Annotated in this window: 58 protein-coding genes, 2 tRNA genes and 1 pseudogene (2 of these 61 running past the window's edge); 30 read left to right on the plus strand and 31 right to left on the minus strand. The window is 65.1% G+C overall.

The genetic code is table 11. From position 1 onward, the window contains the following. From hfq to H4W01_RS08730, 3 genes and pseudogenes are all read left to right on the plus strand, one after another. Positions 1 to 237 (plus strand): annotated as a pseudogene (hfq, locus tag H4W01_RS08720) (RNA chaperone Hfq); its annotated part reaches 279 nt to the left of the window's first position; the annotation flags it as partial. Further along, positions 234 to 1,520 carry a GTPase HflX gene (hflX, locus tag H4W01_RS08725; protein WP_209610705.1) on the plus strand — a complete coding sequence of 429 codons (1,287 nt, stop codon included), beginning with the start codon at positions 234 to 236 and terminating at the stop codon, positions 1,518 to 1,520. The pseudogene hfq and the gene hflX, both read left to right, overlap by 4 nt. After that, positions 1,498 to 2,157, plus strand: a complete 660-nt coding sequence (locus tag H4W01_RS08730) for a GNAT family N-acetyltransferase (RefSeq protein WP_209610706.1) — start codon at positions 1,498 to 1,500, stop codon at positions 2,155 to 2,157. The genes hflX and H4W01_RS08730 overlap by 23 nt, the downstream gene beginning before the upstream one ends. Here H4W01_RS08730 and mazG read toward each other — a convergent pair. The 10 genes from mazG to H4W01_RS08780 form a co-directional block, all read right to left on the minus strand. Continuing rightward, complete coding sequence (gene mazG, locus H4W01_RS08735) at positions 2,135 to 2,893, minus strand: nucleoside triphosphate pyrophosphohydrolase (RefSeq protein WP_209610707.1); 759 nt, start codon at positions 2,891 to 2,893, stop codon at positions 2,135 to 2,137. The genes H4W01_RS08730 and mazG overlap by 23 nt on opposite strands. Positions 2,894 to 2,984: 91 nt before the next feature. Further along, entirely contained in the window at positions 2,985 to 3,188 is a 204-nt protein-coding gene (locus H4W01_RS08740; RefSeq protein WP_209610708.1) for a hypothetical protein, read from the minus strand. Further along, on the minus strand, positions 3,185 to 3,949 hold the full coding sequence (locus H4W01_RS08745) for an MBL fold metallo-hydrolase (protein ID WP_209610709.1): 765 nt from the start codon (positions 3,947 to 3,949) through the stop codon (positions 3,185 to 3,187). Before H4W01_RS08745 ends, H4W01_RS08740 begins: the two co-directional genes overlap by 4 nt. Then, complete coding sequence (locus H4W01_RS08750) at positions 3,946 to 4,722, minus strand: TatD family hydrolase (RefSeq protein ID WP_209610710.1); 777 nt, start codon at positions 4,720 to 4,722, stop codon at positions 3,946 to 3,948. Before H4W01_RS08750 ends, H4W01_RS08745 begins: the two co-directional genes overlap by 4 nt. Next, the gene (gene metG, locus H4W01_RS08755; RefSeq protein ID WP_209610711.1) at positions 4,722 to 6,260 is read right to left on the minus strand and encodes a methionine--tRNA ligase; all 1,539 of its coding nucleotides are present in this window, start codon (positions 6,258 to 6,260) and stop codon (positions 4,722 to 4,724) included. Before metG ends, H4W01_RS08750 begins: the two co-directional genes overlap by 1 nt. 50 nt (positions 6,261 to 6,310) lie before the next feature. After that, positions 6,311 to 7,288, minus strand: coding sequence for a DNA polymerase III subunit delta' (locus H4W01_RS08760; RefSeq protein ID WP_209610712.1), 978 nt, complete (start codon positions 7,286 to 7,288; stop codon positions 6,311 to 6,313). Next, positions 7,285 to 7,917, minus strand: coding sequence for a dTMP kinase (gene tmk, locus H4W01_RS08765; protein ID WP_209610713.1), 633 nt, complete (start codon positions 7,915 to 7,917; stop codon positions 7,285 to 7,287). Before tmk ends, H4W01_RS08760 begins: the two co-directional genes overlap by 4 nt. 4 nt (positions 7,918 to 7,921) lie before the next feature. Then, positions 7,922 to 9,094, minus strand: a complete 1,173-nt coding sequence (locus H4W01_RS08770; RefSeq protein WP_209610714.1) for a D-alanyl-D-alanine carboxypeptidase family protein — start codon at positions 9,092 to 9,094, stop codon at positions 7,922 to 7,924. An 18-nt stretch (positions 9,095 to 9,112) separates the two neighbouring features. Beyond that, entirely contained in the window at positions 9,113 to 9,994 is an 882-nt protein-coding gene (locus H4W01_RS08775) for an SPOR domain-containing protein (protein ID WP_209610715.1), read from the minus strand. 1 nt (position 9,995) lies between these two features. Then, positions 9,996 to 11,006: a lytic murein transglycosylase gene (locus H4W01_RS08780; RefSeq protein WP_209610716.1), complete on the minus strand. Its 1,011-nt coding sequence runs from the start codon at positions 11,004 to 11,006 to the stop codon at positions 9,996 to 9,998. Between the two features lie 191 nt (positions 11,007 to 11,197). Here H4W01_RS08780 and H4W01_RS08785 point away from each other — a divergent pair. Then, positions 11,198 to 11,287: transfer RNA gene (locus tag H4W01_RS08785), tRNA-Ser, on the plus strand. 165 nt (positions 11,288 to 11,452) lie between these two features. On the opposite strand, the gene H4W01_RS08790 is transcribed toward H4W01_RS08785, so the two are convergent. Then, positions 11,453 to 12,334, minus strand: a complete 882-nt coding sequence (locus H4W01_RS08790) for a protein-L-isoaspartate(D-aspartate) O-methyltransferase (protein ID WP_209610717.1) — start codon at positions 12,332 to 12,334, stop codon at positions 11,453 to 11,455. A 257-nt stretch (positions 12,335 to 12,591) separates the two neighbouring features. On the opposite strand from H4W01_RS08790, the gene H4W01_RS08795 reads away from it, so the two are divergent. The 5 genes from H4W01_RS08795 (at position 12,592) to H4W01_RS08815 (ending at position 17,434) form a co-directional block, all read left to right on the plus strand. Then, complete coding sequence (locus H4W01_RS08795) at positions 12,592 to 12,768, plus strand: hypothetical protein (protein ID WP_209610718.1); 177 nt, start codon at positions 12,592 to 12,594, stop codon at positions 12,766 to 12,768. Then, positions 12,743 to 13,024, plus strand: coding sequence for a hypothetical protein (locus H4W01_RS08800; protein ID WP_209610719.1), 282 nt, complete (start codon positions 12,743 to 12,745; stop codon positions 13,022 to 13,024). Before H4W01_RS08795 ends, H4W01_RS08800 begins: the two co-directional genes overlap by 26 nt. A gap of 167 nt (positions 13,025 to 13,191) precedes the next feature. After that, the gene (locus H4W01_RS08805) at positions 13,192 to 14,715 is read left to right on the plus strand and encodes a pyridoxal phosphate-dependent decarboxylase family protein (RefSeq protein ID WP_334685424.1); all 1,524 of its coding nucleotides are present in this window, start codon (positions 13,192 to 13,194) and stop codon (positions 14,713 to 14,715) included. Positions 14,716 to 14,725: 10 nt separating this feature from the next. Continuing rightward, a complete protein-coding gene (locus H4W01_RS08810) occupies positions 14,726 to 15,979 on the plus strand; it encodes an ATP-grasp domain-containing protein (RefSeq protein ID WP_334685211.1) in 1,254 nt (417 codons plus the stop codon). 264 nt (positions 15,980 to 16,243) lie between these two features. After that, complete coding sequence (locus H4W01_RS08815) at positions 16,244 to 17,434, plus strand: acetyl-CoA C-acyltransferase (RefSeq protein ID WP_209610721.1); 1,191 nt, start codon at positions 16,244 to 16,246, stop codon at positions 17,432 to 17,434. Positions 17,435 to 17,503: 69 nt separating this feature from the next. On the opposite strand, the gene H4W01_RS08820 is transcribed toward H4W01_RS08815, so the two are convergent. Continuing rightward, positions 17,504 to 18,400, minus strand: coding sequence for an HpcH/HpaI aldolase/citrate lyase family protein (locus H4W01_RS08820; RefSeq protein ID WP_435804037.1), 897 nt, complete (start codon positions 18,398 to 18,400; stop codon positions 17,504 to 17,506). 154 nt (positions 18,401 to 18,554) lie between these two features. On the opposite strand from H4W01_RS08820, the gene H4W01_RS08825 reads away from it, so the two are divergent. Then, on the plus strand, positions 18,555 to 19,529 hold the full coding sequence (locus H4W01_RS08825) for an SPFH domain-containing protein (protein ID WP_209610722.1): 975 nt from the start codon (positions 18,555 to 18,557) through the stop codon (positions 19,527 to 19,529). Further along, positions 19,526 to 19,975 carry an NfeD family protein gene (locus H4W01_RS08830; RefSeq protein ID WP_209610723.1) on the plus strand — a complete coding sequence of 150 codons (450 nt, stop codon included), beginning with the start codon at positions 19,526 to 19,528 and terminating at the stop codon, positions 19,973 to 19,975. Before H4W01_RS08825 ends, H4W01_RS08830 begins: the two co-directional genes overlap by 4 nt. A 14-nt stretch (positions 19,976 to 19,989) precedes the next feature. Here the strand turns inward: H4W01_RS08830 and H4W01_RS08835 are convergent, their stop codons facing one another. From H4W01_RS08835 to H4W01_RS08845, 3 genes are read right to left on the minus strand one after another with little or no spacing between them, the layout of a single operon-like run. Beyond that, positions 19,990 to 20,319 (minus strand): hypothetical protein, encoded by a 330-nt coding sequence (locus H4W01_RS08835; protein WP_010402791.1) that lies wholly within the window; start codon positions 20,317 to 20,319, stop codon positions 19,990 to 19,992. A gap of 38 nt (positions 20,320 to 20,357) precedes the next feature. Continuing rightward, entirely contained in the window at positions 20,358 to 20,813 is a 456-nt protein-coding gene (locus tag H4W01_RS08840) for a hypothetical protein (RefSeq protein ID WP_209610724.1), read from the minus strand. Positions 20,814 to 20,861: 48 nt separating this feature from the next. Further along, positions 20,862 to 22,469 carry a phosphoenolpyruvate carboxykinase gene (locus tag H4W01_RS08845; protein ID WP_209610725.1) on the minus strand — a complete coding sequence of 536 codons (1,608 nt, stop codon included), beginning with the start codon at positions 22,467 to 22,469 and terminating at the stop codon, positions 20,862 to 20,864. 179 nt (positions 22,470 to 22,648) lie between these two features. Between H4W01_RS08845 and H4W01_RS08850 the strand changes: the two genes are divergently transcribed. From H4W01_RS08850 to H4W01_RS08880, 7 genes are all read left to right on the plus strand, one after another. Beyond that, a complete protein-coding gene (locus tag H4W01_RS08850) occupies positions 22,649 to 23,356 on the plus strand; it encodes a response regulator (protein WP_209610726.1) in 708 nt (235 codons plus the stop codon). Then, entirely contained in the window at positions 23,325 to 24,929 is a 1,605-nt protein-coding gene (locus tag H4W01_RS08855) for a sensor histidine kinase (protein ID WP_209610727.1), read from the plus strand. Before H4W01_RS08850 ends, H4W01_RS08855 begins: the two co-directional genes overlap by 32 nt. Beyond that, positions 24,926 to 25,351, plus strand: coding sequence for an HPr kinase/phosphorylase (locus H4W01_RS08860; RefSeq protein ID WP_209610728.1), 426 nt, complete (start codon positions 24,926 to 24,928; stop codon positions 25,349 to 25,351). Before H4W01_RS08855 ends, H4W01_RS08860 begins: the two co-directional genes overlap by 4 nt. Then, entirely contained in the window at positions 25,351 to 26,289 is a 939-nt protein-coding gene (rapZ, locus tag H4W01_RS08865) for an RNase adapter RapZ (RefSeq protein ID WP_209610729.1), read from the plus strand. The genes H4W01_RS08860 and rapZ overlap by 1 nt, the downstream gene beginning before the upstream one ends. 13 nt (positions 26,290 to 26,302) lie before the next feature. Continuing rightward, positions 26,303 to 26,710: a PTS sugar transporter subunit IIA gene (locus H4W01_RS08870; protein ID WP_010402800.1), complete on the plus strand. Its 408-nt coding sequence runs from the start codon at positions 26,303 to 26,305 to the stop codon at positions 26,708 to 26,710. Beyond that, positions 26,710 to 26,982, plus strand: a complete 273-nt coding sequence (locus H4W01_RS08875; RefSeq protein ID WP_010402802.1) for an HPr family phosphocarrier protein — start codon at positions 26,710 to 26,712, stop codon at positions 26,980 to 26,982. The genes H4W01_RS08870 and H4W01_RS08875 overlap by 1 nt, the downstream gene beginning before the upstream one ends. 108 nt (positions 26,983 to 27,090) lie before the next feature. Next, on the plus strand, positions 27,091 to 27,894 hold the full coding sequence (locus H4W01_RS08880; RefSeq protein WP_209610730.1) for a TrmH family RNA methyltransferase: 804 nt from the start codon (positions 27,091 to 27,093) through the stop codon (positions 27,892 to 27,894). Positions 27,895 to 27,905: 11 nt separating this feature from the next. Here H4W01_RS08880 and H4W01_RS08885 read toward each other — a convergent pair. The 5 genes from H4W01_RS08885 to H4W01_RS08905 form a co-directional block, all read right to left on the minus strand. After that, positions 27,906 to 27,982: transfer RNA gene (locus H4W01_RS08885), tRNA-Arg, on the minus strand. Between the two features lie 35 nt (positions 27,983 to 28,017). After that, the gene (locus tag H4W01_RS08890; protein WP_209610731.1) at positions 28,018 to 28,482 is read right to left on the minus strand and encodes a DUF1178 family protein; all 465 of its coding nucleotides are present in this window, start codon (positions 28,480 to 28,482) and stop codon (positions 28,018 to 28,020) included. Next, a complete protein-coding gene (locus tag H4W01_RS08895) occupies positions 28,479 to 29,300 on the minus strand; it encodes a carbon-nitrogen hydrolase family protein (RefSeq protein ID WP_209610732.1) in 822 nt (273 codons plus the stop codon). The genes H4W01_RS08890 and H4W01_RS08895 overlap by 4 nt, the downstream gene beginning before the upstream one ends. Then, entirely contained in the window at positions 29,297 to 29,554 is a 258-nt protein-coding gene (gene grxC / locus H4W01_RS08900) for a glutaredoxin 3 (protein ID WP_209610733.1), read from the minus strand. Before grxC ends, H4W01_RS08895 begins: the two co-directional genes overlap by 4 nt. 46 nt (positions 29,555 to 29,600) lie before the next feature. Continuing rightward, a complete protein-coding gene (locus tag H4W01_RS08905) occupies positions 29,601 to 30,326 on the minus strand; it encodes a double zinc ribbon domain-containing protein (protein ID WP_209610734.1) in 726 nt (241 codons plus the stop codon). Positions 30,327 to 30,368: 42 nt separating this feature from the next. On the opposite strand from H4W01_RS08905, the gene H4W01_RS08910 reads away from it, so the two are divergent. Further along, the gene (locus H4W01_RS08910; protein ID WP_209610735.1) at positions 30,369 to 31,220 is read left to right on the plus strand and encodes a class I SAM-dependent methyltransferase; all 852 of its coding nucleotides are present in this window, start codon (positions 30,369 to 30,371) and stop codon (positions 31,218 to 31,220) included. Here the strand turns inward: H4W01_RS08910 and H4W01_RS08915 are convergent. Next, a complete protein-coding gene (locus tag H4W01_RS08915; RefSeq protein ID WP_209610736.1) occupies positions 31,217 to 31,666 on the minus strand; it encodes a YaiI/YqxD family protein in 450 nt (149 codons plus the stop codon). The two genes, H4W01_RS08910 and H4W01_RS08915, sit on opposite strands and share 4 nt — an antisense overlap. A 90-nt stretch (positions 31,667 to 31,756) precedes the next feature. On the opposite strand from H4W01_RS08915, the gene H4W01_RS08920 reads away from it, so the two are divergent. Beyond that, on the plus strand, positions 31,757 to 32,281 hold the full coding sequence (locus H4W01_RS08920; protein ID WP_010402812.1) for a gamma carbonic anhydrase family protein: 525 nt from the start codon (positions 31,757 to 31,759) through the stop codon (positions 32,279 to 32,281). Here the strand turns inward: H4W01_RS08920 and H4W01_RS08925 are convergent. Next, positions 32,278 to 34,884, minus strand: a complete 2,607-nt coding sequence (locus H4W01_RS08925; RefSeq protein ID WP_209610737.1) for a M1 family metallopeptidase — start codon at positions 34,882 to 34,884, stop codon at positions 32,278 to 32,280. The two genes, H4W01_RS08920 and H4W01_RS08925, sit on opposite strands and share 4 nt — an antisense overlap. 106 nt (positions 34,885 to 34,990) lie before the next feature. On the opposite strand from H4W01_RS08925, the gene H4W01_RS08930 reads away from it, so the two are divergent. Further along, positions 34,991 to 35,950, plus strand: coding sequence for an NAD(P)H-dependent flavin oxidoreductase (locus H4W01_RS08930; protein ID WP_209610738.1), 960 nt, complete (start codon positions 34,991 to 34,993; stop codon positions 35,948 to 35,950). Positions 35,951 to 35,984: 34 nt separating this feature from the next. Here H4W01_RS08930 and H4W01_RS08935 read toward each other — a convergent pair whose 3' ends face one another. Together H4W01_RS08935 and H4W01_RS08940 are read right to left on the minus strand one after the other, a co-directional pair. Then, a complete protein-coding gene (locus tag H4W01_RS08935; protein WP_209610739.1) occupies positions 35,985 to 36,422 on the minus strand; it encodes a DUF1465 family protein in 438 nt (145 codons plus the stop codon). 118 nt (positions 36,423 to 36,540) lie between these two features. Further along, on the minus strand, positions 36,541 to 36,738 hold the full coding sequence (locus H4W01_RS08940) for a YdcH family protein (protein ID WP_010402816.1): 198 nt from the start codon (positions 36,736 to 36,738) through the stop codon (positions 36,541 to 36,543). Positions 36,739 to 36,913: 175 nt separating this feature from the next. Between H4W01_RS08940 and H4W01_RS08945 the strand changes: the two genes are divergently transcribed. Continuing rightward, the gene (locus H4W01_RS08945) at positions 36,914 to 37,069 is read left to right on the plus strand and encodes a YdcH family protein (protein ID WP_010402817.1); all 156 of its coding nucleotides are present in this window, start codon (positions 36,914 to 36,916) and stop codon (positions 37,067 to 37,069) included. A gap of 56 nt (positions 37,070 to 37,125) precedes the next feature. On the opposite strand, the gene H4W01_RS08950 is transcribed toward H4W01_RS08945, so the two are convergent. The 4 genes from H4W01_RS08950 to H4W01_RS08965 form a co-directional block, all read right to left on the minus strand. Next, a complete protein-coding gene (locus tag H4W01_RS08950) occupies positions 37,126 to 37,506 on the minus strand; it encodes a PilZ domain-containing protein (RefSeq protein WP_010402818.1) in 381 nt (126 codons plus the stop codon). An 81-nt stretch (positions 37,507 to 37,587) separates the two neighbouring features. Then, positions 37,588 to 38,052 carry an RNA polymerase-binding protein DksA gene (gene dksA, locus H4W01_RS08955; protein WP_010402820.1) on the minus strand — a complete coding sequence of 155 codons (465 nt, stop codon included), beginning with the start codon at positions 38,050 to 38,052 and terminating at the stop codon, positions 37,588 to 37,590. A gap of 740 nt (positions 38,053 to 38,792) precedes the next feature. Further along, positions 38,793 to 39,458 (minus strand): hypothetical protein, encoded by a 666-nt coding sequence (locus H4W01_RS08960; protein ID WP_209610740.1) that lies wholly within the window; start codon positions 39,456 to 39,458, stop codon positions 38,793 to 38,795. A 39-nt stretch (positions 39,459 to 39,497) separates the two neighbouring features. Then, a complete protein-coding gene (locus tag H4W01_RS08965) occupies positions 39,498 to 39,770 on the minus strand; it encodes a hypothetical protein (RefSeq protein ID WP_209610741.1) in 273 nt (90 codons plus the stop codon). Positions 39,771 to 39,814: 44 nt separating this feature from the next. Between H4W01_RS08965 and serS the strand changes: the two genes are divergently transcribed. The 5 genes from serS to H4W01_RS08990 all read left to right on the plus strand — a co-directional run bounded on the left by serS (position 39,815) and on the right by H4W01_RS08990 (position 44,865). Then, positions 39,815 to 41,146 carry a serine--tRNA ligase gene (serS, locus tag H4W01_RS08970; RefSeq protein WP_209610742.1) on the plus strand — a complete coding sequence of 444 codons (1,332 nt, stop codon included), beginning with the start codon at positions 39,815 to 39,817 and terminating at the stop codon, positions 41,144 to 41,146. Between the two features lie 127 nt (positions 41,147 to 41,273). Further along, positions 41,274 to 42,038, plus strand: a complete 765-nt coding sequence (surE, locus tag H4W01_RS08975) for a 5'/3'-nucleotidase SurE (protein WP_209610743.1) — start codon at positions 41,274 to 41,276, stop codon at positions 42,036 to 42,038. A gap of 11 nt (positions 42,039 to 42,049) precedes the next feature. Continuing rightward, positions 42,050 to 43,174, plus strand: coding sequence for a M23 family metallopeptidase (locus H4W01_RS08980; protein WP_010402826.1), 1,125 nt, complete (start codon positions 42,050 to 42,052; stop codon positions 43,172 to 43,174). Between the two features lie 29 nt (positions 43,175 to 43,203). Next, positions 43,204 to 44,430, plus strand: a complete 1,227-nt coding sequence (gene tyrS / locus H4W01_RS08985) for a tyrosine--tRNA ligase (RefSeq protein WP_209610744.1) — start codon at positions 43,204 to 43,206, stop codon at positions 44,428 to 44,430. 114 nt (positions 44,431 to 44,544) lie between these two features. Beyond that, positions 44,545 to 44,865, plus strand: a complete 321-nt coding sequence (locus H4W01_RS08990) for a PilZ domain-containing protein (RefSeq protein WP_209610745.1) — start codon at positions 44,545 to 44,547, stop codon at positions 44,863 to 44,865. A gap of 122 nt (positions 44,866 to 44,987) precedes the next feature. On the opposite strand, the gene recG is transcribed toward H4W01_RS08990, so the two are convergent. After that, a complete protein-coding gene (gene recG, locus H4W01_RS08995; RefSeq protein ID WP_209610746.1) occupies positions 44,988 to 47,048 on the minus strand; it encodes an ATP-dependent DNA helicase RecG in 2,061 nt (686 codons plus the stop codon). An 87-nt stretch (positions 47,049 to 47,135) separates the two neighbouring features. On the opposite strand from recG, the gene H4W01_RS09000 reads away from it, so the two are divergent. Beyond that, complete coding sequence (locus H4W01_RS09000; RefSeq protein ID WP_209610747.1) at positions 47,136 to 47,402, plus strand: FAD assembly factor SdhE; 267 nt, start codon at positions 47,136 to 47,138, stop codon at positions 47,400 to 47,402. A gap of 146 nt (positions 47,403 to 47,548) precedes the next feature. Next, a complete protein-coding gene (mfd, locus tag H4W01_RS09005) occupies positions 47,549 to 51,106 on the plus strand; it encodes a transcription-repair coupling factor (protein ID WP_209610748.1) in 3,558 nt (1,185 codons plus the stop codon). A gap of 15 nt (positions 51,107 to 51,121) precedes the next feature. Here mfd and H4W01_RS09010 read toward each other — a convergent pair whose 3' ends face one another. After that, positions 51,122 to 51,526 (minus strand): hypothetical protein, encoded by a 405-nt coding sequence (locus H4W01_RS09010; protein ID WP_209610749.1) that lies wholly within the window; start codon positions 51,524 to 51,526, stop codon positions 51,122 to 51,124. Continuing rightward, the gene (locus tag H4W01_RS09015) at positions 51,523 to 53,508 is read right to left on the minus strand and encodes a putative bifunctional diguanylate cyclase/phosphodiesterase (RefSeq protein ID WP_209610750.1); all 1,986 of its coding nucleotides are present in this window, start codon (positions 53,506 to 53,508) and stop codon (positions 51,523 to 51,525) included. The genes H4W01_RS09010 and H4W01_RS09015 overlap by 4 nt, the downstream gene beginning before the upstream one ends. Before the next feature lie 99 nt (positions 53,509 to 53,607). Between H4W01_RS09015 and moaA the strand changes: the two genes are divergently transcribed. Further along, on the plus strand, positions 53,608 to 54,523 hold the 5' portion of the coding sequence (moaA, locus tag H4W01_RS09020) for a GTP 3',8-cyclase MoaA (protein WP_209610751.1). 92 nt of this gene lie beyond the right edge of the window; the window shows 916 of its 1,008 coding nt (coding positions 1-916); it begins with the start codon at positions 53,608 to 53,610; its stop codon lies off the right edge, out of view.

The following is a 54,523-nucleotide window of genomic DNA, read 5'->3' on the forward strand; positions in this document are numbered from 1 at the left end:
CAGCCGCTGCTGCAGGAAATCTTCCTCAACGCTGTGCGCAAGTCGGAAGACAATGTCACCATGTTCCTGGTCAACGGTGTGATGCTGCAGGGGCAGATTGCAGCATTCGATCTGTTCTGCATGTTGCTCCAGCGTGATGGCATGGCGCAGCTCGTCTACAAGCATGCGGTCTCCACCATTCAGCCCGCACATCCCCTTAATTTGGCTGATGAAACAGCAGGTTCGGACAACGATTGACCACAGGTTTTGAACGGGACCGCGACGATGTCGCGCGGGGTGCCAAGGCCGTTGTCGTTTATCCCGACACCGGCATTTCGTCGCGGGACGCCGATGCCCGGCTGGCCGAAACCGCCGGGCTGGCCATGGCGATCCATGTCGAAGTGGTCGATCGCGTCGCGATCAAGGTGCGCGCGCTCCAGCCTTCGACGCTGATCGGCAAAGGGCAGCTCGAGGCGCTGGCTGCCACGGTGCGGATGGCCGAGGCCGAGTTGGTCGTGTTCGACGCCAGCCTGACGCCGGTGCAGCAGCGCAACCTCGAAAAAGCGCTGTCGGCCAAGGTGATCGATCGCACCGGGCTGATCCTCGAAATCTTCGGCGAACGTGCAGCGACCGCCGAAGGGCGTTTGCAAGTCGAACTGGCGCATCTCGATTATCAGGCGGGGCGGCTGGTACGCACTTGGACCCACTTGGAACGGCAGCGCGGCGGCTTCGGCTTCCTCGGCGGCCCGGGTGAAACGCAGATCGAGGCCGATCGGCGCTTGATCCGCGATCGCATGGCGCGGTTGAAGAAGGAATTGGAACAAGTCAGTCGCACGCGCGGACTGCACCGCGACCGGCGCCAGCGCGCGCCGTGGCCGGTGATAGCGCTGGTCGGCTATACCAACGCCGGAAAATCCACGCTGTTCAACCGCATGACCGGTGCTGACGTCATGGCGGAGGATCTGCTGTTCGCCACGCTCGACCCAACGCTGCGGCAGATCGCGCTGCCGGGGATCGACAAGGCAATCCTGTCGGACACCGTCGGGTTCGTCTCCGAACTGCCGACCCAGCTCGTCGCGGCCTTCAAGGCCACGCTCGAGGAAGTGGTGTCGGCCGATTTGCTGATCCACGTCCGCGACATCGCGCACCCGGATACGATCGCGCAGATGGACGATGTCGAGGCGGTGCTGCGCGATATCGGTGTCGACCTCTCGGTCCCGCGGATCGAGGCGTGGAACAAGCTCGACATGCTCGATGCCGATGATCGCGCCGAATTGCTGGGCGAAGCCGCGCGGCGCGACGATGTCGCGGCGATTTCGGCGCTGAGTGGGGAAGGGGTGTCCGCCTTGCTCGACACCGTCGCCGCGCTGCTGACGTCGAGCCATCGCCGCTACACCATTTTGCTCGATGCCGGCGATGGTGCCGGTGCCGCCTGGCTCCACGCGCATGGCGAAGTGCTGGAACAATCGGTCGAGGGTGAACAGGCGATCTACGAAGTCCGCATGGCCGAGCGCGATTATGAACGGTTCTGCCAGCGCTGAGGGCGTCGATCGCGAGCTGATCGCAGGCTGGCTCCATGCCCGCTCGATCGCGCGGGCTTTGCCGATGCCAGTGGCCGAGCAGGGTGGCTGGCGGGTGGACACGCGGTCGGAGCAGGAATGGTGCCGCTATGTCTTCGCCGATCCGACCCCGGCGATTGCCGATCTGGCGCAGAGCATCACGCAGCCAAGAGTGTATGTGAAACTTTGCCAGGATGATGCTGTTTTAACATCGCTTTTGCCGTCGCGTTGGCAAATCTGTGCGCCTTCCTGGATGATGACAGCGGGGACGTCGCCCCTTGCAGAAACGCCGCTGCCCGACGGCTATCTCCCGAAGGTGGAAAGCATCGGCGGCGTCGTTCGCGTTGCGATCACCTCTCCGAACGGCGCGCTCGCGGCCAGCGGTTATGCCGCGGAAGCGTCGGGCGTGTTCGTCTATGATCGGATCGTCACCAGCCCGGATCATCAGCGGCGCGGCCTGGGGCGGGCGGTAATGAGCCTGTTGCAAGCGCAGCGCCGCTCAAGCGCGTCGCGCGAAGTGCTGGTCGCAACCGCACAAGGCCGGGCGCTTTATACCAGCCTCGGCTGGTCGGTGCATTGCCGCTATGCGACCGCGGTCATTCCTGACGCGGTGCCTTGATCGCTTGCCACAAGGCTTCCTTGTCGGCGAGGGGCAGCCCCGGAAAGGCATCGCCAGCTTCGGCTTCCATCGCCCTGAAACGGCGCTCGAATTTGGCATTGGCACCGCGTAGCGCCGCCTCCGGGTCGACGCCCAGCTTGCGCGCCCAATTGACCACCGAGAAGAGCAGATCGCCGACCTCGTCCTCGGTCTCGGCCGGAGTAGTGGCCGCTTCGATCTCGGCGATTTCCTCGTCAATCTTGGCGCGCGGTCCGTCCTGGTCCGGCCAGTCGAACCCCACGCGCGCCGCACGATTCTGCAGCTTTTCGGCGCGGAGCAAAGCGGGCAGGCCCAGCGCTACGCCGTCCAGCGCGCCCGGTGGGATATCGGCCTGACCCTTGGCAGCGCGTTCCGCGGCCTTGATCTGTTCCCACAGATGATGGCCGCCCTCAGCGACATCGCCGAAGATATGCGGATGGCGGCGCTCCATCTTGTCGCTGATCGCCGCCACGACGTCAGCCAGCGCGAAATGACCGGCTTCCTCGGCCATGCGCGCATGGAACACGACCTGGAGCAGCAGATCGCCAAGCTCGTCCTTCAGCTCGCCCATGTCGTCACGCGCGATCGCGTCGGCGACTTCATAGGCTTCCTCGATCGTATAGGGCGCGATGCTGGCGAAATCCTGCGCGACATCCCATTCGCAGCCCGACACCGGATCGCGCAACCGCGCCATGATCGCGACCAACCGTTCGATCATCGACACGCTCCATTTCGGGCGGGGACCTGACTCCCGCTGCCCATCGCCAGCAATCCGATAATATACATTATGTTAAATTCAGGCCGTTTCATCAAAACAGGCCCCCCAGCGCCGATCCAGCCCCGAAAGCGCCCTGCCACAGCACCACCAGCACGAACAGCACGCCGAAGATCGCCGCCCAAGCCAGCGCCATCTTGATCGTATCGCCGAGCGGCAAGCGGCGTGCTGCCAGCGCACTGACCGGCAGGATCAGGACCAGCGCGTAAAACACCAGATCCATGCTGGTGTCGGTCATACGTGCAATTCCAACCCGTCATAGGCCGGCTCGACGCCCGGCGGAAGTTCGGCCAGCAGGCTCGCATAATCCATCGACTGGTCCATATGCGCCAGCACCGCATGACGCGGCTTCAGCATGTCGATCCAGCCCAGCGCCATGTTCAACGTCGGGTGCGACGGATGCGGCTTGCGGCGTAGCGCATCGACGATCCACAGGTCGAGACCTTCATACAGGTTCGCCATATCCGGCGTCATCGCACTGAGATCGGTCGCATATCCAATCGATCCGGCAAGGCTGTCAAAGCGCAAGCCGGCCGATTGGAACGGCCCGTGCGGCTGATCAACCACGCCAACCGTAATGTCCCCGATGACGATGCTGTCGGGCAGCGCCTCGATCGCAACGGTCGGCGGATAATCATCCCAACCGTGGAAAACATAGCCGAAACGCCGCTTCAACGTCTCCATCAGATCGGGCCGCGCCAGCCCGCGCACCGGCCGCCCCATCGCATGGAACACCTGGCGCAGATCATCGATGCCGTGCGTGTGATCGGCATGATCATGCGACCAGATCACCGCATCCAGCGTCGACACGTCCGCCGCCAGCAACTGTTCGCGCATGTCGGGGCCGGTATCGACCAGAATGCGCGTCGTCTGCGTCTCGACCAGGATCGACGCGCGCATCCGGCGATTGCGCGGATTGCTCGGGTCGCACGCGCCCCAGTCATTGCCGATCCGCGGCACGCCGGACGAGGTGCCCGATCCCAGGATCCGCACCTTCATGCGCGCGTCTTGGTAAACAGTGCGTGAAAGTTCTCCGCCGTCGCCGCTGCCAGCGTTTCCAGCGGCTCGCCGCGCAATTTTGCCAGGAACGCCGCAGTATCGGCAACGAAAGCCGGCTCGCCTGTTTTCCCGCGATGCGGCACCGGTGCCAGGAACGGCGCATCGGTTTCGATCAGCAGCCGGTCGAGCGGCAGCCGTGCGGCGGTGTCCTGCAGATCCTTGGCGTTCTTGAAGGTCACGATGCCCGAGATCGAGATATAGAAACCAAGCTCCAGCGCGATATCGGCAAACGCCCCGCTCGCGGTGAAGCAATGGATGACGCCGGGATAGGCCCCCTTCCCCATTTCCTCGCGCAGGATCGCGGCGGTATCGTCCTCGGCATCGCGCGTGTGCACCACGATCGGCAGTTGCGTTTCGCGCGCGGCGGCAATGTGCGCGCGAAAGCTCGCGCGCTGGCGCTCACGGTCGCTATGTTCGTAGAAATAATCGAGCCCACTTTCGCCGATTCCGACGACGCGCGGATGCTGCGCGCGTTCGACCAGCCGAGCGGTGCCGATATCGGGATGCTCATCGGCTTCATTGGGGTGGATGCCAACCGTCGCCCAGACATCGGGCTCGCGCTCAGCCGTCGCCAACACCGCGTCCCACTCGCTTTCGCGCGTCGCGATGTTGAGCATGGCGTGGACGCCGCGCGCTCGGGCACGGGCGAGGATCACATCCTGCTGCTCGCCCAGCCCCTTATAGTTGAGGTGGCAATGGCTGTCGGCGAACATCAGGCTTCGACCGGCGCTTCGAGCCGTGGGAACACACCGACGGGTGCCGGCAGCGTCAGGCCCGGTGCCAGCGGGTGGCCCAGCGCTTCGAAGCGGCGTGCATCGCCGTGCTGCCCCAGCAGATCGAGCAATTTGTCCGCGCCATTGGGGATCGCCCAACGCGCCAGAATCGCGATCCGCCGCACCGCATCGGCGGCATGATACAGGATGGTGTCGGCGCGCGCGGGATCGGTCTTGCGCACGCTCCATGGGGCCTGATCGGCGAAATATTGGTTGGCATCGCGCGCTGCCGACCAGATCGCGTCGAGCGCGGTATGCAACGCGAGATCGCCCATCGCATCATGCATTCCGGCCTCGGCTGCCGCGACGCTGGCGAGCAGCGCGTCTTCGGCCTCGGTGCGTTCGCCCGCTGGTGGCACTACGCCACCGCATGCCTTGGCGATGATCGACAGGCAGCGCTGCGCGAGATTGCCGAGGTTATTGGCAAGGTCTGCATTACAACGGGTTACGATCGCTTCTTCCGAGTAACTCCCATCCTGCCCAAAGCTCACTTCGCGCAGCAGGAAATAGCGCAGCGCATCGACACCGAAGCGATCGGCCAATTCCATCGGGTCGGTGACGTTGCCCACCGACTTCGACATCTTCTCACCGCGGTTGAGCAAAAAGCCATGGCCGAACACCGCGCGCGGCAGCGGAATGTTCGCACTCATCAGGAAGGCTGGCCAGTAAACCGCATGAAAACGCACGATATCCTTGCCGATCACGTGCAGATGCGCGGGCCAGAAGGTTTCGTACAGTTCGACATCATCGGGATAGCCAACGCCGGTCAGATAATTGGTCAGCGCGTCGACCCACACATACATCACATGGCCCGGGCTGCCCGGCACCGGCACGCCCCAGTCAAAGCTGGTGCGCGACACCGACAGGTCGGACAGGCCACCCTCGACGAAGCGCAAAATCTCGTTGCGGCGCGCCTCGGGCAGGATGAAATCGGGCTGTGCGGCATATAGGTCGAGCAAGGGCTGCTGATATTTGGAGAGGCGGAAGAACCACGTCTCCTCGGCGGTCCATTCGACCGGCGTGCCCTGCGGCGATAGTTTGGCGCCGCCCTCGCCTTCGACCAGTTCCTTTTCGTCGTAAAAGGCTTCGTCGCGAACCGAATACCAGCCTTCATAGCGATCGAGATACAGGTCGCCCGCGGCTTCCATCGCTTGCCAGATCGCCTGGCTGGCGCGGTAATGGTCGGCATCGCTGGTGCGGATGAAGCGATCGCACGAAATCTCCAGTTTCTCGGCCATTGCCTTGAAATAGCCGCTCATTTCATCGGCCAGCGCACGCGGGGTCAAGTCACGCTTGCGCGCTTCCTGGACCATTTTCAGGCCATGTTCATCGGTCCCGGTCTGGAAGCGGACTTCGCGGCCCAATTGGCGTTGATAGCGCGCGATCGCATCGGTCGCGATCGCCTCATAGGCATGCCCGATATGCGGACGTCCATTGGGATAGCTGATTGCGGTGGTGATATAATAAGGGTCGGCCATGGCCGCCTCCTAGAGCATCGGTCGCCGCAATTGAAGCCTTGGCGCCGCTTTCAACGCGCAAGCCGCGCGACGATCCCCGCCATCTCATAGACGGTGGCTTGCGCATCGAGCGTCAGCGCGCGTGCGGTGGCGGCGAGCGTGCGGGCGGCGTCATACCCGTCGAGCGCGATGCGCAGCCGTTCGCCCTGCCGTTCCGGGGCCATGCCCGCGATAAAGGCGGGGGCACGGTCAAGAAACGCCTCGTAGCGTGCCTGCGCGGCCTTCAGCGCCAGCGACTTGGCCAGCCGGACGCGACGACCATTGCCGGGATCGCCATCCCGCGCGATCGCCGCCAGCGCGTGGTCGATCGCGGCAAGGTCCAATCCGGCGAAACCGAGCGCACGACCGGGCGATCCGTGCGCGACGCGCATCAATGCCGCCACTTCCGCCGGGTCCGCAGAGGGAAGCTGTTCGCGCAGCACGGACGTCATGATGGCATCATCGAGCGGATCGAAACGCAATTGCCGACAACGCGACCGGATCGTCGGCAGCAAACGTCCCGGCGCATGGCTGATGAGCAGGAAGATCGTGCCCTCGGGCGGCTCTTCCAAATTCTTGAGCAAGGCGTTGGAGGCCCCCGGCCGTTCCAGATCGTCGACCGCATCGATGATGACGACCCGCCTGCTCGACATCGACGGGCGCGTCGCAAACATCGGCCCCAGTGCGCGCACCTGCGCGATCGGGATGCTGCGCGCGAGATCGAGTCCGGTCTTGTCGCCTTCCTTCGGCTGGCGCGTGAGCACCCGGTAATCGGGGTGCGATCCCGCCGCGATCAATTTGCGTTGCGGGTTGCTCTCGGGCACGTCGAAGCCCGGCGGCAGGTCGCCCCCCGCCCCTTCGGCCAGCATCCGCAGCGCTGCGGCGCGCGCGAAGGTCGCCTTGCCGATACCTTCCGGGCCCGCGAACAGCCACGCATGATGCAGCGATCCGCTTGCCATTGCGGCGGCGAAGGCCTGGTGCGCGGCATCATTGCCGAGCGGTAGTGTCATGGCAGCAGGTCGGACACGGCGGCAAACACCGCGTCCGCGACATCGTCGATCCCGGCAGTCGCCCCGACCAGGCGGAAGCGCTCCGGTTCCTGCTTCGCAAACCGGCGAAAAGCGGCCGCGACATCGGCATGGAACGTATCGCCGCGCGCCGCGAACCGATCCGCTGCAGCGCCGTCACGGACCGCCGCGCGTCTGCGTCCAAGCTCGGGCGATAGTTCCAGCACGAGCGTCCGGTCCGGCAGCAACCCGCGTGAACCGAAGGCATGGAGCGCCAGCACGGCAGCGTCGTCGATCCCGCCCGCCACGCCCTGATAGGCACGGCTGCTGTCGAGAAAGCGGTCGCAAATCACCCAGCGTCCGGCCCCCAGTGCCGGGCGGATCGTCTTTTCGACATGGTCAGCGCGGGCGGCGGCGAACAACAAGGCTTCGCTATGCGGGCTCCACCGCGCGACCTCGCCCTGCATCAGCAAGGCGCGGATCGCCTCCGCCCCTTCGCTGCCACCGGGTTCGCGCGTGACCAGCGTTTCGATCCCGCGCATCGCCAGCGCATCGGCAAGCAAGCGCGCCTGGGTCGATTTGCCCGCCCCCTCGCCCCCTTCCAGCGAGATGAAGCGCCCGATCGCCGTCATCGGCTCACGCGCCGAACAGGCTCAGCAAGCCAGCCCAGGCACGCCCGAAAAAGCCAGCCTGCGGCACATCATTGGCGGCGACCAGCGGCAGCCGCTCGGCCGGCATCCCCGGCGTTACCACCACCAGATCGGCGATATGCTGCCCGGCCTTGATCGGAGCCTTGATCGGGCCGTCATAGCTGACCGTCAGGCGCATTTCGCCTGCGGTGCCCGCAGGTACGGTCGCGGAGAGATCGCTCGGCGCGACGAGCCCGACCTTGTTGGAGGTGCCGAGTTGCACCTCGGCGGTTTCGATCTGCTTGCCCTTGGCGAGGATCGGCTTGGCCTGCCACGCGCGAAAACCCCATTCCATGAACTTGACCGATTCCTCGGCGCGCTGGCCCGACGTGCCAAGACCCGCCAGCACCATCACCAGCCGACGGCCATTCTGCTGCGCGGAGCCGGTGAAGCCGAAACCGGCTTCATCGGTGTGCCCGGTCTTGAGCCCGTCGGCACCGCTCACCCGGCCCAGCAACGGATCGCGATTGGCCTGGTCGATCGGCTTTTCACCGCCCAGCGTCTTGCCCCAGGTGAAGCTGCGCAGCGAGTAGAAGCGCTTATAGAGATCGGGATAATCCTGGATCGTCGCGCTCGCCAGCTTGGCGAGATCGCGCGCGGTCACATACGTCACGCCATTGTCGGGCCAGCCATTGGCGGTGCCGAAATGGCTGTTGCTGAGGCCGAGCTTGGCCGCCGCGCGATTCATCCGCTCGGTAAAGGCCGATTCGGTGCCCGAAATCCCCTCGGCCAGCACGACGCACGCATCGTTGCCGGACAGCGTGACGATGCCCTTGAGCAGATCCTCGACGCTGACATCCTCGCCCGAGGACAGGAACATGGTCGAACCTTGCGAATGCCACGCGCGCCACGTTTCGGGGCGCACCGGGAATTTGGTGTCGAGCTTCAACTCGCCCGATTTGATCATCTGAAACGCGACATAGACCGTCATCATCTTGGCCATCGACGCGGGCGGCATCCGCCGGTCGGCATCCTTCGAATACAGGATCGCGCCGGAGGACAGATCCTGCAGATAGGCGACCGGTGCCGGCGTCTGGAACTCGGGTGCGGCCACGGCCGGACAGGTCGCGGCGACGGCGATGAGGGCTGAAGCGGCGATCAGTTTTTGGCGGGAAAGCATCAGGTCCGGTCTCGTTTTTTAGTCGGTGTGGAGGATTTGCGCGTCACCATAACCGTGCCGGGCGGCCCCGTCACGCGCGCGCTGTGCGCTGGCTTTGTCGCCAAAGGGCCCCAATTGCACGCGAAAAAGGCGTCCGAGCGGAACTACATGGCCGCCCAGAGCGTGCGCCATCGCAGCGGCGCGCTCCGCCGACGACAAAGCGGCGACCTGCACGACAAAGCCGCCAGCCGTTGGGGAAACCGGTGACGACGGAACCGGTGACGGCTTTGGCTTGGCGAGCGGCTTGGGCGCTGGCGCTTTGGGTATCGGTGCTCTGGGTATCGGTGCTTTGGCGGGGGCCGCACGCGGCACCGCTGGGGCCACTTGCTGCATCGGCACTTTGCGACGCAGCGCGGTCAGCAAAGCCGGCGGCGCATCCAGCCGCGCAGAGGCGGCCTGCCCCGCGCGCAATGCCGTCTGATCCTGTGGGCTGGCCACCACCGCCCGCACGCGCACCGGGGCCCGGTCGCCAACCCCCAATGCCTGGGCGGTCGCTGGCGACAGCGAGACCACCGCCCCGCTGGTTTCGCGCGCGACCACCAGCGCCAGGATCGTGCGGCCAGTGTCGATCGCGGTGATCTCGACCGGTGTGCCCGGCGGGACATTCGGATGCGCGACCGCCATCGTCACCGCGCTCCACTGCGGATCGAGCGGCAGCGATGACACCGCCGCAAAACCGACGCTATCGTCCCGCACTTCGCCCGAGGTGCCGCGCGGCCCGTCGCCCGGCGGCAAATCGCTGGCGGCGGCGATCGCGGGAGGCGAGGAGACCTCGTGAATTTTGGGTGCGCCGCGGTGTTGAGGGGGCAGCATCGCCGCCCCGCCGCCGCTTGCCAGCACCATCGCCACCAGCACGCTCATCTCAACGCTCCACGGCATCGGCGAGCAGGCCGACCGACAAAGCGTAGAAATTGGAGCAATTATAATCGAGGATCACGCGGTAATTGCCCGTCAGCAAATAGGCCGTGCGCCCAGGACCATCGGGCTCCAGCAAGGTCGCCAGCACCGAATCGCCCGGCCAGTCGCGCGTCAGCGGGACGAGCCCCAGCCTGCGCCATTCGGCCATGGTTTTCCACGCGCTGTGCCGCGCGAACACCTTGAGACAGCGCGGCGACAGCAAGCGGTTGGTCACTTGGCTGCGGTCGAACGTCGCAGGTACGGAGACTGCGAGGCCCCATGGTTGGCCCGGTCTCCACCCCGCATTCGCGAAATAGTTACCGATGGAGGCGAGCGTGTCGGCCCGGCTCGCCCAAATGTCCACCCGGCCGTCGCCGTCGCCGTCGCGCGCGAGGCGCAAATAGACCGAGGGCAGAAATTGCGGCCCACCGGTTGCCCCCGCCCAACTGCCGACGAGTTGCGCGCGCGACACGCCGCGATCCATCATTTGCAGCGCGGCGATAAACTCCTCTGCGAAGAGGTCGCGCCGCCGCCCCTCATAAGCGAGCGTCGCCAGCGCGCGTGGGAGATCGAAGCCGCCCATCACCCGACCATAGCTCGTCTCATGGCCCCAGATCGCGACCATGATCGACTCGGGAACGCCGATCTGCTGCTCGATCCGTTGCAAGCGCGACCGCTCGGCTTGATAGGCGTTGCGACCATTGGCGATCAGCGCCGCGGTAAGGTGCTGCGCCTGATACGGCGCGAAATTGGGAACCCCGGCATTGGGATTGGCCCCCGGCTGCGCCCGATCCAGATCGATCACGCGCTGGTTGAGCGTCAGCGTCGGCATCACCGCATCCAGCGTCGCCCGGCTGACGCCGCGCGCAGCGGCCTGTGCGCGGAGCGTCTGTAAATAGGCCTGAAACCCGGCTTCATCCTGCGCCGCCGCCGGCCCGATCATCGCAAAGCACGCCGCCAGGACGGCCAACGCCATGCCAATGGGACGCCCTAAAATACTGGTTCCTCGCATCGTCCGACCTTGGCACACCGGCTTGCCCACATGAACCCCAAAAGGCCGGACGCCGACCACAAACCTTGCACATCTCGTCCCGTGGCCGCTAAGCGGGGGTTCCGCCGCACGGCTAGCCCCGACAGAGTCGGCTGTCGGGTGGTGCGGGTCCGATGGGAAGAGTGTCCGAGTGGTTTAAGGAACCGGTCTTGAAAACCGGCGAGGGTGCAAGCTCTCCGTGGGTTCGAATCCCACCTCTTCCGCCACGGCGTTGTGCCGGGTTGTCTTATTCGATCCTCTTGATTGTCCATTTGGCAGGGACTTGCTTTGCGTACCTCCAAAAAGAGTCAGTTCTGTCTGTCGGGGTACCGAAAAGCAGCGAGAAACTGGGGCATAGGCAATCCAAAGCAGCGTCCGCGCGATTTGTAGCTTCAAAGTATCCCCACGATCGGCGCGCCGAAACAGAGTGGGATCGATCGGTCAAACAGACCGTAACGCGCGAACGGTCGCGCGCGCGCGCCAGTCAGCGGGACAAAGAGAGCTGCCCCTAAGGAACAGCGCGCGACGCTTCCGTCGGCATTTTTTGTAAAGCGTAATAATTGCGTGCTGCTATCACTTAGACCGATCGGCATTACAAGTTTGCCGCCGGGTTTGAGCTGGGCAAGCAACGGGGCCGGAACCTCTGACGCGCTCGCGGCGACGATGATGCCGTCGAACGGTGCGAACTCCGGCCAGCCAAGAAAACCGTCGCCGGTGCAAACCTCGACATTGGCAAAGCCAAGTCGGCGGAGCCGCTCCGACGCGGATGTCGCCAAAGGCGGAACGATCTCGATCGATGAGACACGTTTAGCAATTCGTGCCAGAACCGCCGCCTGATACCCCGACCCAGTCCCTACATCCAGCACGTTGGCACCCGTGGGCAAATCTAGCGCTGCCGTCATGATCGCGACGACATACGGATCGGAGATCGTCTGACCGTAACCGATGTCCTGCGGAAGGTCGACATAGGCGGCGCTGCGACGGTCTTCACGCACGAACTCTTCACGCGGAATTACGCTAACGATGCTTAGAGCCGTCTCAAACGCAGGGGTGTCCGCCTTTGGAGCAAGGGCGCGTAGCTCGGCACGGATGGTATCAACCATCGCCTTGCGCTGGGCGGATGGGTTTCCGCCCGGCAGCCGCTTAGCCAACACAGTCAGGATGTCGACCGGCTCAGGCTGCGTTTTCCGGTGAACGCACGCGACCACCAGAAGCGCGCCGAGCATGACCAGGAACGAAGGGATACGCACACACGGTAAGGGGCGGATGGCCATCTGTGGGGCGGGTCCCACGTTTTATGGTGCTCGGCAAGTTGGGATCCGCCAAGGATGTCGGCGGGGGGCGGATCTGCGTGGCGGCATGCCTCTCCTTGCACGCCATGCCGACGCTGGGGCAGCGGCCAAACCAACGGCACGGCCTTGAAGGCAGATAAATATCCTTGAAATCCAGTATCTTGTTCGGTTAGCGCAGGCGTAACGATCAAAATTTCCGCAGGTTCGGCGTTGCCGCCAAATTGCTTCCTAGAATGGAGATGGGGAAGTCGAAGCACTGGCAACGGGAAGTCTGGCATCATGGGCACCTGCACGGGCGTAAGCGCGATATCGTCGGCATCGCCGACCTCTTCGGCCGCGTCGAGCAACCAAATGGCGGCATTGCGACAACGCAGGCAGGATTATCTGAAGATGATGACGGCCGCCCAATCGGGTGACGTCACGGCGGCGAAAACGGCGTATGCGCGGATGACCGCCAACCGGACGCCGCCGACCAAAAGCCCGCTCGCCGCGCTGGGAACCGCGCTACAAAATGGCGACACGGCGACAATCCAGAAAGCTGCGGAGGCGTTGCAGCAAGCGCGTGACGCCCAGGCCAGCATCTCGGCCGATCCGAATGCGCCGCCACCGCCAAAGCCCATCCCCGCCGCCGCTTACGGATCGAGCCAGACCGACATCAATGTTCTCGCGTGATCGCGAGGTCAAACGCCTTTCCCGAACGGGCAAAGGGCTGATCCGGACCATGCCGTGCTGATCTTGCGCACCATGCCTTGGCGGCGCGACTGTGGAAGGTCGGGCCCGGACGCCGCGTCCCCTTACGCCGCTGCGCGACTTGGCGCAGTAGATGCGACGCTGTGGTGATGTTCGATCCCGCCGTTCCGGTCGCGTCCGATTGTGGGGAGTCGGCGAGCCTCGGTTTCCAAACCGTGCGCGCGCCGCGCCGCGCGCCGACATCGCTCGATCCGGCAGAGTGGTCGAGCCTGCGCGCGCAGGGGCATCGGATGCTCGATGACATGATCGATCATCTCGAAGGGCTCGCGGACGAACTGGTGTGGCGACCGGCCCCCGCGCACGTCCGCGCGGTGGCGCGCGAAGCACTGCCGGTAGCCCCCACCGATCTGTCGAGCGTGCACGCAACCTTCATGGAGGCGATCCTTCCTTATGCAGGCGGCAATCTGCATTCCGGTTTCATGGGATGGGTGCAGGGTGCCGGAACCCCGGTTGGCATGCTGGCCGAAATGCTGAGCGGCGGCCTTAACGCCAATCTGGGCGGGCGCGACCACATGCCGATCCTGATCGAGCGGCAGATCCGCGACTGGGTGCGGGAAATTTTCGCCTTTCCCGAGACCGCCGATGGCCTGTTCCTGACCGGAACGTCGCAAGCCAATTTCGTCGCGCTGCTGGTCGCGCGCACGCGGACATGCGGCATGGCTGTGCGGCAAAGCGGCGTGGCCAAGGCACCGCGCCTCGTTGCCTATGCTTCCAACGAAGTTCACGGCTGCGTTCCCCGCGCGCTGGAAATGGCGGGGCTTGGCTCCGACGCGCTCACCCGCGTCGCCACCGATGATGCAGGGCGGATCGATGTGGCCGCGCTGCGTGCGTTCATCCGGGCGGATCGCGCCGCCGGGCTGACGCCGTTCCTGCTGATCGGCACTGCGGGCACGGTCAATAGCGGCGCGATCGACGACTTGGATGCGCTGGCGGACCTTGCCAGCGAAGAAGGCCTGCACTTCCATATCGATGGCGCGCTCGGCGCGCTTGGCATGCTGTCGCCGGAAATCGCGCCGCTGCTGCGGGGGATCGAACGCGCCGATAGCGTGGCGTTCGATTTCCACAAATGGGGCCATGTCCCTTACGATGCCGGCTTCCTACTTGTCCGCGAAGGCGCATGGCTGAAAGACACTTTCGCGTCGCCAGCCGCCTATTTAACCCGCGCTGACACCGGCCTGGCAGCGGGCGGGGACTGGCCCTGCGATATCGGCCCCGATCTCTCACGCAGCTTTCGCGCGCTCAAGACCTGGTTCACGCTCAAAACCTATGGCACCGAGGCATTGGGTGCCTCGATCGCCGAAAACTGCCGGATCGCACGAGCGTTGGCCGAACGGATCGCGGTTGAGCCCGACCTCGAACTCCTTGCGCCCGTCGCGCTCAACATCGTTTGCTTCGGCTACGCGCCCGGCGGCGTTGGCGGAGACGGCGTGATCAACCGCGCGATCGTCGAGGATCTGCACGCGGCCGGTCGCGTCGCGCCCTCGCTCACGCTGATCAAGGGTCGGCCAGCGATCCGCGCCGCCTTCGTCAATCACCGCACCACCGCCGACGACCTCGACGCGCTTGTCGAGGGCGTGTTGCGTTTTGGTGCCCGTCATTCGCCCCGGCGCTGAGGATCTATCGATGTCCGTCACCATCTCCCTTCCCCGCCGCCCGGTGGTGAACCCACGCACCGAGACGCAGGGCATGCATCGGCTTTTGCCCATGGCGTTTGAGCGGCGCGACATGACCGCGCTTTGGCAGACTGCGATCGAGCGGATCACGGCGGATGCAAGCGACGCGGCGGCGATGATCGACTTGTCGATGATGCTCTACTGCCATTTCCGCGCGGAGGAAGCGCGCACGCTGCTCGACCAGGCGGTGGCGATCCAGCGTGACTATTGCGTCGTCCATGGCGACGGCTCGGGCCTGAAGGTGCTCGCCTTTGTGACGCCGGGCGATTTCATGGCCAACACGCCAGTCGATTTCCTGCTGAACGGTTCCAATGCCGTGCTGTGGCTGCGCTATGTCGATGGCGACACCACCGATCTTGACGATCTGCCCGAATATGACGTCGCGCTCCTCGCCATTGGCGAGGCCACCGAGCATCGCCCGGTGTTGGCGCGCATGGCGGCCTTGTTGCCGACCCTCACGGGCCCGGTGATGAACGCCGCCCCCCGCACGATCGCTGGGCTGACCCGCGATGGCGTCAGCGCGCTACTGGCGTCAGAAGCATCGCTGTGCGTGCCGCCAACCACTCAGGTCGAGCGAGCAGTGCTCGAATCGGTTGGTTTGGGAGCGACCCAACTTGCCGACCATGTCGCGGGCCTCGCCTTTCCGATCATTGCGCGTCCGCTCGGCACGCACGCAGGCGGGGGACTCGATCGCCTGAACTCGCCCGACGCCGCGCTGGCTTATCTCGCCAGCAGTGAGAGCGCTGAGTTCTTCGTCGCGCCCTTTATCGACTATCGCGGACAAGACGGCTTGTTCAGCAAGCAGCGCGTGGTGTTCATCGGCGGCAAGGCCTATCCCAGCCACCTGGCGCTCTCGGACCATTGGATCGTGCATTATCTGAGCGCCGGCATGGCCGAGGACGCTGACAAGCGCGCCATTGAAGCGGCGTGGATGGAGCATTTCGACAGCGATTTCGCCCACCGCCACGCCGCTGCGTTCGCTGCGCTCCAGCGCCGGATCGGCCTCGATTATTTCGGAATCGACTGCGCCGAATTGCCCGACGGACGGCTGCTGGTCTTCGAAGTCGATGTCGCGATGCTCGTGCACGACATGGATGACGGCACGACCTTCCCGTATAAGAAAGTGGCGATGCAGAGGCTCTTTGATGCCTTCGTCGCGCATGCCGGATCGGTGCATGGAATGGGATATGAACACGCCGCATAAGCCGCTCCGGTAAAACCGGTCTGGCGGCACTAGGTCACGATATGGTCGCCTCTTCCATGGGCGGGAGAATGTCGGCATCCGCACACCAGCCATAACGCGGCCTGCTTTCTCAATCGGATAGCGCTCGGCACCCCCGCATTTAGCATAGGCCGACACGCTCGCGCATTTTTGGCACGATGTCTGTCGAAGCACACGCTATGAGGCCATGTCCGATATCCAGGAATGCTCCTAGCACGCGCATTCCGACGCTTGAGAGGAAGAACGATGTCCAACGACCCCGTCATCATCGCCAGCTACGCGCGTACGCCAATGGGCGGCTTTCAGGGTGCGCTTTCGGGCGTCACCGCCGTCGAACTCGGCGCGACGGCAGTGCAGGCCGCGGTTGAACGCGCGAAGGTGGATCCGAACAGCATCGACCGCATCTATATGGGCTGCGTCTTGCCCGCAGGCCTGGGCCAGGCACCCGCGCGCCAGGCGGCGCTCGGCGCTGGCCTGCCTCAGTCGGTGGAAGCGACCACGATCAACAAGATGTGCGGCTCGGGCATGCAGGCGACCATCATGGCGACCGAAGCGCTGATGGCCGGCACCGTCGATGTGGTGGTGGCAGGCGGCATGGAGAGCATGACCAATGCGCCCTTCCTGCTCGCCAAACACCGCTCGGGTGCACGCATCGGCCATGACGTCGTCATCGATTCGATGATGATGGACGGTCTGGAAGATGCCTATGACAAGGGCAAACCGATGGGGGCCTTTGCCGAGGACACGGCGGGCACCTATCAATTTACCCGCGCCGAGCAGGACGCTTTCGCGATTGAAAGCCTGAGCCGCGCCAATGCGGCGATCACCGGTGGCGGCTTTGCCGATGAAGTGGTCCCGGTCACGGTCAAGGCGCGCGGCGGCGATGTCGTCGTCAGCGAAGACGAGCAGCCGGGCAAGGCCAAGCCGGAGAAGATCCCAGGCCTGCGCCCCGCCTTCGCCAAGGATGGCACGATCACTGCGGCCACCTCCGCCTCGATTTCCGATGGTGCGGCCGCTTTGGTGCTGACGCGGGCAAGCGTTGCCGAGAAGCATGGGCTGCCGCAGGAAGCGCGCATCGTCGCGACGGCGGCGCACGCCCATGCGCCCGCCTTGTTCACCACCGCGCCAGTCGCGGCAATTCGCAAGGTGCTCGATCGCGCGGGCTGGTCGGTCGACGATGTCGATCTGTTCGAGGTCAATGAAGCCTTCGCGACGGTGGCGATGATCGCGATGCGCGAACTGGCCATTCCGCGCGAGAAGCTGAACGTCAATGGCGGTGCCACCGCGCTTGGCCATCCGATCGGTGCCAGCGGCGCGCGCATCATCGCGACGTTGGTCGCGGCGTTGAAGCGGCGCGGGCTGAACAAGGGCGTCGCAGCGTTGTGCATCGGCGGGGGCGAAGCCACCGCTATTGCCGTCGAGCTGATCCAAAAATAACCCGACCGAAGCGCAATCCCGGCAGAGGAGCGGCCAGTCTCCTCTGCCGGGCAAGCGACGATCCGGCCGTCAGACCTGCCGCAAAAGCTGCTGTGCGCGGGAGAGATGCGGGCGATCGAGCATGCCGCCCTGGTATCCGATGGTGCCGACACCGGGGTTCGCCGCGAACAGATCGACGATCGCTTGCGCTTCGGCAATCTCTTCGGCGGTCGGCGTGAAGGCTGCGTTGATCACCTCGACCTGTGCGGGATGGATTGCCAGCATCCCGCGAAAGCCGTCGCGCCGGGCCTTGGCCGCGCGTGCCTTGAGCGAGTCGAGATCGCGATAGTCACCCTGGATCGTCTCGATCGCCGCGACTTCTGCCGCCGCCGCGCCCAGCAGGCAGAGCGAGCGCGCCAGTTCATAGGTAAAGCCATAGCTGCCATCCGCGTTGCGATTGGTGCCGGCCCCGATCGAATCCGCCAGATCTTCCGCGCCCCAGCTCAGCGCAACGATGCGCGGCGCGGCCTTATAGTCGCCCGTATGGAACATCGCCTCGGCGGTTTCTGTGACCAAGACGATCACCGGCGTCGATCCCTCGGCAAGGCCCTGCGCGGTTTCGAACGCGCTGAGATAATGATCGAGCCGCTCGACATCCTGCCGCCCATAGACCTTGGGCAGCATGATCCCGCCGGGGCGTGCGGGCATGATCGCGGCGAGATCGCGCAGGGTATGCGGCCCGTCGAGCGGGTTCACGCGGACCCACAAGCGCGGCCTGTCCGCCGGGTTCGCCTGCAGGCAATCGTGCACCACCTGCCGGGCGAGCGGCTTGCTCTCGGTCGCCACGGCGTCTTCCAGGTCGAGCAGCACGATGTCCGCCGGGCTGGCAATCGCTTTCGCCAGCTTTCGCGCGCTATCGCCTGGCGCAAACAACCAGGACCGCATCTTCAGAAAATCGGGCATGTCGGACGGCGCGTCGCGCATCATTCTGGGTTCCCACGCATTCGAAACAGGCAAAGTGCATACGGCCTGTGGCGGTGTCGCGCCACCGCCACATTCCCCTACCCGAGCGCTAGCGATCTGCTAGAACGGCACCACGTCGCGCCCGCGTCCATGTGGTCGCCGTTCCGGGGATAGTTTCATGCCACTCGTCATTGCCGGGCTGCTGGTTGTTGCCGTGCTGCTCTATCTCATGCTCGGCATGAAGGTGGTGCGCCAAGGCTATCAATATACGATCGAGCGCTTCGGCAAGTTCACCGCGGTCGCGCAACCCGGGCTCACCTTCATCGTGCCGCTGTTCGACCAGATCGGTCGCAAAGTGAACATGATGGAGCAGGTGCTGGATATTCCGGGGCAAGAGATCATCACCAAGGACAATGCGATGGTCGCGGTCGACGGTGTCGTGTTCTTCCAGGTGCTCGATGCCGCCAAGGCCGCCTATGAGGTGAGCGACCTGTATCTCGCCATCATGCAGCTCGCGACGACCAATTTGCGCACCGTGATGGGATCCATGGATCTCGACGAGACACTGTCGAAGCGTGACGAGATCAACACGCGGCTGCTGACCGTGGTCGACCATGCGACCGAGAGCTGGGGCGTGAAAATCACCCGCGTCGAGCTGAAGGACATTCGCCCGCCCGCCGACATCGTCAACGCCATGACACGCCAGATGAAGGCCGAGCGCGAAAAGCGCGCCTCGATCCTCGAATCCGAGGGCGCGCGCCAAAATGCGATCAACCGCGCACAAGGGCAGAAGCAGTCGCAAATCCTTGAGGCTGAAGGGCGCCGCGAATCCGCGTTTCGCGACGCCGAGGCGCGCGAACGCGCCGCCCAGGCCGAAGCCGCAGCGACCAAGGCCGTGTCCGATGCGATCGAAAATGGCAGCGTGCAGGCGATCAACTATTTCATCGCGCAGAAATATGTCGAGGCGATCGGCAAATTCGCGACCTCGCCCAACGCCAAGACGATCCTGTTCCCGGTCGAAGCAACCCAGTTGATGGGGACGCTCGGCGGGATTGGCGAACTCGCGCGCGAGGCGATTTCGGGCAGTCCGACGCCGCCGCCGACTCCCGCTGCGCCGCGCCCGCGCGGGCCGTTTGAGAACACGCCGCAATGATGCTGTTCGGCGTGGCATGGAGCGATGGTGCGCTGTGGTTTGCGGCTGCACTCGCGCTGGTCATCGCCGAGATGGTGGCACCTGGCTTTTTCCTGATTTTCCTGGGGGCCGGTGCCGCCAGTGTCGGCATCATCGCGCTGATCGTGCCGGGCTTGCCGGTTGTCGTCCAGGCACTGATGTTCGCGGCGGTGACCGGGGCGCTGGTGGCACTTGGGTGGCGCTGGTATCGCCAGTCCGACCGGTCTTCGGCGGACCCGCTCCTCAACGATCGGGCGGCGCGGTTGGTCGGCAAGCGCGTGGTGGTGTGTGAAGCGATCGTCGATGGCGACGGTCGCGTGACCGTCGGCGATGGCGCGTGGAGCGCGACTGGGCCGGATGCCGCCGTGGGCACGACGGTGCGGATCGTCGGCGCGGATGGCAGCGTCCTGCGGGTCGAGCCCGCCTGACGCTGCCCGTCGCTTTATTTCTTGCCGAAGAAGTTGGCGGCGAGCCCCTCGAGTTCGCCAAGCGCGCCCTTACCTGCGCTCCCCATCGGCCCCTCCAACAGGGTCGCGAACTGGGCAAGCGCCCCTTCGCCACCGATGTGGCCGATGATCTGCTGCAGCACATCTACGGGGAGGCCGGTCGTCTCGGCCGCAGTCGTGGCCGTATCGGTCGGCGCGGCATGGGCCTGGCCCAGCGCGGTGATCGCCGATTCGACTTGCTCCGGCGACAGCCCGACCTTGGCGGCAAGGTTCTTTACGTCGACATTTTCAGTGACTTGGGCGAGCAGTCCGTCGAGCAATCCCATATGTGCATCCTTTCCAGGCTGGTCCGAGAGCCGCGAGGTTAGCATGGGCCCGGCAGCGAGGCGAGATCGGGCGGGATGAAACCGCGCCGCGCGGCGACCGAAAACAATCGATCGCGCGAATAAAAATGCAGCGGCCAATCGCGCCGTCCGGCCGCTGACCCGAGCAGGGCATTGACGCACGCGACCAGCGATTCCCCGGATGGTCGCGCCGCCACATGCGCCTGCACGCCGCGCAGATAAGCGCGGGTAATCGTGTCGTGATAGCCTTGCGTGTCGTCATTCACCCCGCCGACCGCGACATTGTAGCTGCGGATGATCGTGGCAATCTCGGCGTCGATGGCAATGTCGGGTCGATCGCGCACCAGCCAGGTGGTCGCGGCAAGATGCGCCTCATGCGTCCACTCCGCGCGCGGCAGGCTGTGGTCGAGCAGCCCCTGCCCAATGCGGAGAATGGCAGCATCGTCGGGAAAAGGGCGAAAGGGCAGTTCCGTCATCGGATCGGGCTTTCCGGTTGGATGCGCCCGATCCGAACGACCGGGCCTTCAAGCTGGAGCGTGGACCTTGGGGGCCGATTGTCGGACCCCTTCATCGACATGATCGGCGAATTGCGCAAAGTTTTCCACGAACAGATCAACCAGCTTTGCCGCCGTGGCGTCATAGGCCGCCTTGTCAGCCCAGGTTTCGCGCGGATCGAGAATCGCGCTGTCGACACCCGGCACCGCAACCGGCACCTTGAAACCGAAATTGGGATCGGTGCGGAACTCCACGCCGTTCAGGCTGCCATCGAGTGCCGCGTTGAGCAAAGCGCGCGTCGCCTTGATCGGCATGCGGCTGCCGGTGCCGTATTTGCCACCGGTCCAGCCGGTATTGACCAGCCAGCAATCGACCCCGCCTTTGGCGATCCGCTCCTTCAGCAAATTGCCGTAGACCGAGGGATGCCGCGCCATGAAGGGGGCACCGAAGCAAGTCGAGAAGGTCGCATCGGGCTCGGTCACGCCGATCTCGGTCCCCGCGACGCGCGCGGTATAGCCCGACAGGAAGTGATACATCGCCTGCTCGGGCGTCAGCTTGGCGATCGGCGGCAGGATGCCATAAGCGTCCGCCGTCAGCATCACCACGTTGCGCGGCACCGGCCCCATATTGTGTTCCGACGCATTGGGAATGAAGTCGATCGGATAGGCACCGCGACTGTTCTCGGCGAGGCTCGCATCGTCGAGATCGAGCACGCGCGTCACCGGGTCCATCACCACATTTTCGAGGATCGTGCCAAAGCGTTTGGTGGTCGCGAAGATTTCCGGCTCGGCATCGGCCGACAGGCGGATCATCTTGGCATAGCAGCCGCCCTCGAAATTGAAGACGGCGGTGTCTGACCAGCCATGTTCGTCATCGCCGATCAGCGTGCGGCTGGCGTCGGCGCTTAGCGTGGTCTTGCCGGTGCCCGACAGGCCGAAGAACACGGCGGTGTCGCCATCCTTGCCGATATTGGCCGAGCAATGCATCGGCATCACGCCAGTCGGCGGCAGCAGGTAATTGAGCAGGCTGAACACCGATTTCTTCATCTCGCCGGCATATTTGGTGCCGCCGATCAGGATCAACTTGTCGGTGAAGTTAACCGCGATGATCGTTTCGCTGCGGCAGCCGTGGCGCGCCGGGTCGGCGCGGAAGCTCGGCAAATCGATGATCGTGTAATCGGGCACGAAGCCGCGCAGTTCCGACTCTTCCGGCCGCACCAACATGGTGCGGATAAAGCTGCTATGCCAGGCAAGCTCGTTGATCACACGGACGTTGACGCGGTGCTCGGGCTGCGAGCCCCCGAACAGATCCTGGACGAACAGGTCCTCTTTGTCCCGCAGTGCGGACAGGAAATCGGCCTTCAGGACAGCGAAATGCTCGGGCGACATCGCCTTGTTGGTCTTGCCCCACCAGACGGTACTTTCGGTTTCGGCATCACGGACGATGAACTTGTCCTGAGCCGACCGCCCGGTATGCGCCCCGGTCTCGACCACCAGCGGCCCGTCGGCTGACAATTTCCCCTCCCCGCGCGCGATGGCGGACTGGATCAGGCGGGCGGTAACAAGGTTCCAGTGCAGATTGGCGCGGGTCTCGATGCCCTGGGCCTCCAGCCCTGCGGTGGGGGTGCGATCGCTCATTGCGTGGGGTCTCCTCAATGTCCCATGCGGGCCAATTGACCTCGCATTTTATGCTTTTTGCACATCGGCGCATATCGTTGGCCTTGCCCGCGGTCAAACGCGCTCTGTTCAGCGTGCATTGAGGCTACGGGTGTAATCGATTACGTCGACTCGCGAATGACAAGGATCTACCCCGCCCGATGACGGCAACGATTGCTTTGGTCGATGACGACCGCAATATCCTGACCTCGGTCTCGATCGCGCTTCAGGCCGAGGGCTTTGTCACGCGGGTCTATTCGGATGGCGAGACGGCGCTGAAGGCGCTGATCGACAACCCGCCCGACATCGCGATCCTCGATATCAAGATGCCGCGCATGGACGGATTGGAACTGCTCCGCCGCCTGCGCGAGAAGAGCATGTTGCCGGTGATCTTCCTGACATCGAAGGATGACGAGCTCGACGAGGCGCTTGGCCTGGCGATGGGGGCGGACGACTATATCGCCAAGCCGTTCTCGCAGCGGCTGCTGATCGCGCGGATTCGCGCGATCCTGCGGCGCACCGAAGTGGCGCAGGGCGGCGCGGGCGACGGTGAGGCCACTCCGGAGACGTCGCTGGTGCGCGGCCGATTGGCGATGGACACCGCGCGGCACCGTGTGACCTGGAACGGCGATACCGTAACGCTGACCGTGACCGAGTTCCTGATCCTGGAAACGCTGGCGCAACGCCCCGGCATCGTCAAAACCCGCAACCAGTTGATGGACGCGGCCTATCATGACGACATATATGTCGACGATCGCACCATCGACAGCCACATCAAGCGGGTACGGCGCAAGTTCCGCCAGGTCGATGCCGAATTCGACGCGATAGAGACGCTTTATGGAGCCGGATATCGATTCTCCGAGGAATAGCGCCGTCGGGATCGATCTGGCTCGTGACGAAGAGGATGCGCGCGCGCTGTCGCTGCGCTGGTCGGCGCGCGTTTCGCTTACACCCCGCATTCTGTTCGTGAACGTCTTCGCGCTCGCGATGCTCGCTGGCGGGTTCTTCTATCTCGATTCTTACCGCAGCCGCATCGTCGACGGCCGCGTCACCCAATCGATCCGCGAGGCGCGTTTGGTCGCCGAAGCAATCGTCGCGGTCCCGCCCAAGCAGCGCCCGGACCTTGCGCTGAAGCTGGCGCAGGACATGGGCGCACGCTTGCGGATCTATGACAAGGACGCGAAGCTCATCATCGACACGCGCGCGATGGGACTGCGCAATTTCGTGCTGCAAGACCCCGACAAACAGGATTGGCAGCAGGCTGCGGCGCGCTTTCTGGACGCGGTGATCGACACCGTGGTCGGGGCCCCGCGCGCGCCGCTCTATCGCGAACGGACCAGTGGAATGGCCTGGCCTGACGTTCGCACTGCCCGTGCCGAGCCCAAGGTCGCCGCGACGGTATGGCGCGCGCCCGATCGCACGCCCGTCATCACCGCGGCCTCGGCCTTTCCGGGCGGCGGCGTGGTGATGAGCACGATCAACGCGCGTGACATCACCCAGACCGTTCGAGTCGAGCGGTTCCGCCTTGGCGTCGTGTTGCTGATCGTCGCGATCGTGTCGGTGTTGCTGTCCTTGTTCCTCGCCCGCACGATCGTGCGGCCGTTGCGGCGGCTGGCGCGCGCGGCGGTGCGGGTGCGGCTTGGGCGCGCGCGCGAAGTGGTGGTGCCGCGCCTGCCCGAGCGGCGCGATGAAATCGGCATGCTGGCGCGGGCACTCTCCGACATGAGCCTGGCTCTACGGGCACGGATCGATGCGATCGAGGCCTTTGCCGCCGATGTCACGCATGAGATGAAGAACCCGCTCGCCTCATTGCGCTCCGCCGTCGAGGGCATGGCGATGGTCAAGGACCCCGAGTTGCAGGAGCGTCTGCTCGCCATCGTCCGCGACGATGTCCAGCGGCTCGATCGCCTCATCACCGACATCGCGGAAGCGTCCCGCCTCGATGCGCAATTGAGCCGCGCGAAGTTCGAGCCCGTCGATCTGGGCGCAATGATCACGGCCCTCATCGCCAGCCGGGACGCGCGCGGGATTGAGCGCGGCATCCGGATCCGGTTCGACAACAAGCTCGCTGAACCGTTGATCGTGCTTGGGGAAGGCGGACGGCTGGAACGGGTGTTGGAGAATCTTATCGAGAATGCCGTGTCCTTCTCGCCCGAGGCCGGCGTCATCACAATCACGGCGGTGCGCGATCATGACGTCTTGACGGTTTCGGTGGAAGACCAAGGTCCCGGCGTCCCGGAAACCGCACGCGAACAGGTGTTTCGTCGATTCCAGTCGCTGCGCCCGGCGGGGGAGGCCTTCGGGAAACATTCCGGCCTGGGGCTCGCCATCGCGCGCACGATCGTCGAGGCCCACCAGGGGACGATCAATGTCGAGAGCCGGAGCGACGGCGCGGAAGGTGCCCGACTGGTCGTTCGCCTTCCGGCGAGGAACGCGACGTGAAACAGGTCCGACTCTATGCCACCGCTATTGCGATCGGCAATCATGCGGTGCTGCTGATGGGGCCGTCCGGGTCTGGCAAGTCCGACCTTGCCTTGCGGCTGGTCGATCGCGGAGCATGTCTGATCAGTGACGATTACACGATCCTTGAGGTGCAGGATGGAGCATTGCTCGCCTCCGCACCCGATACGATTGCCGGAAAGATCGAAGTTCGCGGGATCGGCATCGTGGCGATCCCGCATATTGACAATGTCGCCGCCGCGCTTGTCGTGCATTTGGGCGGTCCGGTCGAACGGATGCCGCTGCGCCGCACGATGATGACCATCGCGGGGGTCGACCTGCCCGAAATCAAACTCGAAGCCTTCGAACAATCCGCCCCAATCAAGGTGGAATTAGCGCTACACCGCGCTACAAAGGACCTATAATGCGTGACCCGAAGGACATTTTGCTCGTCACTGGCATGTCGGGTGCCGGCAAGTCGACGGTGCTCCGAACGCTCGAGGATCTCGGGTGGGAGGTCGTCGACAATTTCCCACTCCTGTTGCTGGATCGCTTGCTAGGTGCCCCGCTCCCGGAAGGAGCTCACCAATCGACCCAGCCGCTTGCGCTCGGCATCGGCGCGCGGACGCGCGATTTCGATCCCGAACGCGTCGTCCAGCGAATCAAGCAACTGCAGGAAGTCCACGGCCACGATATCGGCACGCTGTTCCTGGATTGCGCTGGCGGTGAACTCGAGCGGCGTTATTCGGAAACACGACGGCGCCACCCGCTGGCGCTGGACCGACCGGCGGCGGACGGCATCGCGCGCGAACGCGAATTGCTCGCCCCCCTTCGGAAATGGGCCAACCGGCTGATCGACACGACCACGCTGACCGCCAATGAACTGGCACAGCAGGTCCGCACGACCTTTTCTGGCGAAGGACTGGGGGAACCCACGCTTTCCGTTACCTCGTTCGGCTTCGCCCGTGGGCTGCCGCGCAACGCGGACCTGGTTTTCGATATGCGCTTCTTACGCAATCCGCATTGGGTGCCCCATCTGCGCCCCGGCACCGGCCTGGACGCCGATGTCGCAGCCTATGTCGCGGGAGACCCCGCTTATGAAGCGGCGGTTGCGCAGATCGAGTCGCTGCTGCTGCTGTTGCTGCCGCGCTACAGAGCCGAAGGAAAATCCTATGTCACGGTCGCGTTCGGCTGCACCGGTGGGCGGCACCGCTCGGTGCATGTGACTGAGCGGGTAGGTGCCCGGTTGCGCGCGGAAGGATTTTCGCCCACGGTTACCCATCGAGATCTTGACGCTGCGCCCCAGGACTCGCTGGAAGGCGCGCCGGACGAGACGCAAAATAATGGGGCGCGTGTTGCATGAGCTGGGCGGAGCGATGATCGGGCTTGTTCTCGTGACTCATGGCCGATTGGCCGATGAATTTGTGACCGCGATGGAACACGTCGTGGGCAAGCAGGAGCGTGTTGCCACCGTCGCCATTGGCCCGGACGACGATATGGAGGCGCGCCGCGACGATATTGCGGCCGCGATCGCTCGAGTCGATGCCGGACGCGGCGTGATCCTGCTGACCGATCTGTTCGGCGGCACGCCCTCCAACCTCGCTATTTCGCTGCTCGAACGCGGGCGGATCGAGGTGATTGCGGGCATCAACCTGCCAATGCTGATCCGGCTCGAATCGGCGCGCAAGTCGATGAAGGTGGTCGACGCGGTTGCCGCCGCGCGCGAGGCTGGTCGTAAATATATTTCGGTCGCATCCGAGGTGTTGGGCGAGGCGGCGGCCTGATGGCCGTCAGCCGCAGCGTCCTGATCACCAACAAGCGCGGGCTCCATGCCCGAGCGAGCGCCAAGTTCGTGACGCTGGCGGCGACGCAACCGTGCGAAGTGCTGGTCGAAAAGGACGGCGCGGGGTCGGTCACAGGCACGTCGATCATGGGCCTGATGATGCTGGGCGCGGCGATGGGCGACACGATCGTCATCTCCGCCGATGGCGAGGATGCCGAGACTGCGGTGAGTGCGCTGTGCGATTTGGTTGAGGCCAAGTTCGGCGAGGATTGACCGCGCCGCTCCGCACCTGCTTGCGGGCAACGCTGACGGAGGGCATGTGGCGGGCATGGATATCAATCCCCCCTGCCTAGCTCCCTTCCGCGCATCGGAGCGCCTGTAATGCCGCGCGAGATTACCGCTTATTCCAATCCGCTGATCAAGCGGGTGCGCTTGCTTCGCGAAAAGCGGCATCGTCGGGAGGAAGGCCTCTTCCTGGCGGAAGGCCTGCGCATTCTGACCGAAGCGCGGGAAGCCGGACGCATTCCGCAATATTTGTTCTTCGCCCGCGACAGTGCGGCGCATCCGCTGGTGCAGGCGCTGGTCGCCGACGTCGAGGCGGCGGGCGGCGAAGCGATCGAAACGGTGCCCGACATTCTCTCCAAATTGTCGGGCAAGGACAATCCGCAAGCGGTGGTCGGCGTCTTCCCCGAATTTGCGCGCGATCTGGCGAGCCTCGATCGGTCGAGCGCGGCGATCTGGCTGGTGGCGGAGCGACTGCGCGATCCCGGCAATCTCGGCACGATCCTGCGCACCGGCGATGCGGTTGGTGCAGGCGGCCTGATCCTGATCGGCGAATGCGTCGATCCCTTTTCGGTCGAAGCCGTGCGCGCGAGCATGGGGGCTTTGTTCACCGTCCCCGTCGTGCAGTGCGAATGGGCGGCGTTCACGCAGTGGTTGCGCAGTGGCCCCGGGCAATTGGTGGGGTTGAGCCTCGATACCGACAGCGACTATCGCGCCGCCAGCTACACCGCCCCCACCTTCCTGCTGACCGGCAACGAAGCGCAAGGCATGCCCGATGCCTATGCGGCCGAGTGCGATCTGCTGGTCAAAATCCCGATGTTGGGCAAGGCCGACAGCTTGAATGCCGCCGTCGCCACGGCAGTGATGGCCTATGAGGTGCTGGCGCAAAGCCGGGGTGCGTGACCGGCATAGGCTGGTGCCCCCGAGTGGATTCGAACCACCGGCCTGCGGTTTAGGAAACCGTCGCTCTATCCGACTGAGCTACGGGGGCGCCGGGCGCGGTGGTACTGTGCGGCGCGGATGAAATCAATTGACCGTATCGGGCGGAACGACCGGCAAGGGCAAAGCCGCGATCGGGACGCCTTCCTCGACCAGCGCCTTCGCCTCGGCCAAGGTCGTTTCCCCGTGGATCGGCGTCGCGGCGGTTTCCCCGACATGCATGGCGCGTGCGCGATCGGCAAAGGCGCGCCCCACCCATTCCGACTTATCCAGCGCTTGGGCCTGGGCTTGGGCGAGCGCGTGGAGCGCGGCCTTCATCGTCTCCGGCGTCAGGGCTGGAGGAGCCGCCGCCTCGACGTTTGGCGCGGGAACGCTGCGGCTGTTGCCCTTTGCGCCCACATTGGGGGCCATAACGGCTTTGACGATCTCGTCATCACCGCAGATCGGGCACGCAAGCAATCCTCGCGCTTGCTGATCCTCGAACGCGGCGCTTGAGCCGAACCAGGCTTCGAACACATGCGCCTGACGACAGCGCAGATCGAACACGATCACGCCGATTCGACCTCCGGGATCGCGCGGCGATGCGCCAGCACCGGAATACGCGCGCGAACATCGGCGACACGCGCCGGATCGATCTCGGCAAAGCCCACACCAGCCGCCTCGCCCATATCGAGGATAATCTCGCCCCACGGGTCGATCACCAGCGAATGGCCATAGGTCGCCCGCCCATCGGCATGCACCCCGGTTTGTGCGGCGGCGATGACATAGGCGCCGGCCTCAATCGCGCGGGCGCGCAGCAGGATATGCCAGTGCGCCGCGCCGGTCGGACGGGTAAAGGCGGCCGGCACCGCGAGCAGCGTTGCGCCCGCATTGCTGAGCGCACGGTACAGATCGGCAAAGCGCAGATCGTAGCAAATCGACAGCCCCAGCGCGCCGATCGGAGTCTGCACCACCACTGCGCCTTCGCCCGGTGCATAGCTCGCGGATTCGCGCCAGCTTTCACCGGTCGGCAAATCGACGTCGAACAGATGCAATTTGTCGTAGCGCGCGCGGATTTCACCATGATCGTCGATCACGAACGCGCGATTGGCGAGCCGCCCGCCTTCCCCGAGCACCGCGAGCGACCCGATATGGACCCAGATCCCGTGTTCGGCCGCCGCGGCGCGCACTGCCGCCAATACGACATCCTCGGCTTCGCTGCGCAAAACCTGCGCGGCGCGCGCGCGGTCCCGATCGAGCAAGCCCGACATTTCGGGGGTGAACAGCATTGTCGCGCCGCCCCGTGCCGCCTCCGCCACCGCCGCAACGAGCGTTTCGGCATTGGCGGCGGGATCGATCCCGCTGGTGATCTGGGCGAGCGCGATCTTCATGCCGCGAGCAAGGCGTCCAACTCCCCGGCGCGCTCCAATGCGGCCAGATCATCCGACCCGCCGACATGGCGACCATCGATAAAGATCTGCGGAACGGTGGTGCTGCCGTTGGCGCGTTCGAGCATCTCGGCGCGCTTGGGGCCGCCCATGGTGATGTCATATTCCTCAGGCGTGACGCCCTTGGAGGCGAGCAACTTCATCGCGCGCGAGCAATAGGGGCAGAAGGCTTTGGTGTAGATTTCGATCTTAGGCATCGGGGAGAAATGTGGGGTGCGTGGGTGGTTGTCAATGTCGGGCGCATCAATCCTTCGAATCGATGACCCGCGCCCAGCACAGGATCGTCACCTTCGCCGCGCCCGCACGCAGCAAGGCGGCGGTGCAACCGTCGGTGGTCGCACCGCTGGTGTAGATGTCGTCGATCAACACCACCGCCTTGCCGGGCAACTGCGCCTTGGGGTCGATCACGCGGAACACCCCGGCGACGGCCCGCGCGCGCGCCTTTGCCCCCATCGCGCGCAGTGGTGGCGTGGCCTTGACGCGGCGCAACAGCAGCGGATCGTGCGCGATGCCGCTAACGCGCGTAAGCGCATTGGCGATCAGCGCAGCTTGGTTGAAGCCGCGCGACCACAGACGCCAGCGGTGGAGCGGCACCGGCAGCAGCATATCGGCATCCTCCGGCAGCAGCCGCGCCATTTGCCGCCCGACGGTCTCGGCAAAGGCGGTGCGCCCGCCATATTTCAGGCGGAGCGCCACCGTGCGCGCGACATCGCCATAGGCCACCGCCGCCCGCACCCCGGCGTGGCGTGGCGGATCGGCGATGCAGGCCGCGCACTGCGCCTCTGCCCCGCGATCATAAGCGAATGGGGTGTGACAGGTTGCGCACCACGGCGGTGCGAGAAAGCGCAGCGCGCCCCAACAGGTGGCGCAGAAGCGATGATCCTCCCCCGTCACCGCTCCGCACCCGGGGCAGCGCGGCGGCAGCGCGAAATCGGCGATCAAGCGCAAGGGGGCAAGCCAGGGCGACACGCCCCCTTGTCGCCCGCCCCCTAGAGCGGCACAAGCCGGGCGATGAGCGTCCCCGACATCTTCGACCGCGCCGCGCGCCGCCTCCACCGCGACCGCGCCGCACCGACCTTCGCCGAGTTCGATTTCCTGCGCGCGGCGATGCTCGACGGCATTGCGGAACGGCTCGCCAGCGTGACGCATCGTTTCACCGACATGCTCGACCTGGGCTGCTTCGACGGGGCCCTGCCCGCCCCAGCGGGCGCGAACTTCACGCGGTGCGACTCGGGCGCGCGGTTTGCCGCGCACGCCGGTGGCGTGCAGGCCGATGAAGACCGCCTCCCCTTCCCCGCCGAATCGTTCGATCTGGTGGTTTCGGCGGGCGTGCTCGACAGCGTCAATGATCTACCCGGCGCACTGACGCTCGCGCGGCGCGCACTTCGGCCCGATGGCCTGTTCCTCGCCGCCTTCTGCGGTGCCGGGACGTTATCGACCTTGCGCAGCGTCCTGCGCGAGGCTGAGCGCGATCGCCCGGCGGCGCGCATCCATCCGCAAGTCGATGTGCGATCGGCGGGCGATTTGCTGATGCGGGCGGGTTTCACGCTGCCCGTTGCCGATATCGAGCCGCTGACCGTCCGCTATCGCGGGATTGGCGGATTGCTGCGCGATCTGCGTGGCATGGGGGCCACCAATATCCTGCGCGACCGCACGCCGCTGCGCCGCGATACGCTCGCGCGCGCGGCCGACCTGTTTGCCGAGCGGGCCGATCCCGACGGCAAGACGCCCGAGCGATTCGACATTATCTATCTGACCGGCTGGTCCCCGGCCCCGACGCAACCGAAACCGGCTCGCCGTGGCAGCGCGACCGCCTCGCTCGAAGGCGCGCTGCGGCGCTTTCCGCCGAGCAGCGACGCCTAACGCGAGAGCCGCACCAGCATTTCATCGAGCGCCGACAGGAAGCGCGAGCGGTCGGCCTTGGCGAAGGGCGCCGGCCCGCCCACGACATCGCCGCCCGCGCGCAAATCGGCCATGATCGCGCGCACCGCGATCGCATTGCCGATCGAGGCCGTGGTGAACGGCTTGCCATTGGGGGCCAGCACGCTCGCGCCTGCTTTCAGGCACCGGTCGGCGAGCAGGATGTCGTTGGTAATCACCACGCTCGCGCGATCGGCACGCTCGGCGATCCAGTCATCGGCTTCGTCGAAGCGGTCGCCGACGACGATGCGCGATAGCAGCGGATGGGCGGGAATGCGGATCGGGCTGTTGCTGACGATGGTCACCGCAACGGAACGCCGCAGCGCGACCTTGTAGATTTCGTCCTTCACCGGACAGGCATCGGAATCGACATAGATGTGCAGGCTCATGGTGCGCGCCTAGGCCAAAAGCCGCGCCGGATCGACAGGAACCCGTCGCACTGGCATCGAGGTAGAAACCGCGCGCAGGAGACCGAACAGATGCCGCTCTATGAAATTGACGGGTTTCGCCCCACGCTTGGCTACAATGCCTGGGTCGCGCCCAGCGCCGATTTGATCGGCGACGTCCAGCTCGGCCCCGATGTCAGCATCTGGTTCGGCGCGGTGATTCGCGGCGACAACACCCCGATTGTGGTCGGCGCGCGCAGCAACATCCAGGAAGGCGCGATGTGCCATTCCGATCCCGGCGCGCCGCTAACGATCGGCGAGGATTGCACGATCGGCCATCACGCCATCCTGCATGGCTGCACCGTCGGTGACGGCGTGTTGATCGGAATGGGCGCGGTCGTGCTCAACCGGGCGGAGATTGGCGCGGGCTCGATTGTCGGCGCAGGCGCACTGGTCACCGAAGGCAAGGTGTTCCCGCCCGGCAGCCTGATCGTCGGCAGCCCCGCCCGTGCGGTGCGCGCACTCGACGAAGACGCACAGGCGATGCTGCGCGTCTCCGCCGAACATTATGTTGCCAACGGCCGCAAATATGCCGCCGGATTGAAGCGGGTCGATTAAGACCCGCTTTTGGCGGTTCCCCCCGTCGCCCAAGCGGCGATGTCGCCGCGAATGCGCGCATTGACCAGGCGGCGCGCCGCCATCGCCGCCACCTTGGCCTTCGCCGCCCCTCGCGCGGCGACCGGTAGATTCGCGGTCGCGAACGCCGTGATCTTGGCGGGCATCGCGGGATCATCCGACCCCGCCCCCAGACCCGCCACAAAGCCCGCACGGTTGCTGGTTTCTACCAGCGTGTTAACCAGCGCGAGGTTGCTGACGGCGAAGTCGAACGCCATGTCCGGATGGTTGCTGGCGACCGTTTGCAACAGGCTGGCCTTTTGCGGTGTGGTCAGATCGCCGGTCGACAGCAGGCCGAGCGCGCGCCGTGCCAGCGCGTCGTCATCGCTATAGCCCAGCAAGCGCACATAGCCGTTTTTCACCACCGGGTTCTTTTCGGCGAGCGTCAGCTTCAGCAGCGCGTCCCATTCGGCCGGGGTCGCATTATTGGCGTAGGTGCCAAGGATCGGCTGCCGGATCGCCGCCGGGATGGCGTTGGTGTCTGTCGCCAGCGCTGCGACATAGCGCCGCGCCGTCTCCGCCACGACCGGGTCACCATTGTCGCCCTGCACCGCAATCAGCGTTTCGCGCAGCGTGGAGATCAGCGGCGATTCATCCTGCTTGGCCTGGAAGCCGACGCGTTCCAGCGCCGGTGCCAGCGTCGCGACGATGCGCGCGCGCATCGCGGTCTTGGCAGCCCCCTTGGGCAAGCGGCCGCCCAGGTCGGACAGCTGCCCGGCCAACGTCTCCCACAAGAGGGGATTGGCGTCCGCTCCGATCGCGCCGACATCGGCGAAATAGCGGTCGAGCCGCTGATTGCCACCCTTGGCCAGCGCGAAATCATTGCCCAGCGTGCCGAGTTGATCGGTCAGCGCAAGGCTGGCGAAATTGCGGACGATCGCAGCATGGGCAGGCGCATCATAGGCCACCCGCGCATAGCCGCCCTTGTCGCGGTTGAGCACGACGGTGCCACACCCCTGCACGGTGACCGTGGTCGGCTTTGCCCCGCGCACGATCGCGCGCGTCACCGGTTGGCCGACCACGCCCAGCGTCAGCGGAACGCGCCAGGTCAGCATTTGCTTGGCGCTGCCGTCATAAGCGAAGCGCCCCTGCGTCATGGTAACCTTGGTTTCGGTGCCAACACAGCGCGCGCTGGTCATGGTGACAAGCGGCACGCCCGGCTGCAGCGTGAAATCGTGCGCGATATCCGCCACCGGCGTGCCGGCGGCGGCCGACAATTCGCTCCACAATTGATCGGTCGCGGTGTTCGAATATTTGTATTTCGCCATGTAGCGGCGGATACCGTCGCGGAACGTGTCCGCACCCAGTGTCGATTCCATCATGCCGATGACGGCCTGGCCCTTGGCATAGGTGATGCCGTCAAAGCCCTCGCCAATCTGGTCGACGGTTTCGACATGGCGGATGATCGGGTGCGTACCCGATGTCGAATCGACCTGCAGCGCGCTTTCGCGGTCCTGCGCCACTGCGGTTGCCGCCGCATTCCAATCGGGGTTGAGATCGATGCTCGACTTGTTCTCCATCCACGAGGCGAAACCCTCGTTGAGCCACAAATCATCCCACCATTTCATGGTGACCAGATCGCCGAACCACTGGTGCGCCATTTCATGCGCGACGACGGTGAAGATACGCTGCTTGCCGCTCTGCGTCGCGCGCTTCTGGTCGTAGAGCAACTCGGGCTCGAAATAGAAAATCGCGCCCCAATTTTCCATCGCGCCGAAAAATTGGCTGGAGCCAGGGCCGGCGATCATGTCGAGCTTGGGCAAGGGATAAGGCTGCCCGAAATAGTCGTTATAATAGGTCAGCAAGCGCTTGGCCTGGGCGAGCGCATAGTCCCCCTGATCGACCACCCCGCGCCGGGTGATGATGCCGATTTCGGTCTTGCCCGCCATTACCGTCTTGCGTTCGACGTCGCCCATGCCGAGGAACAGCAGATAGCTCGACATTTTCGGCGTTTCCGCGAAGCGATAGAGCTTGGTTCCATCCTGCTGCGGAGTAACACTCATCGCTGGCATATTGGAAAAGGCCGTCTGCGCGCCGGGGGCGACGGTTGAGAGCGTGAAGGTCGCCTTATACTGCGGCTCATCCCACATCGGCGCGAAGCGACGGGCATCGGGAGCTTCGAACTGCGTGGCCAGCATCCGCGCCGCCGATCCATCCGGATTGGTATAGTCGATCGCGAAAAACCCGGACGCTGAGTTGTTGATCGTGCCCGTCCAGGCGAAATGCAGCTTGTGCTGGCCGATCGCAGCCAGTGTTGGCAGCGTGAGCGTCACTTGCTGTTTGACCGGATCGAGCGTGAACGGGATCGCCGCTCCGTCTAGGGTCGCGGTCGTAATTTTGAGGTCCGCCGCATTGAGCACGATCGCCTTGGTCGCGCGCGCCACGTCGACCGTAACGGTCTCCTCGCCCGAGAAACTCATCGTCTTGGCGTCCGGGCGGATGGTGATGTCATACGAAACCGGGGCAACGCCCTCCGGCAATTGACCGACCGCAAAGGCGGGCGAGGCGACTCCAATCAACAAGGCGGCGGCAAGGGACAGCTTCACTTGGTTGCTCCGGAAACAAACGCAGAATTTCGATCCATAACTCTTTCGCGCGGCGTAGCAAATCAACGCCGCTGGACAGGCGTTTCGGTTGCGCTATGAAACGGACATGAGCATTCCCCCCTTGTTCGCATCGCTGCGGCTCCCCGTGATCGGTTCGCCGCTGTTCATCATTTCCGGGCCGGAGCTGGTCATCGCGCAGTGCAAGGCGGGGATCGTCGGGTCCTTTCCGGCGCTCAACGCCCGCCCGCAGGGGGTGCTGGACGAGTGGCTGCATCGCATCACCGAAGAGCTCGCCGCACATAATCGCGCGCATCCCGAACGCCCCGCCGCGCCCTTCGCGGTCAACCAGATCGTCCACCGCTCCAATGAGCGGCTGGAGGCCGATCTGGCGACCTGCGCCAAGTGGCAGGTGCCGATCATCATCACCTCGCTTGGCGCGCGCGAGGATCTGAACACCGCCGTGCACGGTTGGGGCGGGATCACGCTGCACGACGTGATCGACGATCGCTTCGCGCGCAAAGCGGTTGAAAAGGGTGCCGACGGCCTGATTGCGGTGGCAGCGGGTGCAGGCGGCCATGCCGGTCGCTTGTCGCCCTTCGCGATCATCCAGGAAATCCGCCAGTGGTTCGATGGCCCGCTGGCGCTGTCGGGCTCGATCGCGACGGGCGATGCCGTCCTGGCCGCGCAAGCGATGGGGGCGGACTTCGCCTATATCGGCTCGCCGTTCATCGCGAGCGTCGAGGCCAATGCCGAAGCCGCCTACAAACAGGGCATCGTCGAGGGCAAGGCCGCCGACATCGTCTATTCAAATCTGTTTACCGGCGTGCATGGGAATTACCTGCGCGCGTCGATCGTCGCCGCCGGAATGGACCCCGATCACCTTCCCGAGGGCGACCTGAAGACCATGGATTTCGGCACCGGTAACGGTGCGAAGCCCAAGGCGTGGAAGGAAATTTGGGGATCCGGCCAGGGCATTGGGGTGATCGACCGGGTCGAGCCCGTCGCCGATATGGTGGACCGGCTGGAGCGCCAATATCGTGCCGCGCGCGAACGTTTGAAGCTCTAAGCCCGGCCTGACAGGCGCTCGCGCGACGGCAGCGTCAGAAGGCGAGCGCCAGGCGATCCTGCATCGTGCGCACCGGGCTTTCGAAGGATTCGATCTCATCCGCCTGAATTTGGTCGAGCCGCGCGACCCGGCGGTGGAGGTCGATGCTCGCCCAGATCAAAGTTTGTGCGACCGCAGGCATGGAGTGGATCACTGCGCCCTCAGTGGTCGGAGCGGTGCCTAACCGGCGCGATTCATCGAGCGCCTCGCGCAACGCCATCTCCCCGGCATCGACCGCGCGTTGCGTGAGCAACCAGGCGATGACGTGCATCAGCCGAGTCGTGACCTTCAGCGATTCGCAACTGAACGATACGCGCGCAAGCGGATCCAGCGCTTCGCGATCCGCGCGTCCGCCTTCGTCGAAATAGCTGCGTGCTTCATCGGCCAAAACCATGGCATCGATGTACAGCGTATCGATAACGCGGCGCTGCATGCGCGAATCATAGGCTGGGGATCCCATGCAACCACCTTACATAAACAAAACCTTAACGGTAGCGCCGCATGCAGCGCGCACCGTATGCCAGCTGTCCCACATTGGGAACGCTAGGGAATCACGCGATAATATCGGGAACGAGCTGGTCTTCGAGCAAGGCGATCTCATCGCGCAACCGCAACTTGCGCTTCTTGAAGCGCGCCAATTGCAATTGATCAAGCGAGCCAGCGCCGATCAAGGCCCCGATCGCCGAATCGAGATCGCGATGTTCGACTCGTAATACCTCCAGCCGCTTTGCGATCAGGCTCTCGTCCATCGTGCCCCCTTCGATGCCTCGCCTTAGCAAATCACGGGCGCGCAGCACGGATAAAATCGACCGGTCGCATGAAACGGTGCGCGCGTCGTACATCGTCATAAAGGGGTAGAGACAAGCGCTGCGTAGCGTGTTCTATTGGCTTTCCCCAACAGCCCATGAAGGAGGTACGCATCCCATGCAGACCGCGCATCAATCGGCTCTTTCAGCCAAGCATGCAGTCCTCGATCGCCAGATCGCCGCCGAGACGCAGCGGCCCTTGCCGGACGCTGCGACTTTGGCTGCGCTAAAGAAACAAAAGCTTCGAATCAAGCAGGAACTCGCGCAAATCTGACGCGAGACGGGCCCGAGCGTAGACCGCGCTCGGGCTACCCTGATAATCTCGCAATGCTAGCGGTGTTGTCGGGGGAAGATCGGCTTTACGAAAACCGGGGTTTGTCCGCCCTGGCCGACCGGCTTTCGGGCGAGCATCGGGTCGATATGGCGGTCGAACGCGACCCCGATCCGCCCCGCTGCCGACCAGGCGACCTGCCCCGGCACCCAGCCGACGCCCCTCACGTCGAACTCGACTCGCAGCCCTTGCGCGAGGCCGTCCGAAAACTCCGCCATCAGCCCGCCGGCCGAGAGATTGCGCACCCGCACCGGTTGGGTAGCCGACTGCCCGGCCACGCGAAAATCCGCCATCAGGAACAGGCTGTCACGCGTGTCCTGACGGTTGTGCGCCCCGTCCTCGATCGAGGGGTTGAGCGGATCTTGCGAGAAGTGGTCCATTGCGTGGGAAATGCCGATCTTGGTTCCCGTCGAGATTACCCGCGCAATGGTATCCAATACCTTAAAGCACCGACCGTTCGATCAATCCTCGCGCGAAATCTTTTCATGCCGTTCATGACGTTCCTGGGCTTCGACCGTCATCGTCGCGATCGGCCGCGCCTCCAGGCGTGCGAGCGAGATCGGCTCGCCGGTCACTTCGCAATAGCCGTACTCGCCTTCGTCGATCCGGCGCATCGCTGCCTCGATCTTGGAGATAAGCTTGCGCTGCCGGTCGCGGGTGCGCAGTTCGATCGACCAATCGGTTTCGCTGGACGCTCGGTCGGTAAGATCCGCCTCGCGCAAGGTATCGACCTGAAGCTGTGAAAGCGTGCCCGCCGCCTCCCGCAGGATCGAGTCCTTCCAGCCCTGCAATTTTGCGCGAAAATACGCTTGCTGACGGGGGTTCATGAACTCCTCGTCCGCGCTTGGCCTGTAGCCGTCGTCGCTACCGACCTGCGGTACCGCGAATTTTTCGGAATCGTCCAATCTATTCAAGACAGTCGCCATCCCACTCTCTCCCCTCACGATCACCCGATGCTTTGCGCACCTCTGGACCGAGCCAAGGTCAACCCACCTGATGCGGGCCTATAGCCATGCCATTGAAGCACCACAAGCAATCCTGATGCCGCGCGACACGGGAAAATGGGATCGGACAAAATTGATCCTGCCAGAGGCTCATTCCTGCGCCGTTCGGGCGTGCGGAGACCAGAGACGCAGACTCGGCAAAACGTCTTCATGGTCGCGTGCAAAACAAATGTTAACGTGGAAGGCGATCCATAATGAAACGTTAACCATGCTGCGCACTGCTTAGTCACGCTTTGTTGCCAAATGATCACGAAAAAGTTGGTTAACGCAATTGCACTTAACGCTTTGTTCGGCACTTTGCGGAATATCAAATGCAAGTCTGAGCGAAATGTATCGTCCAGGCGATACGTGCGCCGTTAGTGAGAGAATAGCATCATGTCCGTCCGGATGGCTTTGGCGAAACTGTGTGCATGTGCCTGTGGGGGGGCTATTGTCGGCGGTGGAGCCGTGCATGTAGCCGACGGCGCGCGGGCACGCAGCGCCTATACGCACAAGGTCACCAAACGAATCGTGCGCCGCACGACAACGGTCGCCGCCAGCAAAATGCGGGTCGGACACGCTGGCGCGCGCGTTCGCAAGGTGGTGACCCAGACCACCACCACGACGCAGCCGCAAGTGGTGTATCTGACCGCGCAGGGTGCCCCCGTTCCTGTGGACCCGCCTTATTCGGGCTCTGGCGGTGGCGGCGGCGGTGGGCTGACCGTGATCGGCGGCAGCGGTGGTTTCGGCGGCGGCGGCTTTTTCGCAGGCGGCTTCTTCGGGGGCGGGAGCAGCAGCGGCGGCGGTAGCATCGTCATCTCGTCGACTTCGACCGGCGGCTCGACATCGAGCGGCGGATCTTCGACCAGTTCCTCCACCAGCGGCGGCTCGACCTCGACCGGTGGATCATCCACCGGCGGATCGTCGACGTCGAGCGGGAGCGTTTCGAGCACGTCGTCCAGCGGTTCGGTCAGCAGCACCTCCTCGTCCGGCGGCTCCGGCGGATCATCCTCGTCCACGAGCACGGGCGGCGCAACGGTGTCGAGCACGTCGTCAACCGGCGGATCGTCGTCGAGCGGGAATGTTTCCTCGGCATCGGGCGGTTCCAGCGGCAACGTCTCGTCGGCCTCGGGTGGCTCGAGTGGGAATGTGTCGTCCGCATCGGGCGGTTCGAGCGGGAACGTTTCCTCGTCTTCGGCATCGAGTGGCAACGTCTCCTCGTCCTCCAGCGGGAACGTTTCCTCGTCCTCCAGCGGTAACGTGTCGTCGGCCTCGAGCGGGAACGTCTCTTCGGCCTCGAGCGGCTCTTCGTCCTCCAGTGGCAACGTGTCCTCGGCCAGCTCGTCCAACGGTTCGAGCAGCAGCAGTTCCTCGGCAAGCTCAAGCAGCTACGGCTCGAGCAGCCATGGCTGGAGCTCCAATGGCGGATGGGGATCCTCGGGCAGCGGCAGCAACGGAAGCAGCGGAAGCAGCGCATCAAGCAGTGCCAGCAGCGGCAGCACGGGTTCCAGCGGCGGCCCACCGGCCCCCGTCCCGGCACCGCCCATGGTCCTGCTGTTCGGGGCAGCCGCAGCCGCGCTGGTGGCGCGCAAGCGCTTCGCCAAACCGAGCGCAAACCTGGCCTGATCGGACGAAACGCGGCCGCCGGGCGGCTTCACCACGCGAACGGGTTGCGTAGGGCACGGGGCGACGCCATAGCCCGGTCATGCACGATATCCGTCTGATCCGGGATGATCCCGCCGCCTTCGACGCAAGCCTCGCCCGGCGTGGCTTTGCCCCCGTTGCCTCTGAACTGGTCGCGCTCGACGAACGGCGACGCGCGCTGATGACCGAGGCGCAAGTGGCGCAGGCGCGGCGCAACGAAGCCTCGAAAGCGATTGGTGCCGCGAAAGCGGCCAAGGACGAGGCGACCGCTGCCACGTTGATGGCCGAAGTTGCGACGCTGAAGGAACGGCTGCCCGCGATCGAAGCCGAAGAAAAGGCGCTTGGCGAGTCGTTGAACGCCCAACTCGCGGCGATCCCCAATCTGCCGCGTGCTGATGTGCCCGAGGGTGCCGACGAAACCGGAAATGTCCTGGTCGCCAGCCACGGCACCCCCGGCACCTTCGCCTTCACCCCGCGCGAGCATGATGCGATCGGCCCTGCGCTGGGACTCGATTTCGAAACCGGCGCGGCAATGTCGGGCGCGCGCTTTACCCTGTTGCGCGGTGCGGCGGCGCGGCTGCACCGCGCGCTTGGCCAATTCATGCTCGATACGCTGTCGGGCACGCACGGCTATGAGCAAGTGGTCCCGCCGCTGCTGGTGCGCGACGAAGCGGTGTTCGGCACCGGGCAGCTCCCCAAATTCGCCGAGGATCTGTTCAAGACCACCGATGGCCGCTGGCTGATCCCGACCGCCGAAGTCAGCCTGACCAATATCGTGCGCGAACAGATTTTGAGCGAGGCGGAACTGCCGCTGCGCTTCACCGCCCTCACCCCCTGCTTCCGTTCGGAAGCGGGCGCGGCCGGGCGCGACACGCGCGGTTTCATCCGCCAGCATCAGTTCGAAAAGGTCGAGATGGTGTCGATCGTCACGCCCGATGCCTCCGAGGCCGAGCATGAGCGGATGACGGCGTGCGCCGAAGGCTTGCTCAACGCGCTTGGCTTGCCGTTCCGCCGGATGAAATTGTGCACTGGCGACATGGGCTTCACCGCCGCGCGCACCTTCGATCTCGAAGTGTGGCTGCCCGGTCAGGGGCAATATCGCGAGATTTCGAGTTGCTCGACCTGCACCGATTTCCAGGCACGGCGCATGAATGCACGCTACCGGCCCGCCGATTCTCTCGCGAGCAATTTCTTGAAAGCAGGCACGCATTCAAAGTTCATGGGCAAGGGGCCTTATCCTTTTGTCCACACGCTCAACGGCTCGGGCCTCGCGGTCGGACGGACGTTGGTGGCGGTTCTGGAAAACTATCAGCAGGAAGATGGCGCGGTGGCGATTCCCGACGTGCTCCAGCCCTATCTCAAGGGCCTCAACCGGCTGGAACCGGCACGCTGACCTTTCCCGTTCGCTCCGAGCCTGTCGAAGGGCGGGCCCTCCTCCCGCGCCTTGCTCGCAAGGGAGAGCGGTGCTTCGACAAGCTCCGCACGAACGGAAAAGCGCGTCATGCATAAAGGACGACACGATGCGGATTCTGCTGACCAATGATGATGGCTATCACGCGCCCGGGCTCAAGATCCTGGAAGCGATTGCCGCGAAATTTTCCGACGATGTCTGGATCGTTGCGCCCGCCGACGAACAATCGGGCGCGGGCCATTCGCTGACGCTGACGCGCCCGATCCGCGTGCGCCAACACGCCGAAAAGCGCTTTGCCGTGGCCGGCACGCCGACCGATGCGGTGATGATGGCGCTCGCACGGATCATGCGCGAGGCCAAGCCCGACCTGATCCTTTCAGGCGTTAATCGCGGGGCCAATCTGGCCGAGGACGTGACCTATTCCGGTACGGTTTCCGCTGCGATGGAGGGCGCGCTGGCGGGGGTGCGGTCGATCGCGCTGAGCCAGGTCTATGACCGCGAGGGCCTGGGCGACGCGGTGCCGTTCGAAGCCGCCGCCGCCTGGGGTGAGCGCGTGTTGCGCCCGTTGATCGACGCCCCGCTGGAGCCCCGCAGCCTGGTCAACATCAACTTCCCTGCTGGACCGGCGGACCGCGTGAAGGGGATCAAGATCGTCCAGCAGGGCCTGCGCGATTACGGACGCCTGCAGATCGTCACCAACCGGGATCCGCGCGGATACGACTATCACTGGTTCGCGCTCGGCCCGACCGAGGAAACACCAGCCCACGCCACCGATCTGGAAGCTGTGCAAGATGGGTACATTGCCGTGACGCCGCTGCATCTCGACCTGACACACCGCCCCTCGCTCGCTATGCTGGGCGCATTGTACGCTTAGGGGGGTAGAGAATGGGGCATCGCGGCAAGACCTTTGGTATCGCGATCCTGGTCCTGGCACCGCTCACCGCCTGCATTCCCAATCCAGACCGGCCACAGCGCGGTTATGACGCCCCGCCCCCCTATCAGCCGCGCGACGACCAACGGCCTTACGAACCGCAAGGTGGGGATCGTCCCGACCGCGAGCAGGATCGCTACGAACCGCAACGGATCGATGCGGGCGTTTCGGCCCTACCCGCCCCCCCGCCCGCCTGGCAGGCGCGACCGGTAACGGCTGATGCCGAGACCGTTTCGGCGACAAGCTATATCGTCCGCCCCGGGGACACATTGCGCGCCGTTGGGGACCGCACGGGTGCCGGTTCCGAAGCGATCGCGCGGGCGAATGGCCTGGCCGCCCCCTTTGTCATCCGGCCGGGACAGCGGCTCGACATCCCCGGCGGGCGCTATCATCAGGTGCGTGCCGGGCAGACCGGCATCGCGATCGCGCGCGCTTACGGCGTGGATTGGTCGCGCATCGTCAGCGCGAACGAGTTGAACGAGCCCTATACGCTGCGGGTCGGGATGCGCATTCTCATCCCCGGCACGGCAAGCGGGAGCACCGCGGCCGAGCGCGCCGCCGCCTTCCGGCTCGACATCGATGATATCGTCACCGGCAGCGAACCCGCTCTGGCGGCGAACGAGCGGCCGGTCCGCCCGTCGCCTTCGTCGCGGCGCGTGCTGGCACCCACGCAGGCGGTTGCCGAACCGACCCGACTGAGCGGTGGCTTCGCCTGGCCGGTGCGGGGGCGCATCGTCGCCCATTTCGGCCCCGGTGCATCGGGCGAGAAATATAACGGCATTAAGATCGCGGTGCCGATCGGCACCCCGATTCTCGCCGCCGCCGATGGTGTGGTGGCCTATGCCGGCAGCGGCATCCCGACGCTGGGCGGCCTCGTCATCGTGAAGCACGGCGATAGCTGGACGACGGTGTACGGCCATGCCAGCCAGCTGCTCGTCCAGCGCGGCCAATCGGTGCGGCGCGGGCAAACGATCGCGCTGTCGGGCGATTCCGGGCTGGCCGATCGCCCCGAACTCCATTTCGAGATGCGCAAGGGCCGCACCCCGGTCGATCCGCAGCGGCAATTGCCGGGGATTTAATTCGGAGAAAAATCCGCTATTCGCCCGGAATGACCGAGCACACCTCCGCCCTTCTCCGCCTGCTGTCCGAGCGTGGCTATATCCACCAGACGACCGACGCCGCCGCGCTCGATGCGCTGGCGAACACGCAGACGGTGCCCGGCTATATCGGCTTCGATCCGACCGCGCCGTCGCTCCACGTCGGCAGCCTTGTCCAGATCATGCTGCTGCGCCGCCTCCAGCAAAGCGGGCACAAGCCGATCGTGCTGATGGGCGGCGGAACCGGCAAGATCGGCGATCCGAGCTTCAAGGACGAAGCGCGCAAGCTGCTCGACCATGATGGCATCGCCACCAATGTCGCCTCGATCCGGCGCATCTTCGAACGCTTTCTGGTGTTCGGCGACGGCCCGACCGACGCCATCATGCTCGACAATGCCGAGTGGCTCGACAAGCTCGAATACATCCCGTTCCTGCGCGATGTCGGCCAGCATTTTTCGGTCAACCGGATGCTCAGCTTCGATTCGGTCAAGCTGCGGCTCGATCGCGAACAGTCGTTGTCCTTCCTCGAATTCAACTACATGATCCTCCAGGCTTATGACTTCCTGGAACTGTCGCGCCGCGCTGGCTGCCGCCTGCAAATGGGCGGGTCGGATCAATGGGGCAATATTGTCAACGGCATCGAACTGTCGCGCCGCATGGACGGAACCGAGGTCTACGGCATCACCACCCCGCTCATCACCACCGCCGATGGTGGAAAGATGGGCAAGACCATGTCGGGCGCGGTGTGGCTGCACGAGGACCAGTTGCCGCATTACGATTACTGGCAATTCTGGCGCAACACCGATGACCGCGATGTCGGCCGCTTCTTGCGGCTGTTCACCGATCTGCCGCTGGAGGAGATCGCGCGGCTCGAAGCCCTGGAAGGTGCCGAGATCAACGCTGCCAAAATCGTGCTCGCCAATGCAGCGACCGCGATGTGCCGTGGTGAAACCGCCGCAGCCGAAGCCGCCGAAACTGCGCGGCGCACCTTTGAAGAAGGGGGCGCGGGCGGGGCGCTGCCGACCTTTGCCGTCGACGGCCCGATCGGCATTGTCGATGCGTTGATCGGCCTAGGCTTCGCCGCATCGAAGGGCGAGGCGAAGCGGCTGATCAAAGGCGGCGGTGCGCGCGTGGGCGCGGACAAGGTCAGCGATGAGGCGCTGATGGTCGAGGTTGGCGACGAGCCGGTGCGCATTGCCGCAGGCAAGAAGCATCACGGCCTGTTGGTCCGTGCGTAAATCTCGATAGAACCTCAAAAAAATATAACGGTTAGCAGACGTTAAGCGGCTTCGTTGCGACCTGTTTTACATCCTTTGTCGTATTTTTACCCGGCCCATTAGAGGGGTTTGGCAATGGCAAAGGCACTGGCAGGACAGGTCGCGGACAAGCGCGCCCTGGCCCGCGACGAAGTACATTATCGCGCCCGGGCTTATGGTCCGGACGCACAACAGGTGTCGTTGCTGATCGTGAATCTGTCGGCGCTCGGCCTGATGGCGCGCGCCGAGATTCCCTATGGCGAAGGGGAGCGGTTACGCGTGACGTTGCCGGTGGTCGGCGTCGTGGTCGCGGAAATCCGCTGGTCGCTGGGCGGGCGGATCGGATGCGAGCTGGATCAACCGATCGACCTTGCGGATTATTATGAGGTGCTGGCGGTGATGGTGCGGGGTAAATAGCGCAACCCGTTCGCCCTGAGACTGTCGAAGGGCGCTCCGCTTCCTTGTGTGGGGGCTTCGACAGGCTCAGCCCGAACGGAATTTGGGTGATCCGGTTTACGAGAAATCGACGCTAGCGCGCCTCACCCCGATCGCAACAACGCCACGCCCGCCTCGCGCTCAAAGAGATAGAGCGCGGTCCGCGCCGCCTGGCCGCGTGCGCCGTCCAGGCCACCGTCGCGGTCGATCAGCAGCCGCGCATCATCGGTGGCAATCGGCAGCAAGGTGGTCAGCATGTCGGGCGTCGCGAGGCGGAAACCCGCCTCGCCCGATTGCTTGGTGCCGAGCAATTCGCCTGCGCCCCGCAACCGCAGATCTTCCTCGGCGATACGGAACCCGTCATTGGTCTCGCGCATCAACGCCAGGCGCGCGCGCGACGTTTCGCTCAGCGCTCCGCCACGGATCAACAGGCAGTTCGACTTGCCCGACCCCCGCCCGACGCGCCCGCGCAACTGGTGCAATTGCGCGAGACCAAAACGGTCGGCATGTTCGATCACGATCAGCGTCGCATTGGGCACGTCGACCCCGACCTCGATCACCGTCGTCGCCACCAGCACGCCCAATTGCCCGCTGGCAAAGGCCGCCATCACCGCATCTTTTTCGGCGGGCTTCATCTTGCCATGGACCAGCCCGACGCGGTCGCCAAAGCGCGCGCGCAACGTCTCGGCCCGCGCTTCCGCCGCCGCGAGATCGCTCTTCTCGCTCTCCTCGACCAACGGGCACACCCAATAGGCCTGGCCGTCATCGGACAGGTGCCGCCCGAGCGCATCGACGACATCGCTCAGCCGGTCTTCGGAAATCACGCGCGTCTCGATCGGCTGGCGCCCCGGCGGCATCTCGTCGAGCTGGCTCACGTCCATCTCGCCATAATGGGCCAGCGTCAGCGTGCGCGGGATCGGCGTCGCGGTCATCGCCAGCAAATGCGGCGCGGCCTTGGCCTTGGCCTGCAACATCATGCGCTGCGCGACGCCGAAGCGATGCTGCTCGTCCACCACCACCAGCCCCAGATCCTTATAGGCAACCGCTTCCTGGAAGATCGCATGCGTGCCGATCAGGATGTCGATCGTGCCCGCCGCCAGCCCCATCAGTGTCGCTTCGCGCACGCGCCCCTTGTCGCGCCCGGTCAGCACCGCAACCTCGACCGGCAGGCCCGCCAGCATCCGCCGCAGCGACTCATAATGCTGCCGCGCGAGGATCTCGGTCGGTGCAAGCAGCGCCGCCTGCGCGCCTGCTTCCACCGCCGTCAGCATCGCCAACGTCGCCACCAGCGTCTTGCCCGCGCCGACATCGCCTTGCAGCAGCCGCAGCATCGGCTGCGCCTGTGCCAGATCGCCCTCAATCTCGCGCACCGTCCGCGCCTGCGCGCCGGTCAGCGCATAAGGCAAGCGCAGCGCCTCGCGCAGTCGTCCGGTCCCGACCAGCGCCCGCCCACGCCTGGCCCGCGACGATTGCCGCACCAGCATCAGCGCCAGCTGGTTGGCGAACACCTCGTCATAGGCCAGCCGCGTGCGCGCAACGGTGTCGGACGGGTCGGCATGAAGGCGCGCCAACGCCGCGCGCCAGCCCGGCCAGTCGTGCTTGGCCAGCAAGCCCGGCTCGATCCACTCGGCCAAATCGGGCGCGCGCTCGATCGCCTGCGTTGCCAAATGCCCCATCCGCTTGGAGGTGATCCCCTCCGACAGCGGATAGATCGCCTCGCGCTCGGGCGTGTCCTCGGCTTCCTCCAGCGGCAGGACATAATCGGGATGCACGATCTGCAATTCCTGGCCGTATTGCTCCAGTCGCCCCGACACGCGGCGCGGCTCGCCAATCGGCGCGAGCTTCTTGGCCCAGCCCGAATGCCCGCCGAAATACACCAGGCTCACATAATTGCCGCGCGCATCGGTCGCCTGCACCCGCGTCGGCCCGCGTCCGGCGCTCGAGCGATAGGATTGTGCAGTCAGCGTGATCGCAATCGTGCGCCCGGCATCGGCCATGTCGAGTTCGTCGCGCGCCAGCCGATCGACCCAACCGGTCGGCAAATGAAAGGCAACATCCACCACGCGCGACAGCCCGAGCCGGTCGAGCGGCTTGGCCAGGCCAGGGCCAATGCCCTTCAGCGCCGTAACTTCGGCGAACAATGGATTGAGGATATCGGGCCGCATGACTATCTGGGGTGCTCTTACCCCCACCCGGCCACCACCGCCAGCACATGCTGCCGATGGTCGTCGGGCAATCTGCGTTGGACGCCCATGGACCGCGAAACTCGCCTCAAACGCCTGCGCTTCCGCAGCTGGCACCGTGGCACCAAGGAAGCCGACCTGCTGATCGGCGGCTTTTTCGACGCGCGCTCGGACGGATGGAACGATGCCGAGATCACGCTGTTCGAGGAATTGCTGGAGGAACAGGATGTCGACATCATGGCCTGGGCGATCGGAACCGAACCCTGCCCGCCGCGCTATCAAGGCTCGATCGTCGATGCGCTGAAAGCGCTGAACTACGTGCCGATCGCGGAATAATCATCTCCCTCTCCCCGCTCGCGGGGAGAGGGCAAGCGAGCGCAGCGAAGCGCGGGAGAGGGGCAGTCACGCGGACGGCAGTTCCTGATACTCCCCCTCTCCCCCACCCTCTCCCCGCAAGCGGGGAGAGGGAGAAAGCCAGAAGAATGCCCAACCTGTCGCACATCCTCACCGCCAAGACCCCGCTCACGCTCGCGGGCGTGCCCACCGGGTTCGAGCCGTGGCTGCTCGCCGATCTCGCCCGCGCCGCCAAGACGCGCGCGGTGTTCGTCGCGCCAGACGAAGCGGCAATGCGCGCGGTCGCGGCGACCGCCCCCACCTTTGCGCCCGATCTCGAAGTGCTGACCTTCCCGGCGTGGGACTGCCTGCCCTATGACCGCGCCTCACCGACGCTGCGCGTCATGGCAGAGCGCATGGCGACGCTCTACTGCCTGCAACAGTCGCCCAAGGGCCCGCAATTGCTGCTCACCACCGTCAATGCGGTGGCGCAGCGCACGCTGACGCCGTTTCGCATCCGCCAATTGGTCGCGCGGCTTGCGCCCAAGGAGCGGATCGGGCGCGACCGGCTCGCCGCACTCTTGCAAGCCAATGGCTATGTCCGCGTCGAAACCGTTGCCGATGCAGGTGAATTTGCCGTGCGCGGCGGCTTGGTCGACCTGTTCCCGAGCGGCGAGGAACACGCGCTCCGGCTCGATTTCTTCGGCGACGAAATCGAAAGCGTCCGCACCTTCGACCCCGCCGATCAGCGCACCACCGGGCGCGTCGACGGCTTCGTGCTGCTGCCGGCTTCCGAAACGCTGATCGACGAGGACAGCGTCAAACGCTTCCGCGCGCGCTACCGCGAACGCTTCGGCGCGACCGCGACCGGCGATCCGCTCTATCAGGCGATCAGCGACGGGCGGCGCCTGGCGGGGATGGAGCATTGGCTGCCGCTGTTCGAGGACAAACTCGCCACGCTGTTCGATCATCTGGGCGACGGCGCGGTGATCCTGCGCGATGCCGGATCGGTCGCAGCCGCAGAACAACGCTTCGAAGCGATCACCGATTATCACGCCAACCGCGTGAAGGCGCAATCGAGCGACCCGGGCAGCTATCGCCCGCTCCCCGTCGACAGCCTGTATCTGACCGCCAAGGACTTTGCCGAGCGGCTTGACCAGGCCCCCGCCCACCGCATCACCGCCTTCCACGAACCGGAAAGCGCCACCGTGATCGATTTCGGCGTAGACGGCCCGCGCGATTTCGGTGCCGAGCGCGCCAATGGCGCGAACGTCTATGAAGCCGTCGTCCACCATCTGCGCGGGCTGGCACGCGACGGGCGCAAGGCGGTGCTGGCGAGCTATTCGACCGGTGCGCGCGAGCGTCTGGCCGGACTGCTGCGCGATCATGGCGCGACCAACCTCAAGCTGGTCGATACCTGGCAGGAAGCGCTGGGGGCGTCTGCTCCCCTCCCGCTTGCGGGAGGCGCTGGGGGAGGGCCTGCCACCACCCCACCGGCCACGAAAGCTGCAAACGTCCCTCCCCCAACCCCTCCCGCAAGCGGGAGGGGCGCTTCTGTCGCCCTTATCATCCTCCCCCTCGACCACGGTTTCAGCAGCCCGCAGGTCGCGCTGCTCACCGAGCAGGACATGCTCGGCGACCGCCTCGTGCGGCGCAACAAGCGCAAGAAATCGGCCGATGCGTTCCTCGCCGAACTGGCGATGCTCACGCCGGGCGATCTCGTCGTCCATGCCGATCACGGCATCGGCCGCTATGAGGGGCTGACCTCGATCCCCGTCGGCCAGGCCCCGCACGATTGCGTCGCGCTGACCTATGCCGGCGGCGACAAATTGTTCGTACCCGTCGAAAATCTCGAAGTGCTGAGCCGCTACGGCTCGGACAGCGAAGGCGCGAGCCTCGACAAGCTCGGCGGCGAGGCGTGGCAGCGCCGCAAATCGCGGATGAAGGAGCGCATCCGCGAAATCGCGGGCGAACTCATCGCCACCGCCGCCGAACGCGCCTTGCGCCCCGCCGAAACGATCGATCGCGACAGCAGCTACGCCGCCTTTGTCGACCGCTTCCCCTATGAAGAAACCGACGATCAGGATCGCGCGATCGAGGATGTGATGGGCGATCTTGGCAAAGGCACCCCGATGGACCGGCTCGTCGTCGGCGATGTCGGCTTCGGCAAGACCGAAGTCGCGCTGCGCGGTGCCTTCGCCGCCGCAATGGCGGGGTTGCAGGTGGCGGTGGTGTGCCCGACCACCCTGCTCGCGCGCCAGCATTTCAACAATTTCACCGCGCGTTTCGAGGGCTTTCCGCTCAACGTCGGCCGCCTCAGCCGCCTCGTGCCCGGTGCCGAGGCCAAGGCGACCAAGGAAGGCCTCGCCAACGGCACGATCGACGTGGTGGTCGGCACCCACGCGATCCTCGCCAAGGGTATCGAGTTCAAGCGCCTCGGCCTCGTCGTGGTCGATGAGGAGCAGCGCTTCGGCGTCACCCATAAGGAACGGCTGAAGGCGCTCAAGAACGACGTCCATGTCCTCACCCTCACCGCCACGCCGATCCCGCGCACGCTGCAAATGGCGATGTCGGGGCTGCGCGAACTGTCGGTGATCCAGACCCCGCCGGTCGACCGTCTCGCCGTGCGCACCTATGTCATGCCGTGGGATCCGGTGGTGCTGCGCGAGGCGTTGCTGCGCGAGCATTATCGCGGCGGCCAGAGCTTCTTCGTCACCCCCCGCATCGCCGATCTGCCCGATATCGAGGCGTTCATGCGAGATCACGTGCCCGAGGTCCGCTACGTCGTCGCGCACGGCCAGATGGCACCGACCGAAGTCGAAGAGCGCATGTCTGCCTTTTACGACAAGAAGTTCGAGGTGCTGATTTCGACCACCATCGTCGAAAGCGGGCTGGATATTCCGAGCGCCAACACGATGATCATCCACCGCGCCGACCGCTTCGGCCTCGCCCAGCTCTATCAGCTTCGCGGGCGCGTCGGGCGCGCCAAGACGCGCGCTTATGCCTATCTCACCACGCCCGAAAACCGTATCTTGAGCGAGACCGCCGAAAAGCGGCTCAAGGTGCTGAGCGACCTCGATACTTTGGGCGCGGGCTTCCAGCTCGCCAGCCACGATCTCGACCAGCGCGGCGCGGGCAATCTGCTCGGCGACGAACAATCGGGGCATATCAAGGAAGTTGGCTACGAACTCTACCAGTCGATGCTGGAAGAGGCGATCATGGACGCCAAGGCCGGTGGCCAACGCCTGCGCCCCAAGGATTTCAGCCCGCAAATCACGATCGATGCGCCGATCCTTATCCCCGAGGATTATGTGCCCGATCTCGATCTGCGCATGGGGCTCTACCGTCGCCTCAACGATCTCGAGGACCAGAACCAGGTCGAGGCCTTCGCCGCCGAACTGATCGACCGGTTCGGCAAATTGCCCGATCCGACCGAAAACCTGATCCGCATCATCGAGATCAAACTCAACGCCAAGAAAGCCGCCGTCGCTAAGATGGACGTCGGCCCCAAGGGCGCGCTGGTTACCTTCTTTGACGATACCCCGCCGAACGTGCCCGGCCTGCTCGCTTGGGTCAGTAAGCTCGATGGCGTGGCGCGGCTACGCCCCGACAGCAAATTGGTGGTCAACCGCGTCTGGGGCGATCCCAAGGCGCGGCTGCACGGCGCGCTGCAATTGTCGAAGGGCCTGGCCAAGGCGGCAGGGTAGCGGCCATACCGCCGGTCAGACGGTCACAGGTTCATCCAGCTTTGCCGATGCGTCATCCATCAACGCATCGGCATCGAATTGCTCGCGAGTCATGGAGAAGCGGCCGGAATAGCCGGCCAGCCGCCACAAGCCCGCGATCTCGGTGCCCGGCGCGTTCACAGTCCCAGAATACTCCACCGAATGTGCCAGCCGCCCGCTGCCGTCATACGTCTTGGTGAACTCGATTTGTCCGCCAGTCCGTGTGCCATCGACAATGGCGCGCAAAAGGCCCGCCTGCTCCCGATCAGGCTCGGTGATCGTACCCGAAACAAGCGACGCGGATTCCTGCAGCGTCGCGATGAAGCTGTTCGGCATGATGCGTCGGTCGGTCGCCGTCCAGCGGCCATACCAAACGCCGGTTACGTCGCGCAGGTCGGTCATCGGCTTGCCATCAAGGCGACGAGCGCCGCCAAGTTAATCGGCTCCGAACACAGGAAGCCCTGGTAGATCTGGCAGCCTTCCTTCGCGAGCGCCTCCAGCTGTGCCTCATTCTCCACCCCCTCCGCGATCACGGTGAGGCCGAGCGAGCGCGCCATATCGATCACCCCGCGCACCACGATCCGGTCGCGCGGGGAGCCGGTAATGTCCTGCGCCAGCTTCTTATCGATCTTCAGATAATCGAGCGGCAAAGCCTTCAAATAAGCGAGGCTCGAATAGCCGGTTCCAAAATCATCGATCGCGATGCGGCATCCCGCCCCGCGCAAAACCGATAGCAGGTTCGACGCGACCCCCAGATCCTCGATCAAGCCGCTCTCGGTGATCTCCAAGGTCAGCCGGGAGCGCGGGAAGCCGCTGCTGTCGACCCGGTCGAGGAACAGATCGGCAAAGCCCGGGCGGGCAATGTCCCCCGCCGTCAGGTTGAGCGACAGGCGCAATCCCGCAAGCGACGCCGGCCAGCCCGCCGCCTGTGCCAGCACCAGCTTCTGGATATGGTCCGACAGCCCGATATCGAGATCGGCCCGTGCGGCGGCGGCGAATAGCGTCTCGGCACCGATGGTGCCCAGCACGCCATGCTCCCACCGCGCGAGCGCCTCGACCCCAACGATCGCGCCGGTTGAGACAGACACTTGCGGCTGGAACAGCACGCTAATCTCGCCGCGGTCCATCGCATGGTTCAGCTCGACCGCGAGCCGGTCGATCGGCTCGCCATCGGTATCGGCATCGGCGACCCGCATCGTCGCACTGTCGGACTCGCGCGCTTCAGCCAGCGCTTCGCTCGCGCGGCGCAGCAGGCTCGCTGCGGAATCCTCCTCGCGCGCCTCGGCCAGGCCGATGCGGCAACCGAGCACCGCGATCGACTCCCCGGTGACAAACGGTCGTGCCAGTTCTGCCGCGATCCGCGCCACCGCCAGATCGATCCGCAAACGCGGCGCGCGGGCCGCGACGACAAAGGTCGCGCCCCCCATGCGCGAGATCAGCGCATCGCGCCCGAGCATTTCGCGCGCGACATCGTCGATCCGCTTCTGCGCGCTGCGCAACAGCGCGTCTCCGGCGGAACGGCCATAAGCGGTATTGACCATCTCGAAGCGGTTAAGCGCCACCAGCATCATATGCAGCGGCTCCTCGCGGGAGTTCTCCAGCTGCCGCGTCAGCCAGCGCCGCGCATGGCTGGCATCGCGGTTGCCAGCCAATGCGTCTCGCATTTCGGCGGCCGGCTCGGGCACACTACCAAGCGGCTCGACCACGGCGTCGATGCGCTGGGTGGTTTGGTCCCACTGCAAATGCTGCACCATTCGGCCGATCCCGTCGGCATCGTGGGCAAAGGCGGTTGCCGGGCGCGCAGGAGACATGCGCCGCAGCGCAGCGACCGCCGCCGCCCGATCGCCTTTATCCAGCCGACGCAGCAGCGCGCGCACGCCAACCGCGCGCTCCAGCCCCAGCAATTCCATGAGGCCAGGGGTCAAGACCAGCGCCTTGCCCGCCAGGTCATACCGCCAGCCCAACGTGGCAAACACCGGTCCCGCCGCCCATTCGCGCGCCAGCCGCTCCGCATGCCGGGCGGCGAAGCGCAGCGCCTGGAGAAACTCCGCTTCACTGAACGGGCTTGCCAGAAAATGCGTCGCCCCCGCCTCGAACAGCGCAGCAATGGTCCCGACCTCACCGCGCGAGACGAGCGCCAGCAAGGCCCCGCCATTGGCTTCGATCGCACCGCTGAGCATGGCAACGGCGCTGAGGCCGTCCTCGGTCGCGCCGCGCGCATCAATAACCGCAACGGCGGCACCGCTGGACAGGAACCGGCGCTCCGCGCCACCGGCCCTTCGCGCCGCAACCACTTGCCATCCCGCCCCCGCCGCCAGGGAAGCAAGCTCATCGCGCTGGCGAAACGACAGGACGAACAGCGGAGCTTGATACGCAGCAATCATGCATTGATCCTAGTGAAGCGCTGCGGAATAAAGAAGAGCGACCTTTACCCCGCGCAATGCCCTTGTTCGCGCGCCCGCGAAGGCTTAGCTCCACAGCAGATGGATGCAGCACTCGCCCCCGCGCCCCGACTGGTCGACCGCCACGGTCGCACGATCAGCTATTTGCGGATTTCGGTGACCGATCGCTGCGATTTGCGATGCCGCTATTGCATGGCGGAGCAAATGACCTTCCTGCCCAAATCGGCGATCCTCAGCCTCGAGGAAATCGCGGTCATTGCCGAGCGTTTCATCGCGCGTGGCATCACCAAGATCCGCCTGACCGGGGGCGAGCCTTTGGTGCGCCGCGATGTCGGCCAGTTGGTGACGCGGCTGGGCCGCCAGATCGGCGCGGGGCTCGATGAACTGACCATGACCACCAACGGCAACGCGCTCGCGCAGCACGCCGCCACGATGGTTGCGGCTGGCATCCGTCGGATCAATGTCAGCCTCGACAGCCTCGACCCCGAGACCTTCCGCTACATCACCCGCCACGGCGATGTTGCACGCGTGATTTCGGGCATCCTCGCCGCACGCGATGCCGGGCTCGCGGTCAAGGTCAACATGGTCGCACTGAAGGGCCTGAACGATGACCAGATCGCGCCAATGCTCGACTGGTGTATCGCCGAACGGCTGGACCTGACCCTGATCGAGACGATGCCGCTCGGCCAGATCGATGAAGATCGCGCCGACCGCTTCGTGCCGCTCACCGCCGTGTTCGACGATCTCGCCGCGCACTTCCCGCTCCAGCGCGATCCGCACCGCAGCGGTGGCCCCGCGCGCTATTGGCGCGTTGGCGATACGGCCACGCGGCTCGGGCTGATCTCGCCGCTCACCGCCAATTTTTGCGATACCTGCAACCGCGTGCGGCTCACCACCGAGGGCGTGCTATACACTTGCCTCGGCCATGATGATCATGTCGATCTCAAGACCATCCTGCGCCAGGACGGGATTGATGGCCTCGACGCCGCGCTCGATG

Source organism: Sphingomonas sp. PL20 (assembly GCF_017875905.1).
Lineage (GTDB): Bacteria > Pseudomonadota > Alphaproteobacteria > Sphingomonadales > Sphingomonadaceae > Sphingomonas > Sphingomonas echinoides.

Coding starts and splice junctions, on each gene's coding strand:
- H4W01_RS08730 (WP_209610706.1), top strand. CDS start 1,498: ATGAACGGTTCTGCCAGCGCTGAGGGCGTCGATCGCGAGCTGATCGCA.
- mazG (WP_209610707.1), bottom strand. CDS start 2,893: ATGATCGAACGGTTGGTCGCGATCATGGCGCGGTTGCGCGATCCGGTG.
- H4W01_RS08740 (WP_209610708.1), bottom strand. CDS start 3,188: ATGACCGACACCAGCATGGATCTGGTGTTTTACGCGCTGGTCCTGATC.
- H4W01_RS08745 (WP_209610709.1), bottom strand. CDS start 3,949: ATGAAGGTGCGGATCCTGGGATCGGGCACCTCGTCCGGCGTGCCGCGG.
- H4W01_RS08750 (WP_209610710.1), bottom strand. CDS start 4,722: ATGTTCGCCGACAGCCATTGCCACCTCAACTATAAGGGGCTGGGCGAG.
- metG (WP_209610711.1), bottom strand. CDS start 6,260: ATGGCCGACCCTTATTATATCACCACCGCAATCAGCTATCCCAATGGA.
- H4W01_RS08760 (WP_209610712.1), bottom strand. CDS start 7,288: ATGACACTACCGCTCGGCAATGATGCCGCGCACCAGGCCTTCGCCGCC.
- tmk (WP_209610713.1), bottom strand. CDS start 7,917: ATGACGGCGATCGGGCGCTTCATCTCGCTGGAAGGGGGCGAGGGGGCG.
- H4W01_RS08770 (WP_209610714.1), bottom strand. CDS start 9,094: ATGCTTTCCCGCCAAAAACTGATCGCCGCTTCAGCCCTCATCGCCGTC.
- H4W01_RS08775 (WP_209610715.1), bottom strand. CDS start 9,994: ATGAGCGTGCTGGTGGCGATGGTGCTGGCAAGCGGCGGCGGGGCGGCG.
- H4W01_RS08780 (WP_209610716.1), bottom strand. CDS start 11,006: ATGGCGTTGGCCGTCCTGGCGGCGTGCTTTGCGATGATCGGGCCGGCG.
- H4W01_RS08790 (WP_209610717.1), bottom strand. CDS start 12,334: ATGGCCATCCGCCCCTTACCGTGTGTGCGTATCCCTTCGTTCCTGGTC.
- H4W01_RS08795 (WP_209610718.1), top strand. CDS start 12,592: ATGGGGAAGTCGAAGCACTGGCAACGGGAAGTCTGGCATCATGGGCAC.
- H4W01_RS08800 (WP_209610719.1), top strand. CDS start 12,743: ATGATGACGGCCGCCCAATCGGGTGACGTCACGGCGGCGAAAACGGCG.
- H4W01_RS08805 (WP_334685424.1), top strand. CDS start 13,192: ATGTTCGATCCCGCCGTTCCGGTCGCGTCCGATTGTGGGGAGTCGGCG.
- H4W01_RS08810 (WP_334685211.1), top strand. CDS start 14,726: ATGTCCGTCACCATCTCCCTTCCCCGCCGCCCGGTGGTGAACCCACGC.
- H4W01_RS08815 (WP_209610721.1), top strand. CDS start 16,244: ATGTCCAACGACCCCGTCATCATCGCCAGCTACGCGCGTACGCCAATG.
- H4W01_RS08820 (WP_435804037.1), bottom strand. CDS start 18,400: ATGATGCGCGACGCGCCGTCCGACATGCCCGATTTTCTGAAGATGCGG.
- H4W01_RS08825 (WP_209610722.1), top strand. CDS start 18,555: ATGCCACTCGTCATTGCCGGGCTGCTGGTTGTTGCCGTGCTGCTCTAT.
- H4W01_RS08830 (WP_209610723.1), top strand. CDS start 19,526: ATGATGCTGTTCGGCGTGGCATGGAGCGATGGTGCGCTGTGGTTTGCG.
- H4W01_RS08835 (WP_010402791.1), bottom strand. CDS start 20,319: ATGGGATTGCTCGACGGACTGCTCGCCCAAGTCACTGAAAATGTCGAC.
- H4W01_RS08840 (WP_209610724.1), bottom strand. CDS start 20,813: ATGACGGAACTGCCCTTTCGCCCTTTTCCCGACGATGCTGCCATTCTC.
- H4W01_RS08845 (WP_209610725.1), bottom strand. CDS start 22,469: ATGAGCGATCGCACCCCCACCGCAGGGCTGGAGGCCCAGGGCATCGAG.
- H4W01_RS08850 (WP_209610726.1), top strand. CDS start 22,649: ATGACGGCAACGATTGCTTTGGTCGATGACGACCGCAATATCCTGACC.
- H4W01_RS08855 (WP_209610727.1), top strand. CDS start 23,325: ATGGAGCCGGATATCGATTCTCCGAGGAATAGCGCCGTCGGGATCGAT.
- rapZ (WP_209610729.1), top strand. CDS start 25,351: ATGCGTGACCCGAAGGACATTTTGCTCGTCACTGGCATGTCGGGTGCC.
- H4W01_RS08870 (WP_010402800.1), top strand. CDS start 26,303: ATGATCGGGCTTGTTCTCGTGACTCATGGCCGATTGGCCGATGAATTT.
- H4W01_RS08875 (WP_010402802.1), top strand. CDS start 26,710: ATGGCCGTCAGCCGCAGCGTCCTGATCACCAACAAGCGCGGGCTCCAT.
- H4W01_RS08880 (WP_209610730.1), top strand. CDS start 27,091: ATGCCGCGCGAGATTACCGCTTATTCCAATCCGCTGATCAAGCGGGTG.
- H4W01_RS08895 (WP_209610732.1), bottom strand. CDS start 29,300: ATGAAGATCGCGCTCGCCCAGATCACCAGCGGGATCGATCCCGCCGCC.
- grxC (WP_209610733.1), bottom strand. CDS start 29,554: ATGCCTAAGATCGAAATCTACACCAAAGCCTTCTGCCCCTATTGCTCG.
- H4W01_RS08910 (WP_209610735.1), top strand. CDS start 30,369: ATGAGCGTCCCCGACATCTTCGACCGCGCCGCGCGCCGCCTCCACCGC.
- H4W01_RS08915 (WP_209610736.1), bottom strand. CDS start 31,666: ATGAGCCTGCACATCTATGTCGATTCCGATGCCTGTCCGGTGAAGGAC.
- H4W01_RS08920 (WP_010402812.1), top strand. CDS start 31,757: ATGCCGCTCTATGAAATTGACGGGTTTCGCCCCACGCTTGGCTACAAT.
- H4W01_RS08930 (WP_209610738.1), top strand. CDS start 34,991: ATGAGCATTCCCCCCTTGTTCGCATCGCTGCGGCTCCCCGTGATCGGT.
- H4W01_RS08935 (WP_209610739.1), bottom strand. CDS start 36,422: ATGCAGCGCCGCGTTATCGATACGCTGTACATCGATGCCATGGTTTTG.
- H4W01_RS08940 (WP_010402816.1), bottom strand. CDS start 36,738: ATGGACGAGAGCCTGATCGCAAAGCGGCTGGAGGTATTACGAGTCGAA.
- H4W01_RS08945 (WP_010402817.1), top strand. CDS start 36,914: ATGCAGACCGCGCATCAATCGGCTCTTTCAGCCAAGCATGCAGTCCTC.
- H4W01_RS08950 (WP_010402818.1), bottom strand. CDS start 37,506: ATGGACCACTTCTCGCAAGATCCGCTCAACCCCTCGATCGAGGACGGG.
- dksA (WP_010402820.1), bottom strand. CDS start 38,052: ATGGCGACTGTCTTGAATAGATTGGACGATTCCGAAAAATTCGCGGTA.
- serS (WP_209610742.1), top strand. CDS start 39,815: ATGCACGATATCCGTCTGATCCGGGATGATCCCGCCGCCTTCGACGCA.
- surE (WP_209610743.1), top strand. CDS start 41,274: ATGCGGATTCTGCTGACCAATGATGATGGCTATCACGCGCCCGGGCTC.
- H4W01_RS08980 (WP_010402826.1), top strand. CDS start 42,050: ATGGGGCATCGCGGCAAGACCTTTGGTATCGCGATCCTGGTCCTGGCA.
- tyrS (WP_209610744.1), top strand. CDS start 43,204: ATGACCGAGCACACCTCCGCCCTTCTCCGCCTGCTGTCCGAGCGTGGC.
- H4W01_RS08990 (WP_209610745.1), top strand. CDS start 44,545: ATGGCAAAGGCACTGGCAGGACAGGTCGCGGACAAGCGCGCCCTGGCC.
- recG (WP_209610746.1), bottom strand. CDS start 47,048: ATGCGGCCCGATATCCTCAATCCATTGTTCGCCGAAGTTACGGCGCTG.
- H4W01_RS09000 (WP_209610747.1), top strand. CDS start 47,136: ATGGACCGCGAAACTCGCCTCAAACGCCTGCGCTTCCGCAGCTGGCAC.
- mfd (WP_209610748.1), top strand. CDS start 47,549: ATGCCCAACCTGTCGCACATCCTCACCGCCAAGACCCCGCTCACGCTC.
- H4W01_RS09010 (WP_209610749.1), bottom strand. CDS start 51,526: ATGACCGACCTGCGCGACGTAACCGGCGTTTGGTATGGCCGCTGGACG.
- H4W01_RS09015 (WP_209610750.1), bottom strand. CDS start 53,508: ATGATTGCTGCGTATCAAGCTCCGCTGTTCGTCCTGTCGTTTCGCCAG.